This is a genomic window from Beutenbergia cavernae DSM 12333, assembly GCF_000023105.1.
Taxonomy (GTDB): domain Bacteria; phylum Actinomycetota; class Actinomycetes; order Actinomycetales; family Beutenbergiaceae; genus Beutenbergia; species Beutenbergia cavernae.
In genome coordinates, this window is sequence record NC_012669.1 from 3024028 (window position 1) to 3081171 (window position 57144).

A 57144-nucleotide genomic window follows, 5' to 3' on the forward strand; every position below is an offset into this window, starting at 1 on the left:
TCGTCGCGCGGAGCCTGCGCAGCCACCGCACGAACGTCCTCGGGATCCTCGTCGCGGAGTTCGAGCCGTTCAGTGCCGAGCTGCTCAAGGGTGCGTCGAGCGCCGTCGCGGGCACCGGCTACGAGCTGCTCGCGTACTCGGCGGGTGGGCGCGCGGACGGGAACGCCGGGTGGGAGAGGCGGTCGCTCTCCCGCCTGTCCGGGACGCTCATCGACGGGGCGATCCTCGTGACCCCGACGGTCGTCGACGTGCAGCAGGGCGTCACCGTCGTCGCCGTCGACCCCCACACCGGACCTTCGCACCTGCCGACGATCGACTCCGACAACCTCGCCGGCGCCGTCCGCGCCACCGAGTACCTTCTCGCGCTCGGCCACCGTCGGATCGGGTTCCTCGGCGGCCGCACCGACCTCGAGTCCGCCCGGCTGCGCGACGAGGGATTCCGGCAGGCGATGGCAGCCGCCGGCGTCGCCGTCGACCCCGGGCTCGTCCGCGTCGGCGGGTACCGGCGCGAGACGGCCGAACCCGTCGCGCGAGAGCTCCTCGCCGGGCCGGGCCGGCCGAGCGCCGTGTTCGCGGCCAACGACATCTCCGCGATCGCCACGATCGACGCCGCGCGGGAGCTCAACCTGAGCGTCCCCGCCGATCTCTCCGTGATCGGGTTCGACAACGTGCCCGAGTCGGCGCTGACGACGCCGCCGCTCACCACCATCGCTCAGCCCATCCAGGAGATGGGCGCCCAGGCACTGCGCGTGCTCGTCGAGGCCCTGACCGGTGGCGAGGTGCCGGCGCACGTCCGCCTCCCGACGGCGCTGGTCGAGCGGGCGTCGTGCGCGCCGCCCGCACGGCCCGCCTGACCGGCCTTCTTAGCCGGCCTGGCCCTGGCGGATCACTCGAGCGCCGATCCCGCGTCCGCGGTCGCGAGTGCTCGCCGGGCGTCCTCGAGTCCCGTCGCGTTCGCGCCTGGGTCCGGGGCACCGGTCCGAACGTCCATGGTGCACCGCCAGGCGAAGTAGGCGGCCTGGACGCACCACCGCAGGCGGCGGAACGTGTGGAGCCCCTCGGCGACCTCGGCCGCGCGGCCCGGACCCGCCCCGGCGAGATAGGCGGCCACGACGTGCTCCGGGGCGCCGGCGTACATCACGGCGGACGCGACGTCGTACAGGACGGGCCCGACCATCGCGGCGCCCCAGTCGATGAGCGCGACGGTCCCGTCCGCCTGCCTCAGGAACGCCTCGGGAGCCGGGTCGCCGTGCAGCGAGGCCCAGGTCAACGGCCGTCGCGACGTCAGGTGCACGACGTCGTCGAGACCGGCCTGGACGGCCGGCCGGATCCAGGGCTCGAGGTCGAGGTGGTCGTCGAACTGCGTCACGACCTCGAGCCACCGCACGAGGTCTCCGGCCGGCGCGGGGGCGAGCTCGTGCACCCGGGCGAGCGTCGCACCGATCTCCGACTGGTCCTCCGGCCCGCCGGCCAGCGGAGTCCCGTCCACGTACCGCAGCACGGCGAGCTGCTGCTCGCCAACGCGCTCGACCAGCCGGCCGCCGAGGCTCGGGACGGGTGCTCCCGTGATCAGCCCGCCCGCGTCCAGCCGTCGCGCCAGCTCCAGCCCGGCGCCGAACGCGCCGTCCGAGAGCCCGACCGCCTTCGCCACGAAGGCACGCCCTCCGCTGCGGATCCGCCAGGTCAGCGAGTTCATCCCCAGGTCGAGCGGCTCGACGGCGTCGACCTCCACGCCCCACCGGGTGCGCAGCAGGCCGGGGACGTCCACGTCGCGATCGTGCCAACGTCCGCCCACCCGGCGCGACCGAATACTCGGCCTGTGCCCCCTCCGTCGGGCTCCGCTCAAGCACCGACCGTGCGGTTAGTCCCCCGAACCCCCGGCCTCCCGGGACCAACCACACCCTCGAAGCGAGGGCGGACTCCGCCCAGGCACCGACCGTGTGGTTGGTCCCCCGAACCCCAGCCTCACGGGACCAACCACACGGTCGGAATGAGGGCAGGCCCGGCCCAAGCACCGACCGTGCGGTTGGTCCCCCGAACCCCCGACTTCGCGGGACCAACCACACGGTCGGAGAAGGGCGGACGCGCGCCACGTCAGTACGCGGGACGGTGGGTCCGCACCTGCTCCGGCCACGCGAGCGTGATGCCGAGCGTGTCGGTGAGCAGGGCCTGGTAGTCGGCGAGCTCGACGGCGTCCGCGCGCACCTTCCGCGGGGCGATCCCGCGGTCGAGGCTGAACGCGGCGAGCGCACCGACCGCCTCTCCGATCGACCACTCCACCGGGTGCAGCCGGTACGCGCCGTTCGTGATGTGCGTCGTGCCGATGTTCTTGCACGCGGGCAGCAGATTCTCGACCCGCACCGGCAGGAGCGACCCGAGCGGGATCTGGAACGGGAAGCTCGCCACGTCCACGTACGTGCGCCCCGCCGTCGACGGATGCAGGTCGATCCGGTAGTGCCCGATCCCGACGGCGTCGGCGAAGAGCGCCGAACCGGCGTCGATCCCGCGGGCCTCGGTGCCGACGTGCTGCTCGAGCACCGTGAACTCGGCTCGGATGCGCCGCGCCTCGCGGATGTAGGCCGCCTTCGCCAGGCCGTCCGCCGTGCCGGCGACGTCCGGGCGCAGCCGCAGGCCGGGGTAGCCGGTGCCGCCGTCCTCGCGCGGTGCGTCCGTCTGCATCCAGTACAGGAACGCGAGCGAGAGGTCGCGGCTCGCCTCCAGGGCGCGCGCGGCCTCGGAGTCGCTGACGCCGAGCAGGGGCGCCTCCCAGTAGTCGATCTGCGGCCAGTTCACGACCGACACCTCACGGATGCCCGACCGGGCGTCGAACACCTCGGAGCTGAGGATCCGCCGGTAGGCCCACAGGTCGAACGGCACGCCCTCGGTCGGCGCCGACATGAAGATCGGGCGGTCGCGGAGTCTCAGGGACACCGGCTCGACGTCGGTCCAGGACAGCTGCGGGCCCGGCCAGAACGGCGCGACGTGGCTCGCCCAGTGCGAGTACGACGCCGGCCGGTCGATCGTGTGGTCCTCGCCCGGGCGGTGCTCCAGGGCGAAGCACCAGGAGACGGCCTGCTGGTCGAGGGGGTCCGCCTGGGCGGGGGCGTGCAGCTCGCCTGTCTCGTCACGCGACTCAGCCCCGACGACGTGCTCGACGCCGCCGAGCTCGAGCAGGTCGCCGAGCTCCGTCGCGTCGACGACGTACGGCGCGGTCACCGTCAGCTCGTCGCCCGCGGCGTCCCGCAGCGTCACCGCCTCGACGACGTCGCCGTCGGTGTGCACGGCGACGGGCACGTATCCCATGAGCACGTCGATCGCCCCTGACGCGCGCCACGGAGCGAGCAGCTCGTCGAGGACGGCGACGGCGACCCGCGGCTCGTGGCAGAGCCGCGAGACCTTGCCGCGTCCTGGGTTGAGCATGGGGTCCACCGCCGCCTCGGGGGTCAGCGGGTAGGCGCGCCGGTAGTAGTCGCGGATCCGGGTGCGCAGGTCGGCGTAGCTCGGCGAGACCACGTCGGTCTCGATCCAGGCGTGCTCGTCGGGCGGCACGAGCTGGGCGGTGAGCTGCCCGCCCAGCCAGTCCGTCTCCTCCGTGAGGACGACACGGCGCCCGAGCCGGGCCGCCGTCAACGCCGCCGCCACTCCCCCGAGCCCTCCGCCGACGACGAGGACCTCGGTGCTGCGTTCTGTCACGTTCTCTCCTTCTGAAGGGCTGCTGCGATGGTGTCGCCGGGTGCCATCGAGCACGGCACCCAGGTCATGGACGCGTCCTGGCCGGGGTCCTCGAAGATGTCGATCAGGCGGTCGACGGCGATCCGGCCGATCTCCTCGCGCGGGATCACCAGGCAGTCCCACGCGATCGCGGAGTCGGGCTCCCGGGTCTCGAGCACCGCCACCGACACGTCGCGGGGGACGCTGAGCCCTCGCGCGGCCAGCCCGGCCACGAGACGGTCGGCGAGCCACACGCTCTCCGCGACCACCGCCGTCGTCGGCCCGTCGGCGATCCGGTCGATCCACTCGTCGGTGATCCCCGCCCGCCCCTGCGCGCCGGGCGAGACGTCGCGCAGCCGGTGCGCCGAGAGCGCCGCCGCGTACCCGGAGCGCCGGTCGTCGTACGGCGGCATGCCGTGGTGGTCGCGCAGGTACGCGAAGTGCCGGTGCCCGAGCTCCACGAGGTGGCCCACGACCTCCGCGGCGGCCGCCCGGTAGTCCGGCACGACGCACGGGATCTGGGCACCCGGCACCTCCCGGCGTCCGATGTGCACGAACGGGTACCCCTCGGCCGCCAGCCGTGCGAGCTCGTGCGCGTCGGTGGCGACGCCGAGCAGGATGCTGCCGTCCGCGATGCCGAGCCGGTTCACGCCGGAGCGGTACACCGAGCGCGACCCGTCCCCGCCGGCCGCGGACGTGAAGATGACGAGGTCGTTCCCGGACTCCTCGGCGCGCTCCTCGATGCCCAGCAGGAAGTCGACGTAGAAGCCGTCCCGCGCCCGGGAGAAGACCGGCTCGAACGTGTGGACACCGAGCAGCGAGTTGCGGCGGCGGCGCAGGCTCCGGGCGGCCGGGTTCGGCACGTACCCGAGCTCGCGCACGGCGAGGCGGATCCGGTCCTGCGTGGCGGCCGGGATCCGGGCGAGGTCGCCGCTGACCACGCGCGAGACGGCCGACTGCGACACCCCGGCCAGGCGGGCGACGTCCGCCTGCCGCGGGGGCCGTTCGCGCCGGGCGGTCACGAGACGGCCCCCCGGGCGGCCAGCGCCTGCGAGAACGTGGAGGCGCCGATCTCGTCGGCCCGACCCGCCTCGTGCAGCCAGCACCGCGCCCACCGGCCCCCGCCGAGCTCGGCGCGCGGCGGAGCCTCGACGCGGCAGCGTTCCATCGCGAACGGGCACCGTGGGTGGAACCGGCACCCGGCCGGCGGCTCGATGAGGCTCGGCGGCTCGCCGAGCGCCTCGGCGTCGTCGAACAGCTCCTCCCGTGACACGGTGCCCACGCGGTCCGGGTCCGGGGAGGACTCGACCAGAAGCTTGGTGTACGGGTGCGCCGGCCGCGCGATGACGTCGTCCTTCGGACCGCCCTCGATCATCTGGCCGGCGTACATGACGACGACGTCGTCGCACACGTAGCGGGCACTCGCGATGTCGTGCGTGATGTACAGCAGCGCTAGACCTTCCTCGCGGCGCAGCCGGTCCAGGAGGTTGAGCATCTCCAGCCGGATCGACACGTCGAGCATCGAGATCGGCTCGTCGCCGAGCAGCACCTTCGGGCCGACGGCCAGCGCCCGGGCGATGACGACGCGCTGCCGCTGCCCGCCGGACAGCTCGTGGGGGAACTTCTCGAGGAAGTCCTCCCCCGGCGTGAGGCTCACGCGTTCGAGGAGCTCGACGGCGCGGCGGCGTCGCTCGGCGGCGGAGAGTCGCCTGTCGTGGATGCGCAGGGCGCGGTCGAGGTTGTGCCGCACGCGGTGCACCGGGTTCAGGGATCCGAACGGGTCCTGGAAGATCAGCTGGACGTCCTGGTGGTAGGCGCGCTGCGAGCGCGCCGACGCGGGCGCTCCCTCGATCCGGACCTCCCCCGACGTCGGCTCGTAGAACCGGGCCAGCAGGCGGGCGAGCGTGGTCTTCCCGCTGCCGCTCTCGCCGACGACGGCGACGATCCGGCCCGCGTGCAGGTCCACCGAGGCGTCCTCGACCGCCCGCACGACCGCGGAGTCGCCGACGGCCCCGCGCACCACGAAGTGCTTCGTCACGTCGACGGCGGACAGCACGGGCGGGTCGGTCACTGTGCTCATGGTGTGGCCTCCTGGTTCACGAGCAGGCACGCCGCCGACTGCTCGGGCAGCGAGACCAGAGCGGGCAGGACGTCCGAGCACTCCGCGACGGCGACAGGGCACCGGGGGTGGAACGGGCAGCCGGTCGGCAGCCGTCTCAGGTCGGGCGGCGTGCCGGGGATGCCGCGCAGCGTGGTCAGCGGGGCGTGCAGCGGCGGGAACGAGTCGCGCAACCCGCGGGTGTACGGGTGCGCCGGGTCTCGATACAGCGCCTCCGCGGTGCCGATCTCGACGATCCGCCCCGCGTACATGATCGCGATCCGGTCCGCGACCTCGAGCAGCAGGGACAGGTCGTGCGTGACGACGATGACGGCGAAGCCCAGCTCGCGCCGGAGCCGCAGCACCTGCGCGAGGATCTGGCGCTGCATGACGACGTCGACGGCCGTCGTCGGCTCGTCCATGACGACGAGCTGCGGCGAGCACGCCAGAGCGAGAGCGATCGTGGCGCGCTGCCGCATCCCGCCGGACATCTCGTGGGGGAAGCTGCGTGCGCGGTCCGCCGAGATCCCGACCATCCCGAGGAGCTCCGCCGTGCGCGTGCGCGCGCCCTCCTTGCCCAGCCCGGGGACGTGCGTGCGCAGGACGTCGGCGAACTGGTCGCCGAGCCGCATGACCGGGTTGAGCGCGTCCATCGCGCTCTGCAGGACGATCGACATCGACGTCCAGCGCAGGCGCCGGAGCCGGCGGGGAGAGAGCGGCACGAGGTCGACGCCGGGTGTCCCGTCGGCGGGATGGAAGACGACGCTGCCCGCCGTCGTCGTCGCGGGCGGGCGCTGCAGGCGCGTGAGCGCCGTGATCAGCGTCGACTTCCCCGAACCGGACTCACCGGCGATCCCGAGCACCTCGCCGCGCCCGAGCTGGAACGTGACGTCCCGGCACGCGGCGGTGCCGCCGTCCGGCCCGATGTACTCGACGGTCAGGTCGCGCACGTCGAGGACGACGTCGTTGGCCACCTGCCCGGCGCTCACCCTCTGCCGGCCGGACCTCGGCCTCGTGACGGCGGTCATGCGGCGCCTCCTTCGGCGGCGACGGCGCGTTCTACGCGGCGCGTCCGGCGGACGACGCGGCGGGTGGCGGCCCGGAGCTTGGGGTTGGCGAGCTCGTCGACCCCGAAGTTGATCATGGCGGCCGCCGTGCCGATGAGCGCGATGCACAGGCCGGGCGGCACGAACCACCACCACAGGCCGCGCATGACGGCGCTCTGGCTCTGCGCGGCCTGGATCATCGAGCCCCAGCTGATCGAGCCGGAGTCGGAGATGCCGAGGAACGCGAGACCTGCCTCCGCGAGGATCGCCCCGATCATCGCGCCGAGGAACATCGACGCGATCCAGCCTGTCAGGTGGGGCAGCACCTCGACGGCGATGAGGCGCGGCTGCGACTCCCCCAGCATCCGCATCCCGAGCACGAAGTCCCGGTTCCGCACGCTGAGCGTCTGCGCCCGCAACGTCCGCGCGCCGCCCGCCCAGCCGAAGACGCCGATGATGACGGCGATCATCGCCAGACCGGTGCCGCGCAGGTAGCCGGACACGATGAAGATCAGCGGCAGCACCGGCATGACCATGAACAGGTTCGTCACGAAGTTCAGGACGTGGTCGACGGTGCCGCCGAAGTAGCCGGCCGTCACGCCGAAGGCGATGGCGAGCGCCGTCCCGATGAGCGCAGCGAGGACGCCGACGAACATCGAGCCCCGGGCGCCGGCGATGAGCTGGGCGAGCACGTCCTGACCGAACTGGGTGGTGCCGAGCCAGTGCTCGGCGCTCGGCGGCGACGCGATGGCGGACGTGTCGTTCGCGCGGGGGTCCATCCCCAGCACGGTGTCCGTGAGCCACGGCCCCAGGACCGCCAGGAACACGAAGAAGCCGACGACGACGACGCCGAACCGCACCTTCGGGTTCGACCACATCGAGGTGTGCATGCCGCGCCTCATCCCTGCTCGCGGACGCGCGGGTCCACGAGCACGTAGACCGAGTCCGCGACCAGGTTCGCCACGAGCACGGTGAGCGCGATGAGCAGGAACACACCCTGCATCACGGGATAGTCGCGCTTGGTGAGCGCGTCGTACAGCAGGTACCCGATGCCCGGGTAGCTGAAGACGATCTCCGTCAGCAGAGCGCCACCGATGACGCCGCCGAGCGCCAGCGCGAACCCCGTGAAGCTCGGCAGCATCGCGTTCCGAGCGGCGTACCGCAGCACGACGCGCCCCGACGACAGCCCTTTGGCCTGCGCGAGCAGCACGTAGTCCTCGCGGACCGTCGTCACCGTCATGTTCCGCATCCCGAGCAGCCACCCCCCGAACGCGGAGAACACGATCGTCGCGGCCGGCAGGAACCCGTAGCGCAGCGCGCTCAGCCAGAACTCCACGCCCTGCGCGTCGGGGTCGTAGCCGCCCGACGACGGGAACCACCGGAGCTGGAACGCGAACACCCACAGGGCCAGCAGCGCCACCCAGAAGTACGGCACCGAGGAGACGAACGTCGAGACCGGCGTGAGGACGGCGTCGAACCGCCCACCGGCCTTCCACCCCGTCAGCACGCCCAGCCCGGTGCCGAGCACGAACGCGATCACCGTCGTCGACCCGACCAGCATGAGCGTCCACGGCAGACCCGACGCCACGAGCTCCGCGACCGGCGTCGGGAACCTCGAGATCGAGATGCCCAGGTCGAACCGGGCGAGCTGGCCGAGGTACGTGACGTACTGCTCGGCCAGGTTCGCGTCGGGGTTGCCGAACAGCGCCTGGATCGAGACGAGCGTCTCCGGCGGGAGCTGCTGGCCGCTCACCCGCTGCAGCTGCTGGATGATCGCGACCGACGGGTCGCCCGGCATGAGCCGCGGGATGAGGAAGTTCAGCGTGATCGCCGCCCACGCCGCCGCGAGGTAGAACCCGAGCCTGCGGGCCAGGAACTTCCACCTGCTCGGCACGCTCAGGCGCGTGGACGACGGCGGCCCGTCGGCTGCCCCCGCCGTGTCGCCGGGTGGCGGCACCACGAGGTCGGGCGTCGTCGCGCTCATGTCCTCCTCCTCACCGGTGCGCGCCGACTCACGAGCCGGTCGGCTCGAGGCCGAGCAGCGTCAAGGTCGTGGCCGGGCCGAGCTGCGGGAACGGCACGTACTCGAAGTCCTCGGGCGTGGGCCACCCCGTCCAGCTCGTCGCGTTGATGTTGATGAACCAGTAGGACGCGTAGATCGGGCTGAACGGGACGTCGTCGACGACGATCCGCTGCATCTCATACCCCAACTCGCGCAGCTCGGCCTCGTCGGCCGTCGCCGCCATCTGTTCCAGGACCTCGTCCGTGGCGGCGTCGTCCCACCGCCCGAAGTTGGCGGCCGCCTGCTCGCCCTCCGGCAGCACGTACTCGGAGCTGAGCCCGCTGAACGCGCCGAACACGCTCGACCCGCCAGCGGTGTTGATCGTGATGTCGAAGTCGCCGAGCTGCTGCTGCTCGAGCAGCGCGGCACCGGGCGAGCCGGCGGGGGCGACCTCGAGACCGAGGTTCTCGCGCCAGCTGTTGATCATCATGTCCGCGTACGCGTCCCAGCCGAAGTCGGTGTTGAACGAGATCGTCGGTGCGTAGCTCTCGCCGTCCTTCACGAGGGCGCCGTTCTCGATCGTGTAGCCCGACTGCGCGAGCTCCGCGAGTGCGCCGTCGACGTCGACGTCCTGCACCGCGCCCTGGAACTCCGGCAGCAGCCAGTCGTCGTACATGCCGTCCTGGAGACCGCTCGGGTTGGCCTCGGTGCCGGGCCGGTTGAGCGTGGCCACGATGTCCGTGCGCGGGATCGTCATGGCCAGGGCACGGCGCACGTGGACGTCGTCGAAGGGCGCCTGCGCGGTGTTGAACCACGCCGCGTACGAGCCGCCGGTGGCGTAGCGCTGGTAGAGGTTGGTGTCCGGGTTGACGCCGACGAACTCCTCCTCGCCGTTGGCCCAGGAGACGGTGCCCCACTCGACGTCGCCCGCGAGCAGCTGCGACTTGACGGTGTCCTGCGTGACCGGCACGACCTTGACGGTCGTCACCTGGAACTCTCCGCCCCAGTAGTCGTCCCGGGCTGCGAAGGTGATCTGCTGCGGCGAGAAGTCCTCGACGGTGAATCCCCCGGTCCCGACCGGCTCGGGGTTCGTCCAGGTCGTGAGGTCCTGCTCGGCCCAGAGGTGCTCCGGCACGATCAGCAGGTTCGCGAACTGGTTGAGCACGCTGAACGACGCCGCCTCGAACGTCACCTGCACGACGCCGTCGCCCGTCGCCTCGACCGCGGAGTAGGTCGCTCCGCTGGCGTTCAGCTCGGGGTGCTCGAGCGGGATCGAGAGGGAGTAGGCGACGTCGTCGGCGGTCATCGGCTCGCCGTCGGAGAACGTGACGTCGTCGCGGAGGGTGAACGTGAGGCTGGTCCCGTCCTCGGTGAACTCCCACGACTCCGCGAGCCACGGGGCGATCGTGCCGCCGTCGCTGTGGTCGATGCGGACCAGGGGCTCGTACACGAGGTTCGAGTTCGGCGACTTGTCCGTCGCCGGCGAGAACACGTTGAAGTTGAGCACGTACGTCGTGCCGCCGTCGGTGTTGCCGTAGATGAGCTCGGCCGAGGCGTCACCGTCGGAGGCGTCGGAGCCGCCGGGGTCCGTGACGTCGTTCGGCGAGCACGCCGCGGCGAGCACGGCGAAGAGGCCGAGGGGGATGGCAGCCCGGAGGAGCCTGGACGTCCTGCGCATGGGGAGCTCGCTCTCGTCGTCGAGGTGTGCGGTGGTCATGCTTGGGCCACGTGCTCATTCGTATGAGCACAGGTGTCACAGCAGCAGCGCCAACTTTGGTGCTACGTATGACCGGAGACTGTAGGAGCCGCCGTCGCCGACCGTCAAGGGGTCCTGCTCCGCAGCGACCACCGAGGGGCCGCGCGGCCGGGCACCGCACCGGCTCGATCGGGTAGGAATGGTCGGGTGAGTGAGATCCGCGCCGACGACCTCGGCCCCTGGCTGTCCCCCGACGACCTGGACTTCGTCCGCCGCAAGGTGCCGATGGTGTACGTCGACGTCGTGCCGGTGCGACTGGACGACGACGGGCTCGTCGCCTCCGTCGGCGTCCTCCTGCGGGTCTCGCGGGACGGCGGCATCTCCCGGGCGCTCGTCTCGGGACGCGTGCTCTACCACGAGAGCGTCCGCGACGCGCTGGCCCGGCACCTCGAGAAGGACCTCGGCCCCATGGCACTGCCGCGCCTGCCGCTCTCACCGCAGCCGTTCACCGTCGCCGAGTACTTCCCCACGCCGGGGACGGGCTTCCACGACCCGCGCCAGCACGCCGTCTCGCTGGCGTACCTCGTCCCGCTCGACGGCGACGCCGCGCCCCAGCAGGACGCGCTCGAGCTCGCGTGGCTCAGCCCGGCCGAGGCGGTGGACCCCCGCATCCAGGCGGAGATGGTCTCGGGCCACGCCGCTCTCGTGACGACGGCGCTCGCGCACACCGGGCGCCTCCCGTGAGCACTCCCCCGCACGCCGCGAGCGGCGTCGCCGTCGCCCGCGGCGCCGTCGCGCTGGCGGCGGCGCTCGACGTCGTCTGCGTGCTGGTCTTCGTGGTCGCGGGCCGCCGCACCCACGCGGAGGCGGGCACGCTGGTCGGCACGCTCGAGGTCGCCTGGCCGTTCCTCGCCGGGCTCGGGCTCGGGTGGCTGCTCTCCCGCGCCTGGCGCGCACCGCTGCGCCCGATCCCCACCGGCGTCGTGATCTGGGCGGCGACGCTCCTCGCCGGCCTCGCCCTGCGCGGCCTGAGCGGCGGCGGGCTCGCCCTCCCGTTCGTCCTGGTCGCCACAGCCGTGCTCGCCGTGCTGGTGATCGGGTGGCGCCTCGTCGCGGCGGCGGTGGTGCGCCGTCGCCCCGGCGCAGCTGCGCCATGAGCCCGCAGGAGTGCCGGGTCCGGTTCGCCGGCGCCCCGCACGCCTACCTGGCGACCGCCGACGCCGACGGCGTCCCGCACCTCGTGCCCGTCGTCGTCGCCGTCGGAGCGGGCGCCGGCCCGGGCGGGCGCGACGTCGTCGTCCACGCCGTCGACCACAAGCCCAAGCGCTCGCCCGACCTGCGGCGCCTGGCCAACATCCGCGCGAACCCCACGGTCGCCCTCCTCGCCGACTCCTACGACGACGACTGGTCGCGCCTGTGGTGGGTGCGCGCGGACGCCCACGCCCGGGTGGTCGACGGCGGCCCCGAGCTGGAGCAGGCGATCGAGCTGCTCGTCGCACGGCACCCGCAGTACGCCGATCGCCGGCCGGACGGCCCGGCCGTCGTCGCCGAGGTCACCCGCTGGAGCGGGTGGAAGGCCACGCCGGGCTGACCGCTAGGTCGAGCGCCCGAGCTCGAGCCGCGGCCAGTCGGCCAGGTCGGCGCGCATGCGCCTGTCGTGCGTCGCGACGACGACGGCGGCGCCCGTCGCCCGCAGCGCGTCCGTGAGGGCGTCGACCAGGTCCACGGAGAGGTGGTTCGTCGGCTCGTCCAGGAGCAGCACGTGCGGCGCGGCCACGAGCGAGAGCGCCAGGTCGAGCCGACGGCGCTGCCCGACCGAGAGCTCGTTCACCGGCCGGTCGAGGTCCTCCTCGGCGAGCAGCCCCAGCGACGCGACCGCCACCACGCGCGCCGGGTCCAGCGCCCCGTCGTCGAGCAGCGCGAGCCCGCGCCGCGCCGCCGCGTCGAACCCCGTGAACCCCGCGACCCGCGCCCCCTCGCCGGCCGCGTCGTCGTGCGCCCCGGCCTGTTCGAGGGCGCCCTCCTGCTCCAGCGCGCCGAACCGCACGCCGGGCGCGGCACGTCGGCTCCCGCCGTCGGCCGCCAGCGTCCCGGCGAGCAGCCGCAGCAGCGTGGACTTGCCGGCGCCGTTCGGGCCGACCACGAGCAGACGCCCGCCGGGTGCGATCACGCACTGCTCGTCGAGAGCGAGCCGGCCCGTCACCACCGGTGAGTCGAGCACGGCGAGCGGTCCGCCGTCGTGGCCCACCGGCGCCGCCGGCAGGTCCGGGAACGCGAGCTCGAGCGGCGGCACGGGGACGTCGACGGCGTCCGCCTCCAGCCGCTGCAGGAGGCGGTCGGCCGCCTTGACGTGCGTGCGGGCGCGCGTGCCGCGGCGGTGCTTCTGCGAGCCCTTCGGCGGACGCCACTCGTCCGAGAGCCCCTCGTAGCTCGCGTCGAGCACCTCGGCCAGCCGCGCCGAGCGGGTGCGCTCCGCGTGGTAGCGCGACCGCCAGCGGCGCACCATGGCCGCCTTGGCGGCGCGGTAGTCGTCGTACCGCGTCGCGCCGTACAGCGCCGGCCGGCCGTCCATCGCCGGATCGAGGTCGAGGATCGCGGTCGCCACGTCGTCGAGCAGCTGCCGGTCGTGGGAGACGACGACGAGCGCGCCCGGCCACGCCACCAGCCGCTCCGTGAGGTACGTGACGCCGTCGACGTCGAGATGGTTGGTCGGCTCGTCGAGCAGCAGCACGTCCACCGGATCCGCCAGCCGCGCCGCGAGCCGCACCCGGTACCGCTCGCCCACGCTGAGCCGGGTCAGGCTCCGGGACGTCTCTCGGGGCGCGCCGAACCTCGTGAGCGCCTCGTCGAGCAGCCGGTCGGCGTCCCACGCGGCGAGGCGCTCGTACTCCTCGAGCGCGCGGGCGAGCCCGGCCCGGTCGCCGGCGTCCCCGGCGGCCGTCTCGAGCCGCTGCGTGACGGCGCGGGCGGCGGTGGTCGCCTCGGCGAGCACGTCGCCGATCGTCGTCCCGGGCTGGGCGTCGAGCTCCTGCTCGACGACGGCGAGGCTGCCGTGCCGGCGGACCTCACCCGCCGTCGGGCGCAGGTCGCCGGCCAGGACGCGCAGGAGGGTCGTCTTGCCCGCGCCGTTCTCCCCGACGAGCCCGATCCGGTCCCGCCCCGACACGGCGAGGTCGACGCCGTCGAGGACCGGCCGACCCGGGTAGCCGAACCTGACGCCGTCCGCCACGAGCTGCGGCTGCGCGCGGCGCATCAGCGCAGGAGCGTCTCGACCACGAGCGGCGCGAGGGCCCGGAACGCGCGCCCGCGGTGCGAGATGGCGTTCTTCTCCTCGGGATCGAGCTCAGCGCACGTCCGCTCGTGGCCGTCGGGGCGCAGGATCGGGTCGTACCCGAATCCCCCGTCCCCCCGAGGGGCGCGCAGCAGGGTGCCCGCGAGGCGACCCTCGCGGACGTGCTCGGCACCGTCCGGGAGCACGAGGGCCGCAGCGCACACGAACGCCGCCGCGCGGTGCTCGTCGCGCACGTCGGACAGCTGGGCCAGCAGGAGCCGGAGGTTCGCCTCGTCGTCGCCGTGCCGCCCGGACCATCGGCCGGAGAAGATGCCGGGCGCCCCGCCGAGGACGTCGACGGCGATCCCCGAGTCGTCCGCCACGGCCGGCAGCCCGGTGTGCGCGGCTAGCGCGCGAGCCTTGATGAGCGCGTTCTCGGCGAACGTGACGCCGTCCTCGACCGGCTCGGCGGCGCCGACGTCGGCCGCTCCGACGACGGCGCCCTCGGCGAGCCCGGGCAGCAGGGGCGTGAGGATGGCGCGCAGCTCGACGATCTTGTGCGCGTTGTGCGTGGCGAGGACGAGCCGCGCGTCCCCGTGGGTCGTCGTCACGCGAGCCCGGCGACGGACCGCGCCTCGTCACCGGCGACGGCGTCCGACTGCGGGTGCGGCGGGTGCCCCGGGGCGGGTGCCTCCAACGCGGCGGCCTGCACGGCCGCGAGCTGGCGCGTGCCCACGAGCGCGAGGTCGAGCAGCGCGTCGAGCTCGGCGCGGTCGAACGGCGCACCCTCCGCCGTGCCCTGCACCTCGACGAACGACCCGGACCCGGTGACGACGACGTTCATGTCCGTCTCGGCCCGCACGTCCTCCGCGTACGGCAGATCGAGGAGCGGAGCGCCGTCGACGATGCCCACGCTCACGGCGCTGACCGAGTCGCGCAGCACGTGCGCCCCGCGCCGGACCTCCCCGTGCTCGAGCCCCCAGGCCACGGCGTCGGCGAGCGCCACGTACGCGCCGGTGATCGCCGCCGTGCGGGTGCCGCCGTCGGCCTGCAGCACGTCGCAGTCGACGACGATCGTGTTCTCGCCGAGGGCGGCGACGTCGATGACGGCCCGCAGCGAGCGGCCGATCAGCCGGGAGATCTCGTGCGTCCGGCCACCGATCCGGCCGCGCACGGACTCGCGGTCGTTGCGCGTGTTCGTCGCCCGCGGCAGCATCGCGTACTCGGCGGTGACCCAGCCCTCGCCCGACCCCTTGCGCCAGCGCGGGACGCCCGCGGTGAAGGACGCCGCGCAGAGAACGCGCGTGTTCCCGAACTCCACGAGCACGCTGCCCTCGGCGGCGTCGAGCCAGCCCCGCGTGATCCGGATCGGCCGGAGGTCGTCCGGGGCGCGGCCGTCCGCTCGCACGGTCGTCGGGGCGGGGGCGTCGGTGGGGTGGGCACTCATGCGCCCAGGCTACGCGGGGATCACCCGGTGTTCTGCAGTCCTGCGGCGACGCCGTTCACCGACAGCAGCAGGAGTCGCTGCAGCTCGGGGACCTTCGCCTCGTCGGCCCCCTCGCGCAGCGCGCGGAGGGCGCGCAGCTGGATGAGCGAGAGAGCGTCGACGTACGGCGAGCGCAGCTGGACGGCGCGTCCGAGCACCCGGGACGTGGCGAGCAGCCGCTCGTGGCCCGTGATGTCGAGCACCCAGCGCCGGGTGAGGGCCAGCTCGTCGAGCACGAGCGCGGCCAGGTCCTCCCGGTCGCCCAGCTCGAGATACCGGCGTGCGATGCGCTCGTCCGTCTTCGCCAGCGACATCTCGACGTTGTCGATCATCGTCGTGAAGAGCGGCCACTCGGCGTACGCCCGGCGCAGCAGCTCGAGGTCCCCGACGGCGTCGAGCGCGGCGCCGAGGCCGAACCAGCCGGTGAGGTTGATCCGTGCCTGGGTCCACGCGAACACCCACGGGATCGCTCGCAGGTCCTCGAGCGAGTTGACCGACAGTCCGCGCTTCGCCGGGCGGGACCCGAGCGCGAGCAGACCCACCTCCTCCTGCGGCGTGACCTCGGCGAACCACTGCGGGAACCCCTCGGCCTGCACGAGGTCGTAGAACCGGCTCCGCGACACCGTGTCCATGCGTGCGGCGACGTCCGCGTACGTGGCGGCGGCCGAGGAGTTGCGTTCCTCGATCGACGGCGCGGAGGCGAGCAGCGTGGCCGCGGCCACCTGCTCGATGTGCCGCGTGGCGATGTGCGGGTTGCCGTACCGCGCGAAGATGACCTCCCCCTGCTCGGTCAGCTTGAAGCGACCGTCCACGGAGTTCGGCGGCTGGGCGAGGACGGCGCGGTTGGCCGGGCCGCCGCCCCGGCCGAGAGCGCCGCCCCGACCGTGGAAGAGCGTGAGCACGATGTCGTTGTCCTGCGCCCAGCGCGCGATGCGGCTCTGCGCGTCGTAGAGCGCGAGCGTGGCGGAGACCGGACCGACGTCCTTCGCGGAGTCGGAGTACCCGAGCATGACCTCGAGCCGTCGACCGGTCGCCGCCAGCCTCGCCTGGACCTGCGGCTGCGTGACCATGGCGTCGAGCACGTCGGTGCTCGCCTCCAGGTCCGCGAACGTCTCGAACAGCGGCACGACGTCGAGCACCGGTGCCGCCTCGGCCGAGCCCAGGGCGAGCTCGGCGAGCCGGTACACGGCGGCGATGTCGTCCGCCGACATCGTGAACGAGACGATGTAGCGGCGCGCCGCGAGCTGGCCGTAGCGCTGCTGGATCGTCGCGATGACGCGGAACACCTCGAGGACCTCGACGGCGACGGGGTCGAGGTCGCCGTCGACCCCCTTCGCCTCGATCTCGGCGAGGGTGAGGGCGTGGACCTTGGAGTGCTGCCGCACCTCGAGCTCGGCGAGGTGGAACCCGAACGTCCGCACCTGCCAGATGAGGTGCTGGAGCTCGCCGTACGCCCCGCGCGCGTCGCCCGCCGCCACGAGCGAGGCCTGGACGACGTCGAGGTCGGCGAGCAGCTCCTCGGGGTCGGCGTACGCGAGGTCCGCGTCGCGTCGCCGGGTCGCGGCGATGCGCTCGGCGATCACGAGCACGACCCGCCGGTAGGGCTCGTCGGGTGCGCGCGCCGCGATCTCCGCCGTCAGCTCCTCGTCCACGGACTGCTGCCTGCGCCACAGCGCGAGCAGCTCGCCCGACGGGGGCGTGCTCGTGGCATCGAGCGTGAGCGCTCGGCCGATCCGCGTGGCGGCGCGCTCGAGCCCGAGCAGCACGTGCTCGGCGGCGATGCTCGCCGCGGCCCGGGTGACCTTCGCGGTGACGTTCGGGTTGCCGTCGCGGTCCGCGCCGATCCAGCTCCCGAGGCGCACGAACGCGGGCGCGCGGGGCGCCACGCGGCCGGCGTCGGCGCCGAGCAGGTGGTCGTCGAGGATCCGGTAGACCTGGGGCAGCACCTGGAAGAGCGTCTCGTCGAACACGCCCATCGCCGTGCGGACCTCGTCGAGCGGCGACGGCTTCGACGTCCGCAACGGTGAGGTGCGCCACAGCGTGTCGATCTCGCCCAGCATGCGGCGACGGATCTCGGCCAGCGTGGTGGCGCCGAGGCGCGGGTCGTCGCGCTCCGCGACGAGCTCCGAGATGCGCCGGATGGCGGCGGCGACAGCGCGTCGGCGCGCCTCCGTGGGGTGAGCCGTGAGGACCGGGCGGAACTCGAGCCCGGCGAGCCGGCGCGAGGTCTCCTCCTCGCCGACCTCGGCGCGCAGCTGCGCGAGCGCACCGGGCAGGGAGTCGGCCGACGCCGGACCCTCGCTCTCGCCGCGCTCGCGGTCCCGCTGCCGCAGGGTCCGCACCCGGTGGTACTCCTCGGCGAGGTTGACCAGGTGGAAGTAGCACGTGAACGCTCGCGCGACGTCGGCCGCGCGCTCCGGCGTGAAGGAGTCGACGAGCGCCTCGGCCTGGGTGATCGCGCTCGCCTCACCCGCGCCGTACGCGGCGATCGTGAGCCCGCGCAGGCGCTCGACGTCGTCGAGCAGCTCCGGTCCCCCGGTCTCGGACAGCACCTCCCCGAGCAGCTCACCCAGCAGCCGCACGTCGGCGCGCAGCTCGTCCGGCATCTCGTGCACGGCGCCTCCGCGCCCGTTCGACGATCCGGTCATCTCGCCTCCTTCAGTGCGTTCTGGTCCTGTCCGGCGGCGGCGTCGGTGCACCGGCCACGGCGAGGCTAGCGGCTGATCGACGGCGGCTCGGCGGACGTTCGCAGAGTGACCACCGACCGGTCATCTCACAGCTCCCACGTCGCGCCGGGCTCCGCCATGTCGATCGGTCCGTCGAAGACGGCCTCGGCCTCGGCCCGGACGACCTCGGGGCGGGTCCACGGCGGCAGGTGCGTGAGCACGAGCCGGCCGGCCCGCCCCTGCGCCAGCTCGCCGGCCCGGCGTCCGGTGAGGTGGATCCCCCGCACGCTCTCGCGGTTCTCCTCGAACGCCGCCTCGGCAAGGAGCACGTCCGCGCCGTCGGCGAGCGCCTCGACGCCGGGGCAGGAGTCCGTGTCCCCGGTGTAGAGCAGCACGGCGTCGCCGGCGTCGCCGACGCCCTCGCGGGGACCGGTCACCCGGATGCCCACCGCGGGGACGGGGTGTCGCACGGCCGCGGCCTCGAGCCGCAGCGGCCCGACCTGGACGGCTCCACCCGGGGGCCACTCCTCGATCGCGAGCTGCTCCGTGACGGGCTCGTCGTCCCCGGCCATGACGAGGTCGCGGATCCGTTCGTCGGTGCCCTCCGGGCCGAGGACCCGCACGGGTCCGCGCGGCCCTTGAGGGTGGTAGCGCAGGTACACGTGCAGGCCCGCGACGTCGACCACGTGGTCGGCGTGCAGGTGGGTGAGGGCGACGGCGTCGATCTCCGCCGGCTCGACGTGCTCCAGCAGTCCGCCGAAGGCTCCGGAGCCGAGGTCGAGCACCACGCTCCAGGTCCGCGTCCCGCCGAACCCGTCCGGTCCTTCGGCCTGCACGAGGTAGCAGGAGGACGGCGACGCCGGCCCCGACGTCGATCCGGAGCACCCGATCACGGTGAGCCTCATCGCGTGCCCCGCAGGGGTGCCGTGATCCGCGGGATCTCGCCGGTGACCTCCACGGCGTCGTGCACGTCGTCCACCTCGGGCCCGAGGAAGCGGCGCGCCAGGCGGGTGAAGGCCGCGGGGTCGCCGGTCGCGAGGAACCGGTGCCGCGGCGCGGACCGGGCGCCGTCGTCTCCTCGGGCACCGTCGGCCGAGCGCAGCAGGTCGTGCGCGACGAGCGTGCGGTACACGTCCAGCGCCGTCTCCTCGGCCGAGGAGACGAGCGTGACGCCCTCGCCCATGACGTACGAGATCGCCCCGGCGAGCAGCGGGTAGTGAGTGCAGCCGAGCACGAGCGTGTCGACGCCCGCGTCGCGCAGCGGGTCGAGGTACGCGTGGGCGCTGGCGAGGACCGCCGGCCCGGACGTCTCGCCGTCCTCCACGAGCTCGACGAAGTCGGGGCACGCCCGGGTGTGCAGCTGCAGCTGGGGGGCGGCCGCGAACGCGTCCTCGTAGGCGCGGGAGGAGATCGTCGCCCGCGTGCCGATGACGCCGATCCTCCCGTTCCGGGTGGCGGCCGCGGCCCGGCGGACGGCGGGCCGGATGACCTCGACGACCGGGACGCCGTCGCCCTCGTACCGTTCCCGTGCGTCGGCCAGCATCGCGGCCGACGCGGAGTTGCACGCGATCACGAGCGCCTTGACGCCGGAGGCGACGAGCGAGTCGAGGATCTCGAGCGAGTACTCGCGCACCTGCGCGATCGGCCGCGGCCCGTACGGCGTGCGGGCCGTGTCGCCCACGTAGAGCACCGACTCGTGCGGCAGCTGGTCCAGCACCGCACGGGCGACGGTCAGCCCGCCGACGCCGGAGTCGAAGATGCCGATGGGTGCGTCGCTCACGGGCCCCCAGCGTAGTTGCGGCCTCCCACCACGCCTGCCGGGTGGACGTGACGTCCGCCACGGCCATACCGCCGCCGATCCCGTGATTGACGGACCTGGTAGGAATTCCTACCATGACGGTATGAAGACGACCGTGTCAGAGAAGGGGCAGATCACGATCCCGAAGGCTCTGCGGGAGCGCCTCGGCCTTCGGGCCGGCTCCGTCCTCGAGGTCGAGGAGAAGGACGGCCAGCTCGTCGCCCGTCGCCGGGTCGAGCGTGACCCGGTCGACGCCGTCTACGGCGTCATCGAGGTCCCCCAGGGCACCGACGCGGCGATCGACGAGCTCCGCGGACCCCGATGATCACTGCCGTCGACACGAATGTGCTCCTCGATGTCCTGGGCGCCGATCCCACGTTCGGGCGCGCCTCACAGCACGCGCTGCGCGAGTCCATGCGCGCCGGTCGACTCATCGTGTGCGAGGTCGTCTGGGCGGAGACCGCAGCGTGGTTTCCCGAGCCCGAAGCCGCGCAGGAGGCACTCGCCGCACTCGAGATCGCTCTCGTGCCGGGTGACGAGTCGACGGCGATGACAGCGGCTCGGACGTGGCGCAGCTATCGCAATGACGGCGGACGACGCGAGCGTGTGATCGCCGATTTTCTCGTCGCCGCCCACGCGGCACGTCACGCGGACCGACTCCTCACGCGGGACCGAGGCTTCTACCGCGACCGCTTCTCGGCCCTCGAGATCCTCGACCCGACCTCGGCCTGAGCCGCGTCAGTCGGTCCCGTCGTCCCCGAGCTCGCCGAGCATCGCCTGGAGCAGCGTCTCCTGGAGCCAGCTCAGCGCCGCGTACAGGGTCGCCATGGCACGGGCCACCTCGTCGCCGTCGAACGCCCCGTCCTGCGCGCCGACGTACACGTCCTCGGCGTCCTCGTCGTCCTCGATCCCGAGGCGCTCGGCGAGCACGAGCCGCACGTCCGTGAGGGCCGCCGCCCAGGCCGGCGCGTCACCGGGCGCCACGACGACGCGGGAGGCGTCGGTCTGCAGCGACCGCCAGACGAGTGCGAGCCGCTCGGCCTTCTGCGCCCGCACCTCGTTCTCGGTGAGGCGCCGGAACTCGAGCGCCACGGCGTCGTCGTCCAGGCTCGCGCTCGGCAGCAGGCGCGCGAGAGCGGGATCGGTGGGCGGGACGACGTCGTCCGTCTCGAGCACCGGCCACGGCGGCACGTCACCTTCCACGACCGACGTCTCGCCGGCGTCGTCGGTCACCGGGTGACCGAGCAGCTGCGCCGTGTCCGCCACCACGCGCGCCACGATCTGCCGCTCCGAGGTGCCGATCCGCGCGACGAACCCGCCACGCCCGCGCCGGAATCCGTGCACGTCAGTCCTCGTCCTGGCCGAGGGTGGCCCACAGCCCGTAGGAGTGCATCGCCTGCACGTCCACCTCCATGCGTTCGCGCGAGCCGTGGGACACGATGCTCTTGCCCTCGGTGTGCACCTGGCGCATGAGCTTCTCCGCCTTCGCGCGGCTGTACCCGAAGTAGGTCTGGAACACGTACGTCACGTAGCTCATGAGGTTGACCGGGTCGTTCCACACGATGGTGTGCCACGGGCGGTCGTGACGGACGGCGGTCTCGCCCGCGCGCTCCTGCGTCGGTGTCGGGGACACGGGTGAGGTCGAGGCGACGACGGCGCGCGCGCCGGTCATCTCCTCGGAACGCATGCGCCCCAGGGTAGACGCTACGGTTGCGCGCATGAGCCGGCCCAGCGCCGAGCGAGAGCTCCGGAGCGAGGAACGAGCGCAGGAGGATCTCAGACCGATGAGCACCGCGCTGCTCACCGACCGCTACGAGCTGACGATGCTGCAGGCCGCGCTGGCCGACGGCACCGCGCAGCGCAGGTGCGTGTTCGAGGTGTTCACGCGTCGCCTGCCCGCCGGACGGCGGTACGGCGTCGTCGCCGGCACGGGCCGGCTCCTGGAGGCGATCGCCGACTTCCGGTTCGCCGACGCCGAGCTGGACTGGCTCCGCTCCGCGGGGGTCGTGGACGACGCGACGCTCACGTTCCTCGCGGACTACCGCTTCACGGGGTCGATCTCCGGGTACGCCGAGGGCGAGCTGTTCTTCCCGGGCTCGCCGGTGCTCGTGGTGGACGGGACGTTCGCCGAGGCCGTCGTGCTGGAGACGCTCGCCCTGTCGATCCTCAACTACGACTCCGCGGTCGCGTCGGCGGCGTCGCGCATGACGTGGGCCGCGAACGGGCGACCCTGCCTGGAGATGGGGTCGCGGCGCGCGCACGAGGACGCGGCCGTCGCTGCCGCGCGGGCGGCCGTGGTCGCCGGGTTCGCCGGGACGTCGAACCTGGAGGCGGGCCGGCGCTACGGGCTCGACACGATCGGCACCGCCGCGCACGCGTTCACGCTCCTGCACGACGACGAGGAGTCGGCGTTCGCGTCGCAGGTGGCCTCCGCCGGCCCCGGCACGACGCTGCTCGTCGACACGTACGACGTGACCCGCGGGGTCGAGCTCGCCGTCGCGGCCGCCGGGACCGGGCTCGGCGCCGTCCGCCTGGACTCCGGAGACCTGCCGACGCTCGCGCGGGAGGTCCGCGAGCAGCTCGACGCGCTCGGCGCGACCGGGACGCGGATCGTGGTCAGCTCCGACCTCGACGAGCACGCCATCGCCGCGCTCGCCGTCGCCCCCGTCGACTCGTACGGCGTCGGGACGTCGGTCGTGACCGGTTCCGGCGCGCCCACGTGCGGCATGGTCTACAAGCTGGTGCTCCGTGAGGGGGCCGACGGCGAGCTGGCCGCCGTCGCGAAGGTGTCGGCCGGAGCGAAGTCGAGCGTGGGCGGGCGCAAGGTCGCCGGCCGGCGCCTCGAGGGCGGGATCGCGACGGAGGAGGTCGTCCTCACGAGCCCGGACGCCGATGTGCCGGTGGTGGATCCGGTCGCGGCGTCGGGCGACGTGCTGCGGCCGCTCCACGTGCCGCTCGTGCGCGACGGCGAGGTCGGCGAGGCATGGACCGGATCCGAGGGCGTCCAGCGGGCCCGCGAGCGCCACAGCGCCTCCCTGGCCGAGCTGCCACGGGCGGCGAAGCGGCTGTCGGCCGGCGAGCCCGCGCTGCCCACCGAGGTCGTCGTGGTCTAGATGGGCCGGCGAAGGCGTTGTTCGTCACCCCAACGGCGCGACTCGAGTGACCAGCCACACGTTCGCGGCGCCTACGTGCGCCCGACGAACCACCCGCGCACGGCGTCGATCCTGGCCTGAAGCTGATCCGCGCTTGCCAGCGGCACCTCCGGCCCGCCGGACCTCTCGCGCAGCCGCGTGTGGACGACGCCGTGCGGCACGCCGCTGCGGCGCGACCACGCGCTGACCAGCGAGGAGAGCTCCTTGCGGAGCGCTGCGAGCCGGCGGTGATCGCTCGCCGGCTCGGCTCCCCGGGCACGCCGCGAGGCCACGTGCTCCGCCTGCCGGGAGCGCAGGAGATCGCGCACCTGATCGGCATCGAGCAGCCCCGGCAGGCCGAGGAAGTCGGCCTCCTCGTCGGAGCCGATCTCGCCACCCGTGCCGAACTCGCCGCCGTCGAACAGCACGCGATCGAACGACGCCTGGGCCTCGAGCGCCTCGAACCCCGGCTGCGTGAGGTCGGAGCTCGCCTTCTCCGCGCGGTTCGCGGCGGCGAGCTCGGCATCGTCCAGCCCGTCCTCGGTGGCCGACGCCGGGCGGTCCAGCGCGTGGTCACGCTCGATCTCCAGCTCGCCGGCGAGCCCGAGGAGCGTCGGCACGCTCGGGAGGAAGATGGACGCCGTCTCGCCGCGTCGCCGCGCTCGCACGAACCGGCCGACGGCCTGGGCGAAGAACAGCGGCGTCGCCGTCGCCGTCGCGTACACCCCCACGGCCAGCCGCGGCACGTCGACGCCCTCCGAGACCATCCGCACCGCCACCATCCAGCGCTGCGTCCCCGCGGTGAACTCCTCGATGCGCGCCGAGGCGTCGTCGTCGTCGGACAGCACGACGACCGCCGACTCCCCCGTGATCTCCCGCAGCCTGCCCGCGTACGCCCGGGCGGTCTCCTGGTCGGTCGCGATCACGAGCCCGCCGGCGTCCGGCATCCCGCGCCGCACCTCGGTGAGGCGGGTGTCCGCGGCGGCGAGGACGGCGGGGATCCACTCGCCCTTCGGGTTGAGCGCCGTCCGCCACGCCTGCGCGATCATGTCCTTCGTGAGCGGCTCGCCGAGCCGGGCGCTGACCTCGTCGCCGGCCCGCGACCGCCACCGCATCTGGCCCGAGTACGCCATGAACAGCACGGGCCGCACGACGCCGTCCGCCAACGCGTCACCGTAGGAGTAGGCGTGGTCGGCGCGGGACCGCCGGATCCCCTCGCCGTCGGCGCTGTACGTGATGAACGGGATGGCGGCCGTGTCCGAGCGGAACGGCGTCCCGGTGAGCGACAGGCGTCGGCGGGCGGGCTCGAACGCCTCGACGACGGCGTCGCCCCAGCTCAGCGCGTCGCCGGCGTGGTGCACCTCGTCGAGGATGACGAGCGTCGGCCCTGCCTGCGTGCGCGCCCGGTGCAGCGCCGGGTTCGCAGCCACCTGCGCGTACGTGAGCGCGACGCCGTCGAACTGCGCACCGTGCCGGCCCTGGGCGTTGCGGAAGCTCGGATCGATCCGGACGCCGACCCGCGCCGCCGCCTCCGCCCACTGCACCTTGAGGTGCTCCGTGGGCGCGACGACAGTCACCCGGCGCACCAGGCCCGCCTCGAGGAGCTCCGTGGCGACGCGCAGCGCGAACGTCGTCTTGCCGGCTCCCGGCGTCGCCACCGCGAGGTAGTCGCGGGGCGACCTGGCGAGGTAGTCGTCGACGGCGGCCTGCTGCCACGCTCGCAACGCGGGCGCCGTGCCCCACGCCGCCCGCGCCGGGAACGCCGGCGACAGGTGCTCGGCTGCCGTCGTCGAGGCGGAGGTGCTCGTGCCGCGCCCGACCGCACGCGACTGCCCGCCCTCGACGTCGTCGTCGAGAGCGCTCAGATCGCTGAAGAGGTCGGGCTGCGGCTCAGGAGCCGCCGAGCTCACGCGTCGGAGCCGCCGGAGCCACCCGGGTTGTCGCCGCCCCCGGGCTTGCCGCCACCACCGCCGCGCAGGCTCTCGTAGATCTCCTTGCACGCGGGGCAGACCGGGAACTTGTTCGGGTCGCGTCCCGGCGTCCAGACCTTCCCGCACAACGCGATCACCGGGTCGCCGGACATCGCCGAGGCGAGGATCTTGTCCTTGCGCACGTAGTGGGCGAACCGCTCGTGGTCGCCCGGCTCGGCCTCCTGCCGCTCCTCCGCCCGTTCGAGCACTGACGTCGAGGTTCCGCCCGAGAGACGCTCGAGCTCCTCGTCCGGGCCGGTCGGCGGGAGGGGTTGGCTCATGGCAGGTGAGTCTACGACGGGGTGACAGACTCGGGCTGACCGACCGGGAGAGGGGCACCCGATGACGACCGACGACCTCGTCGTCACCACGGCCGCGGGCGACGTCGCCGGCGTGCGTCGTGCGCCGTCGCACGCGGCGTTCCTCGGGATCCCGTTCGCCGAGCCACCCGTCGGTGAGCGCCGCCTCGCCGCCCCGGTCCCCCGCGGGGCGTGGGACGGGGTCCGCCCGTGCCGGGAGTACGGGCCGACGCCGCAGCGCAGGCGGACGGGCGGCGGGGTCACCTCCATCCCGGAGCCGTCGATCCCGGGCGAGGACACGCTCGCCGTCAACGTCTTCACGCCTGCGCCCGGCGACCGTCAGGCGCGCCTGCCGGTGCTCGTGTGGATCCACGGCGGCGGCTACACGTCAGGGTCGCCGGCCTCACCCTGGTACGACGGCCGCACGTTCGCCGCGCGCGGCATCGTCACCGTCACGATCTCCTACCGGCTCGGGTTCGACGGGTTCGGCCTCCTGCCGGACGCGCCGCCGAACCGCGCCGTGCTCGACTGGCTCCTGGCCCTGGCCTGGGTGCAGGAGAACATCGCCGCGTTCGGCGGCGACCCCGACGCCGTCACGATCGCCGGGCAGAGCGCCGGCGGCGGCGCCGTGCTCACGCTCCTCGCGATGCCACGCGCCCAGGGCCTGTTCCGACGGGCCATCGCGCAGTCCGGGGCGCTCGCGGACCTGCCGTCGGACGCGGCCGAGGCGACGACGGCGCAGCTCGCGACCGAGCTCGGCGTCACCGCCACGCGGGACGGCTTCCGGTCCGTGCCCGAGGCCACGGTGCTCGAGGCGCAGCACGCCCTCACCGCGAACGACCTGGCCGACCCGGCGGCCGTGTTCGGTGGCCTCGTGAACCGCACCGCGTCACCGCTGACGTTCGGGCCCGTCATCGACGGCGACCTCGTGACGGCGCCCGCGTCCGCGTCGATGGCTCGCGGCACCGGCACGGACGTGCCCCTGCTGGCGGGGACCACCGCGCACGAGTTCAACGGCGTGGTCACCTCCCACGCCCCCGCCGCGCTGCGCTTCGTGCCGGCGACCCTCGTGCTGCGGCGCGCCGGGATGCCGCACGACGTCACCCGCGACTACCTGAGGGCCCGCAACGGGACCGACACACCCGGCGTCGTCGGCCAGCTGCTCACCGACCTCCTGTTCCGCGCCCCGCTCGCCGAGGTGCTCATGGCCCGCCAGGCGGCCGGTGCGACGTCGTGGGCGTACGACTTCCGCTGGCCGTCCCCGCTCGCGCACGGCACGAGCCCGCACTGTCTCGACGCGCCGTTCGTGTGGAACTGCCTCGACGCCGAGCGGGTCACGGAGGTGAACACCGGGCCGCACCCGCCGCAGGAGCTCGCCGACGCGATGCACGGCACCTGGGCGGCCTTCGTCGCGGGCGACGACCCGGACTGGCCGGCGTTCGCCGCGCCCGACCACGCCGCTCGGGTGTTCACCGTGCCACCGGTGACGGCGCGCAACGCGTACGCGATCGAGCGGCGGCTCGCCGGCCGCTGAGTCGCGTGGCGTTCCGCGAGCGTTCACCACCTCGTCGTCGTCCGGTCCTTCCGGCACCTCCGGGCCGTTCCCTAGCGTCGGTCGGAGAGCCGTGGGACCGAACCGGAGGAGCCACGATGACCACGACCACCAGCACGCCACGCATCGTCGGCCACCGTGGTGCCGCGACCCGTGCGCCGGAGAACACGCTCGCCTCGTTCGCGCGGGCCGTCCTCGACGGCGCCGACGCCGTCGAGCTCGACGTCCACGCCACCCGGGACGGGCGGCTCGCCGTCCACCACGACGCGACGCTCGGGCGGACGTCGGTGGCCGGTCGGCACGCCGGACGCATCGGCGAGCTCACCTGGCGCGAGGTCGCCGAGGTCGAGCTCGCCGGCGACCAGCGCGTGCCGGAGCTGGCCGAGGCCCTCGACCTCATCCCCACCGACGTCTTCGTCGAGGTCAAGGACGTCGCCGCCGCGGCGCCCGCCGCCCGCCTCGTCCGCGAGCGTGGCCTGGCGGACCGGGTCGTGATCACGAGCTTCCTCCCGGACGCGCTGCGCCTGGCTGCCTCCGCCGCGCCCGAGGTGCGCCGGGGCCTCATCGAGGTCCACCCGACCCGCGAGTCGCCGAGCCTGCTGACCGAGCTCGGAGCGTCCGTCTACCACCTGTGCCTGGCGGGGGCGCGCGCCGAAGACGTGGCGCAGGCCCAGGCCCGCGGCCTCGAGGTGGGCGTCTGGACGCTGCACACGTTCGACGAGGTGCGGCGCGCCGTCGACCTCGGCTGCGACACCCTCACCGCCGACGATCCCGCCTGGTGCCGCGCCGCCGTCGAGAGCCTCCGCGCTCCCGCGGCCGGTGCGCGGCCGACGGCGATCGCGAGCCTGCCCGCCGCGTAGGCCCGCGCCGGGCGCCGCTGCCGCCCCGCGCGTACGCTCGCCCACATGGACGGCGTGCGGGTCCTGCTGCTTGAGGGGTTCGACGACGACGCCGTCGACCTCACCCTCGACGCGTTGCCGGCGCACGGACTCACCGGGGTGACGACGGCGCTGCTGACCGGGTTGGCGGCCGAGGTCGACCTGCCGTGCGAGGAGCCGACGACGTTGCTGGTCGAGGTCCCGGAACGGTCCCTGTCGGTGACGCTGGACGTGGCGCCTGGGGCGACCGTCACCGTGTCGCTCAGCCCGGAGGGCCTCGTCGTCGACCTCCCCGGTGACGTCGGCCTCATGTGACGCCGCCGGGTCTCCCGGCCGGGGAGCCCGGGCCGGAGGGACCGCTCCGCACATTCCCAGGGAAAACCCCGATGACGCCGCGGCGGCGTCCTCCTAGCGTCGTCCTCGTCGCTCTCCGTCGCGACGTCACCACCCGCGAGGACGCGGGCAGGCGCCGCCATCCGGGCCACGGGCCCGCCGCTGGTCCCTTCGCTCTGCTCTCCGCTCTGGAGCCCCACGATGTGCTGCAACGACGCCACGAACCCCGCGTACACGCCTGGTCCGGACGGACCGCTCCCCGGTCCTCTTCCCGGCCCGTTCCCCGAGCCCGGCCCCTTCCCCGGTCCCTTCCCGGAGCCGTTCCCCGGCCGGCCGCCGGAGCGCGTGTGGCCGCCGCGGGACTTCCCGCCGTACTGGCTGTGCTGGCGGTGGGGCGGCATCAGCGGCCGCTACTCGGGGTCGTCAGGGCACGTGCTCCTGGGCGAGCGCATCGACCTGCGGATCGACGTGGACGTGCGGCACAACGCGAACTCGCCGGTCATGCACCGCGTCAGCGCCGACCACTTCCGGCGCCGTTTCTCGGGACGGCCTCCGTTCGGCTCGTTCGCGAGCGTGTACCTCGAGTCCTGGATCATCGACGCCCCGCGCGTGACGTGGAACAGGTGCAGCGCCGTCATCACCGGCGCCGTCCGCTACTGGAGCGGCGGGCACGCAGCGACCACCGCCGAGATCGTGGTGCGCTGGTCACACGGGCCCATCGAGTCCGCCACGGTCACCCTCACCGAGGGCGCGAGCGTGCGCGTCTACCAGTGCGAGTACGTCTCGGACTCCTTCCGCGAGCTGGAGCTCGAGCTCGACTACGCCGCGTCCGTCGAGATCGCCCCGCTGGTCCCGACGTACGACACCCACGCGCACAACAACCGTCCGGCGGACACCCCGCAACGGACCCTGACCATCGAGGAGACGTACCGCGAGGCGGGTGTGGCGGTGCAGTACTCGCCGAACTCGTCGGTCGTGGACGACAGTGCCGCCTCGTTCACGTCGTGGAGTCCGGGCGAGCTGCACGACGCGATGGAGACGGCCTTCAGCCGCTACCCGTCGACCTGGCCGGCGTGGCGGATGTGGGGGCTCCAGGCGGGCACGTTCGACGCCTCCAGCGTCGGCGGCATCATGTTCGACGCCGCCGCGGCGTACGGCGGCGCGGGTGACGCCCCCGATCGGCAGGGCTTCGCCGTCTTCCGCAACCACAGCTGGTTCACCGACCTCGTCGACGGCCCGCCGGGCAACCAGGACGAGGCGTGGGCGATGCGGCACTTCCTGTACACGTGGGTGCACGAGGCCGGGCACGCCTTCAACCTGCTGCACTCGTGGAACAAGTCGCGCCCGAGCTCGCTGTCGTGGATGAACTACGACTGGAAGTACGACGAGATCAACGGGGCCGACACGTTCTGGTCCCGGTTCCGCTTCCGGTTCGACGACGAGGAGCTCATCCACATCCGGCACGGCAACCGCGCCTCCGTCATCATGGGCGCCGACCCGTGGGCGTCCGGCGGGCACCTGGAGGATCCGTCCGGTGCGTCGGCGGACCAGGACGCTCCCGGCGCCGTCGAGCTGGTGCTGCGGACGAAGGACTTCGTGGACTTCCTCGAACCGGTGGCCGTCGAGCTGCGACTGCGCAACCTCACGAACGAGCCCGTCCTGGTGGACGGCCGCCTCGACCCGGTGCACGGCACGACCACCGTCTACGTGCGCACCCCGGCGGGACGGACGGTGCAGTACGCGCCGATCATGTGCCAGATCGGGCTGTCCGACGACGTCGTGCTCGCCCCCGCGGACCGCGCGGACGGCGACGGCACGGACCGCCTGAGCAGGTCGGTCCCCCTGGTGTACGGCACCGGCGGCTTCATGTTCGCCGAGCCCGGCGAGTACCAGGTGCGCGCGGTGTACGCGGCCGCGGGTCACCTGGTCGTGTCGAACACCGTCCGCATCCGCGTCGGACAGCCCGCCTCCGTGCAGGACGACCGGTTCGCCGCGTCGTTCCTGCGCCCCGAGGTCGGCCTCACGATCGCTCTCGGCGGCTCGATGTCGCAGCACCTGGGCGACGCCGTCGGGATCCTCACGGAGGCCGCCGAGCGGTTCGCCGGATCCGGCGCCGGGGTGGCCGCGGCCGAGACCGTCGCGCGCAGCATCGGGCGGGACTTCTTCCGCCGCGAGATCGACGCGGACTCGGACCGCATGGTCAAGGGGCACAGCGCCGACCCCGGGGCGGCTCTCGCGATCACCGCGCCGGCGCTCGAGACGCTGTCCGGCTCGAAGGACCCGGCCGCGAACCTCGCGGAGCACCGGCTCGTCAACCTGCGTCGCGAGATGCACGACGCCCGCGGAGACGGCGCCGCGGCGGCGAAGGAGCTCACCGCGCTGGCCGACGACCTCGCCGGCCGCGGCGTCAACGCCGTCGTGCTCGAGGAGGTTCGGGACCAGGCAGGGCAGGCCGCGCCGACGCGTCGCCGCTCGACACGGTCCACGAGCGCGAAGCGCAAGAAGTCCTGAGCGGGCGAGCCGCTCCGCCCCGGGCGGAGCGGCTCGCTACAGGCCCTGCCAGTCGGGCTTCGCGGCGTAGGTCTGGCGGTAGTAGTCGGCCAGCTGCAGGCGCGACGCCGCGGCCGGGTCGACGAGCACGCTGACGTGCGGGTGGTGCTGGAGGATCGTCGCCGGCCACATGGCGCTGACGGCGCCCTCGACGAGGTGGTGGATCGCCTCGGCCTTCCCCCGGCCGGACGCGAGCAGCACGATGTGCTTGGCCGCCATGATCGTCGCGAGGCCCTGCGTGAGGCAGTGCGTCGGGACGGCGTCGACGTCGCCGCCGAAGAACCGGGCGTTGTCCCGCCGCGTCTGCTCGGTGAGCGTCTTGATGCGGGTCCGCGAGGCGAGCGAGCTGCCCGGCTCGTTGAACGCGATGTGGCCGTCGGTGCCGATCCCGAGGATCTGCAGGTCGACACCGCCGGAGGCCGTGATCGCCTGTTCGTACGCCGCACAGGCGGCGGCGACGTCCTCCGCCGTCCCGTCGGGCCCCTGCACGGCGCCCGGGGCGAAGTCGACCCGGCCGGCGAACTCGCGCTCGATGACCGTCCGGTAGCGCTCGGGATGGTCGGCCGGCAGTCCGACGTACTCGTCGAGCATGAACGCCCGGGCGTTCGCGAAGGACACCTCGCCCCGCTCGTAGCGCGCGGCGAGCTCGTCGTAGACGGCGAGCGGGCTCGACCCGGTGGCGAGGCCGAGCACCGGCTCGGGCTCGCGCTCGAGCAGCGCGCCGATCGTGTCGGCGACGAGCGCTGCGGCGTCCGCGGCGTCCGGGACGATGACGACCTCCACGAGGCGACTCCTTCCGGCCCTCCTGGGCCGCTCGATCCGTGAGCACCAGTCCGGCTCCGCTCCCCCGAGCCTGCCATGGTCGCGCCCCGGTCGACGCCGCGGTTCGCTGACCGGAACGCGTGCGCTCAGCGCTTCCGCCAGGACGACATCGACGTGAGGATCGTGACCTCCCGCCGGTCGAGCAGGCTCCCGCCCCACCGGACGCCGACCACGATCGCTCCGCACGCGCTCGCCAGGCCGACGACGAGCGTCAGCCAACCCCACGTCGGGGAGACGAGCAGAGCCGGGAGGAGCGCGAGGAGCGTCGGCACGGCGGCGACGATCGTGCCGACGGACGAGAGGAGCTGACCGGCGATCGTCGCGCCGACGTCTCCGCTCTGCGAGGACATGGGGTTCGCCCCGGGCGGCGGCACGGGGTACACCAGCACCGCGCTGCACACGGCCGCCACCCCGAGCCCGCAGCCGAGCAGACCGAGCGACGCCCCGAGCACGGCCGGCACCATCTCGCCACGTCCCGTCGAGGCGGGGCCGGCGATCGCGACGAGGACCACCAGAGGCACCATCCACACCGACGCACCCAGGGTCCGGCCGAGCCGGTCGGAGCGCCCGTCGAGGCCGCTGCTCACGTGCAGCCAGAACGCCGTCGAGTCGTAGGCGACGTCGTTGTGCATCGTCCACCCGCCGAACCACGCGATGATCGGGGCCGCGGCGAGCGCCACCCACCCGAGGGCGTCCGCGGCGTCGATCCCGGACTCGTCGGAGCTCGAGATCGCGAACGCGACGACGACGGCGACGACTGGCATGACGAGGAGGCTCGCGGCGGACGTGAGGTAGCGGGGGTCCGACCGCCAGTACCGCACGCTCCGGCCGGCGACGGCGGCGGCGCGCGACGGCACGCCGCGCCGGGTCAGTGCCTCGGCGAGTGGGAGCCGCCCGGTCCGGGAGCGTGTCGCGCGCTGGTCGGAACCGACGGTCGTCATGACGTGGCCGAGCAGCCGGCGCCAGAGCGCGAGGCCCGCACCGAGCCACGCGAGCAGGACGAGCGTGCGGAGGCCCGCGAGGCCCCAGGCACCCGCCGCCACGTCCGCGGGCACGGCCCAGGGCGCGCCGAGCGGTGTCCACGCGAGCACGTTCGCCAGCGCGGGCAGCCAGTCCCCCGCCGCCGGGAGGCCCCAGGACTGCAGCGTGGCCGGCAGCAGGCTCACCGCGAGGATGAGCAGGACCGAGACGATCCCGACCATGTCCCGACCGCGCCGGCCGCGCAACGCACCGGCGAGGGACGACGTCGTCAGCCGCGCACCCAGCAGACAAGCGAGGGCGCCGAGCGGAGCGCAGACGAGCGCCGCGAGCGCGGCGAGCGGTGCGTCCCGCCACGCGAGCGCCGGTCCGAACGCGACGAGCACGGTGATCGCGCCCGGCACGGAGACGGCGCCAGCGACGAGGAGGCCGACGGCGAACGCCCGGCTCGGCGTGGTGAAGAGGGAGAAGCGTTGCGGGTCGAGCGTGTCGTCCACGCCGAACGCCAGCAGGGGCACGATCGCCCAGCCCAGCACGATCGCCGACCCGCCGAGCACGACGATCGTCTCGCGCCACGGGGGCTCCACCGAGCCGAGCGCGAACAGCCCCACGGCGAGCAGCAGGAGCAGTCCGAGGCCGTACAGGGCCCCGAACGCCATCGCGACGATCCGCCAGACGTCCCGTTTGAGCGAGTTGCGCAGGAGCGCGAGCTTCAGCCGCGCGAGGGTCGCAACCATGACACCGTCTCGTGGACGTCGGTGGCGCCGACGAGCTGGGCGAAGCGTCGTTCGAGATCCTCGCCGGCGCTGACCTCGGCGAGCGTGCCGGCCGCGACGACGCGTCCGGTGTTCATCACGGCGACGTGCGAGCACAGCCGCTGGACGAGATCCATGACGTGGCTCGAGAGGATCACCGTGCCGCCGCCGGCCACGAAGTCCTGGAGCAGCGACCGGATGTGTGCCGCCGACACCGGGTCCACGGACTCGAACGGCTCGTCGAGCACGAGCACGCTCGGGGCGTGCACGAGCGCCGTCGCCAGGCCGATCTTCTTGGTCATGCCGGCGGAGTAGTCGGCCACGAGCTTGCCGGCGTCCTCCGTCAGGCCGAGCACGGCGAGGAGCTCGGCCGTGCGGGTGTCCACGACGTCCCGTGCCATGCCGCGCAGGAGCCCGGAGTACGTCACGAGCTCCGCTCCGCTGAGCCGGTCGAAGAGCCGCATCCCGTCCGGCAGCACGCCGAGCTCGCGCTTGGCACGCGCCGGCTCGGCCCAGACGTCCACTCCGTGGACGTAGGCCGAGCCGGTGTCCGGCCGCAGCAGGCCGGTGGCCATCGACAGCGTGGTCGTCTTCCCGGCGCCGTTCGGGCCGACGACGCCGTAGAACGAGCCCGCCGGGATGTCGAGCGCGAACTGCTCGACGGCGACCTTCGTTCCGAAGCGCTTGTACAGGCCCCAGAGCCGCATCGCCGGGACCGGCCCCGGCTGTTCGGTCCCGGGCGCGGGCGGTGGCGGCGCTGCGGGCGGCGCCGGCGGCTCGTGAGGAGTTGTCACGTGGGTCCTCGGTCAGACGGCGTCGGTCAGGCGGGTCAGTCAGACGGGGTCAAGCAGCGGCGGAGGGGCCCCGTGCCGGGACACCCTCCGCCGCGTGAGGTTCACTTGCCGACGGCGGACTTGAGCACGCTCCCGGCGCTGATCTTGACCCCGTACCCGGCCGGGATCTGGATCTCCTCGCCCGTGCGGGGGTTGCGGCCGGTGCGCGCGGCGCGCTCGACCCGCTCGACGCTGAGGAGACCCGTCACCTTGACGGTCTCACCCTTGCTGAGCGACGTGACGAGGACGTCCTGCAGCGCGGACAGCGCGGCGTCGGCCTGGACCTTGGTGAGCGACGCCTTGTCGGCGATCGCGGCAACGAGCTCGGTGCGGTTGACGGACACGGATATCCCTCTCGTCGTTCCAGATGCACGCCGAGCGGCGCGCCTCGGGCCCGAGACTACGACCCACGCGGCGGAATCCGCCTGTTGACGCGGCCTCTCGGCGAGTTTCCGCCGATAGCGAATCGGGGCAAGCGCTTGCCCGGCGTCTCGCCTCTCGCTCCGTCCCCAGTTGTCACATGCGTCACACCTGCCCCACGCCGAGTCCCGGACTGCGTGGTCCGGCGCGAGGTGCGCGCCGCCCAGCCCCGGACGCCGAGCGTCTGCCGCACGCGTAGCCTCAGCCCATGCTGCTCCCGGACGACCTGCTCACCCGGATCCACGACCGCGCCGCCGGCTACGACGCCGCCAACGCGTTCTGCACCGAGGACCTCGAGGAGCTGGCCGCCGTCGGCTACCTGCGGGCGGCTGTCCCGGCGGACCTCGGCGGCCTCGGCCTCTCGCTCCTGGAGCTCACCCGCGAGCAGACGCGTCTGGCCGCCGCGGCACCGGCGACGGCGCTCGCCGTCAACATGCACCACGTCTGGACGGTGACGGCGCGCATCATGCGCACCCGCGGCGACCACGCCCTCGACTGGCTGCTCGCCGAGGCGGCCGCCGGCGAGGTGTTCGCTTTCGGCAACTCCGAGGCGGGCAACGACCTCGTGCTGTTCGGTTCCCGCACGCAGGCGGTGCCCGACGGCGCAGGCGGGTACCGCTTCACGGGCACGAAGATCTTCACGTCGCTCTCCCCCGCGTGGACGAGGCTCGGGGTGCTCGGCCGGGACGACGACTCCGCCGACGCCCCCAAGCTCGTGCACGCGTTCCTGCGTCGGGAGGACGGCGGCACCACGGCGGCGGACGACTGGGACACGCTCGGCATGCGTGCGACGCAGTCGAGCACGACGCGGCTCGAGGGCGCCCACGCGAGCGCCGACCGGGTGGTGCGCCGCCTCGACCCCGGCCCGCAGGCGGACCCGCTGATCTTCGGCATCTTCGCGGCGTTCGAGATCCTGCTCGCCTCGGTGTACGCCGGCATCGGCGCGCGAGCGCTCGAGCTCGCGGCCGAGGCCGCGCACCGGCGCACGTCCATGAAGAACGACGGGCGGCCGTACTCCGCCGACCCGGACATCCGGCGTCGGGTCGCGGCGGCCGCCATCGTCCAGGACGCGCTGGCGCCCCAGATCGAGGCGCTGGCCCGCGACGTCGACGACCTGGTGGACCACGGCGACCAGTGGTTCCGCCTCCTCGCCGGGCTGAAGGTGCGCGTGACGGAGGCGGCGCGGGTCGTCGTCGACGAGGCGATCCGCGTGGCGGGCGGCGGCTCGTACTTCAACGGCAGCGAGCTGAGCCGGCTCTACCGCGACGTGCTGGCCGGGATGTTCCACCCGAGCGACGACGAGTCGGCACACGGGACCGTGGCGAACGCCGTCCTCGGCCCCGTCCCGGAGTCGTGACGGTCAGCCGAGCCGGTCGGCGCTGAGTCCGGAGGTCGTCGGGCCCTCAGCTCGCCGGCGCGCGCAGCAGCGGCTCCAGGAGAGACGACGGCGCCAGGGTCGTCGGCCGATCGCTCACCTGGCCGTCACCGACCTCGACGACCCGCCAGACGCCGTCGTCCCGCAGGGCCAGGTCGGTGGTGACGAAGCGGCAGCCGAGGGCGGCGACGGCCGGGGCGACGGCGGCCAGGTCGGGAGCGGGCACGTCGTCCGGAGTGTCGGGATGCGGCCCGACGACCACCGGGGCGCCGTCGACCCACCACACCCGCGCCTCCGCGGCCCGACCGCCGTCCGGCGCGGCGAAGCGCTCGAAGGCGCGCACGACGATGCCCCCGGCGAGGAACGAGTCCTGCAGCTGGACGAACCGGGCGACGACCCGGTGGAGGTGGGTGGCGTCGGCGAGGTCCGGCACGAAGCACGCCTCGGCCCACTCGTGCTTGCGGGACTTGACGTAGTCCTTGACGATGCCGGCCCCGCCGCCGAGGGGAGCGACGAGCGCGGCGAGCGTGTCGGCGTCGGGCACCTCCCCGGCGGACGACGCGCGCCACACGCTCCGCGGGGTCAGGCCGGCGAAGGTCGGGTACCAGCCCGGGAGCTCGTGGGCGCGGGCGTAGTCCGGCGCCGTCGTGCCCAGGCCGACGCCGCGTGCGCGCAGCGCGTCCTCGAGCTCTGCGTAGCGGTCCGCCGGGATCATCCACCCGCGGTACCAGAGCGGGCCGGCGCCCGACGGGACGCGGGCGACTGCGGCGTCGGCCTCACCGGCCAGCAGCGCGTCGTGGTCGAGGAGGACGACGGCGGCTCCCGCCTCGCGGGCGGCGCTCGCCTCGGGCGCGAAGTGCCCGTCGGGCGCGCGCGGCGCCAACGGGTCTGCGGGGACGAGAAGGCCGGTCATGGGCGCGACCCTAGACGGTCCTCGATTCCGTGACCGCCTCCAACGCCTGCGCAGCCGAAGCAGAGACTCAGGGCGAATTCTGGCGCGCTCCCTAAGCGGCCCCTACGCTGCCCAAAGGCCGAGTCATGGGAGACAAGATGCCTGAACAGAGCTGGCACGAGGCGCGACTGATCCCCACCTCCGGGATCAACGGTGCTGACGAACAAGAGCGGCGCGCGACCTCGGCCCTCCTCGCTGTGATGTCGATCGTGCGTGAGTTCGGGCGCGCCCTGACGAAGCCGTACGGAGCTCCGGCCGGCGCCATCCAGACGTTCATCGAAGTCCCGTTCGAGGTCGGTGAACGGAGGATCTTTCCCGACGGTCTGATTCGCATCACGCGCGGACAATCCGTGTGGACGACGCTCGTGGAGGTCAAGACGGGGAACAATCTCTTGCACGCGGACCAGCTCGAGAACTATCTCGACATCGCTCGTGAACAGGGCTATAACGCGGTGCTGACGATCTCCAACGAGATCCCTCCGATTGCGGGACAACACCCGACGAGGGTGGACAAGCGGAAGCTTCGAAGGGTTGACCTTCACCACCTCTCATGGACGCAGGTGCTCGCGGAAGCCGTGATGCAGAAGGAATTCCGCGGTGTCGCAGACCCAGATCAGGCGTGGATCCTCGGTGAACTCATCCGCTATCTCGAGCATCCACGTTCCGGAGCAATGGAGTTCGAGGACATGGGCGAGGCTTGGGTGCCGGTGCGCAACGGCGTCAAGACCGGGACCCTCCGACCGACCGACAAGGGTGCCAGCGAAGTCGCTGCAAGGTTCGATGCCCTCCTGCGCTTCGTGAGCCTGAACCTCGGCCGACAGCTCGGCACGGAGGTGAGCCCCGTGGTCAGTCGGCGTGAGCTCGCCGATCCGTCCTTGCGCGCACAGGCATTGGTCGAGGACCTGACGTCCGCCGGGGTGCTGACCGGATCGATCCGCATTCCGTCGACTGTTGGAGACATCGTCGTGGCGGCCGACGTTCGAGCTGGCACGATCGTCTGCCACATCGATGTCGACGCGCCGCGGCAAGGACGACCGACCACTCGCGTCAACTGGCTCGTGAGGCAGCTGAAGAACGCACCAGAGAGCGTTCGCATCGAGGCAAGAGCCGCGCATTCGAGAGGTGCCGGAGCCGTGGGGCTCCTGAAGGCGATCAGAGATGACCCTTCGCAGCTCGTCGCCGATCCAGCCAAGGAGATCCGAGCTTTTCAAGTGGCGACGGTCACACCGATGGGAACGAAGCGCGGCCGCGGCCGCGGAGCGTTCATCGACTCCGTCATCGAGGCGGTGGATGTCTTCTATGCCGATGTTGTCCAACACCTCAAGGCCTGGTCGGCCGCCCCGCCCCGGCTACGGCCAGAGATCGAGCCAGCCACGGCAGGACCCGACGGCGTCAGTCCTGGCTTGCCCTCGACCGGGCTTTCCTCCCAGGACGATGAGACGCTGACGTCGTCGACCCAGGCTTCATCGCCGTCGTGACCACAGGAGGTCCCGTGCCTGCCCTGCCCGAGCAGACCGATGCTCATCTCGCCGCTGCCCTCGCGGCGGCGAACGGTCGCAGCGCCGAGGTCCTCGTGCACGACGGTCCGCTCCGTCAGTCGATCGTCGCGCTCAAGGCCGGCACCGAGCTTGGCGAGCACAACGCGCCACCGGCGGCGAGCCTGCAGGTGCTCGTCGGAGAGGTCAGGGTCACGGCGCCCGACGGCGACGTCGACCTCGCCGGCGGCGACCTGTGGCTCCTCACCCACGAACGGCACGCCGTCCTCGCGCTCACCGACGCGGTGTTCCTGCTAACCACCGTCACGAGCATCCCCAAGCCCGCATGAGCACCGGCGGCCGACGATTCCGGGCGTCGATCGTCCGCAACCCGGCCTAGCGTGGCGTCATGAGCGCAGCGAGCGAGGCGGCCGGAGGCGAGTACCGCATCGATGCCCTCAGCCCGGACACGTGGGACGCGTTCGCCGACCTCGCCGAGCGCCACAACGGCGTGTGGGGCGGATGCTGGTGCACCTACTTCCACTGCTATCCCGACCCGCCGGAACGCCGGGAGCTCGGAAACCGCGCGTTCAAGCAGCGGCTCGTCGAGGAGGGCCGGGCGCACGCGGCGCTCGTGTTCGACGGCGACGTCGCGATCGCCTGGTGCGAGTACGGTCCGGTCGCCGAGCTGCCGAACATCCAGCACCGCAAGCAGTGGGAGGCGACCACGGTCCGCATGCCCGACTTCCGGCTCACGTGCCTCTTCGTGGACCGCCGGTACCGGCGCGCCGGCGTCGCCGCCGTCGCTGTCCAGGGCGCACTGGCGCTCATCGCGAGCGAGGGCGGCGGGCTCGTCGAGTCCTACCCGCACGACCTCCCCCCGGGGAAGAAGACCTCGGCGTCGTTCCTCTACAACGCGACCCGCACCATGTACGAGCGGCTCGGCTTCACGTACGACCGCCCCAAGGGCCAGGGCAACTGCGTGATGACGCTGTCGGTGCCGCCGGCCGGCTGACGGCGGGCCGAGGCGACGCCGCACGGCCGCGAGCGATACGATCGGGGGGCGCCCACGTCGTGCGCGCCTCGGCGATCCGGTGACGTCTTCTCGTCCCGCGCGAGGCGGACGGCGAGGGCATGCGCCGGCGAGGTCCCGCGCTGAACGCCGCTCAGCGGCGTCCGCAGGACCCGGCGACGGGTCGGGGCAGAGAGCCGCGGCCGAGCTCACACGTCGAGGAGAACACGTGGCACAAGGAGGGCGGCGCCGGACCACCGCGAGTGGTTCCGCACCGCGGCGACGGCGCGGGGCGCCGTCGTCGACCGCACGCGGGCGCGGCCATCGCGACTCCGAGGGGCTGATCCCCGTCCTCGCCAAGGCCTCGCGTGAGGTGGAGGCCGCCGTGAAGCGCGGGCCGGCGACGTCGTCGGTGCGCACCAAGTTCCACGTCGTCGCGCTCCTCACCCGGGAGGAGCGCGCCCGCCTCGCCGGCCAGGACGGCCTGTCCGAGTCCCGGCGCGCCGAGGAGCAGAAGCGGCTCGAGGGGATCGCCACGATCCTCGCGACGACCGCGGCCCGCGACCCGGCCCTGTTCGACCTGCTCGCGGACGAGACCCCGCTCGGGGAGTCGGAGCGCGAGCTGCGCCGTGAGCTCCTCGGCTCGGCCGGGATCGACGTGCCCGAGGAGGAGCCCCCGGCCGACGACGTCGTGGACGACGCCGAGCCGGCGGGTCCCGCCATCCCCGTGTCGGTGCTCTCCCGGCAGCGCTCCAACCCGTTCCTGGCCCCCGACTTCGACGCCGTGCGGGTGCGTCCGCGGACCCGGCGGCTGGACGGCTGGGAGCTGCTCGAACCGCTGCTGCGGTCCTTCGAGCTGGCGGAGGCCGGGGCGGTCTCGTGCATGGATCTGCCCGAGGTCCACGAGTCCGACCTCCCCCGGTCGCCCGGGCGCTCGCTCATGCGACACCAGGCTCAGGTCGTGGCCGCCGCGCGCGACGGGCACCGCACGTTCCTGCTCGCCGACGAGCCCGGGCTTGGGAAGACGGCGCAGGCGCTGCTCGCGGCCGAGGCGGCCGACGCGTACCCGCTGCTCGCCGTCGTGCCGAACGTGGTGAAGACCAACTGGGCACGCGAGGTCGGGATGTGGACGCCGAACCGCACCGCGAGCGTGATCCACGGCGACGGTGACGACGTCGACGGGTTCGCCGACATCATCGTCGTCAACTACGAGGTGCTCGACCGCCACGTGGGGTGGATCGCCACCCACGGCTTCCGGGGCATGGTCGTCGACGAGGCCCACTTCATCAAGAACCGGTCGTCGCGGCGCTCGCGGAACGTGCTCGAGATCTCGGACCGGATCCGCACCCGCACCCTGCGGCCCCTGCTCATGGCGCTCACGGGGACGCCGCTCATCAACGACATCGACGACTTCCTCCCGATCTGGCAGTTCCTCGGCTGGATCGACGAGAAGCGGCCGCTCGGGGACCTCATCGCGTCCCTCGAGGAGACGGGGCTCACCCCGACCGATCGCGCCTTCTACCCGGCCGCGCGCCGCGCCGTCGTCGACATGGGGATCGTGCGCCGCCGGAAGGCCGACGTGGCCGCGGACATCCCGGCTCGCCGCGTGGCGGACCTGCCCGTGGAGCTCGACGACGCCGAGGGTCGCTCGATCCGGGACGCCGAGCGCGATCTCGCCCGCCGGATGGTGGAGCGCTACGACCGGGTGCGGGCGACCCGCGACATCGCGAGCGACGCCATCGACCTGGGCCTCGTGCGGCAGGTCGCGACGTGGGAGCGCGAGGGGGCCGACGCCGCCTCGGGCGAGAACGTCTTCTCGATGATGCGCCGCATCGGCCGGGCCAAGGCCACCCTCGCGGCGGACTACGCGGCCCAGCTCGCGCACAACGTCGGCAAGGTCGTGTTCTTCGCGAAGCACATCGAGGTGATGGACGCCGCGGAGGAGCTGTTCGCGCGCCGGGGACTGCGCTACGCCTCGATCCGCGGCGAGCAGACGACCGCCGTCCGGGAGCGGAACGTGACCGCGTTCCTGGAGGACCCGGAGGTCGCCGTCGTGGTCTGCTCGCTGACCGCGGCCGGTGTCGGCATCAACCTCCAGGTGGCCTCCGACCTCGTGCTCGCCGAGCTCTCCTGGACGGACGCCGAGCAGACGCAGGCCATCGACCGCGTGCACCGCATCGGGCAGTCGCAGCCGGTGACCGCGTGGCGGATCATCGCGGCGCAGACGATCGACGCGCGGATCGCCGAGCTCATCGACGCCAAGGCCGGGCTCGCCGCGCGGGCGCTCGACGGCGCCGGCGAGGTCGAGGCGGCGTCCGTCGACGTGCAGCTCGAAGCCCTCGCGACGCTGCTCGAGAGCGCGCTCCTTGAGCGCGGGGACGGCACGATCACAACCGACGTCTAAGCACCTTTCTAGACTGGCGCGATGGACGTGACGCGAGCACCGGCCCAGGTGATCGAGCGGCTGTGGGCGCGCATGTCCGCCCGGGACTGGACCGGGCTCGGCGAACTCATCGCGGAGGACGTCGTCGTCGACTGGCCGTCGAGCGCCGAACGGATCGTCGGCCGCGCGAACTACGTGGCGGTCAACGCCGAGTACCCGGAGGGCTGGTCGATACGGGTGCTCGGGATCGTGGCCGACGGCGATCGCGTGGTCTCCGAGGTCGAGGTGCCGATGGAGGGAGCCGAGACGTTCCGGGTCGCCTCCTTCTGGACCGTGCGCGACGGCGTCGTCACTCACGCCACGGAGTACTGGACGACCGTCGACGGCGACCCCTCCCCGGAGTGGCGCCGCCGCCTCGTCGAGCCCATGCCGCTGGGCTGAGCGACGGGCACGCCGAGGGCCGGGCCCGCGCGGGTCCGCGCTCGCCGACGCGGTGTCCCGGCCCGATGGCGGCGGTCCGGGTTCCTACGGGACCGCGAGTCGCCGCACCGCCTCCGTGACGACGGCGACCACGCGCTCCTCGAGAGACGTCGCCTCGACGTCGAGCAGGAGGTCGCGCTCGAGCTCGGGCAGCCCGGCCGCGAAGCGCTCGTACATCTCCGTCAGGAAGTCCCGGTCCTTGCTCAGCCCTCGGGTCGGGTCCCCCTGCGCCCGCTCCCACGATCGTTCGACGTCGGCGACCAGCACCACCTTGAGCACCGGGGCACCCTCCGGAACCGCGCGCAGCACCTGGGCCACCTCGGCTGGGGTCTCGGTGCCCTCGTCGAGCACCACCTCGATCGGCGTCGCCGACCAGGCGCCGACGAGGCCCGCGTGGATGCTGTGCGCCCAGTCCCAGTCCGGCAGGGTGGGCAGGGCCATCTCGGCCACGGTGTCCAGCTCGACGAGCGCCACGGTCCGCCCGAGCTCGCGCAGCTGCCGCGCCACCTCCCGGGCGAGCGTGGACTTCCCGGCCGCGATGGGGCCGCTGATGAGCACGAGCAGATTCACGAGGACCATCCTGCCGCGACGGCCGGCCACCGGACCGGGCGGCGGGCTGACGACCGCTCCCCCGGATCGGCCCGGAGCCCGAATCCGAGAGGCTGCCATACTCGATCCGGCCCCGACGCGCGCGCAAAGACGAACGAGCAGCCCCCAGGGAGGGGACGCGGCGGGAGAAGGGGAGACAGATGCAGTCCGACGCCATCGCGCCCACCAGCGATCCCGCACGGTTGACACCCGCCATCGAGGCCAACCTGGCCGAGCTCCTCCTCGCTCTCGGCCGCGCGGGCGGCGCCGAGGAACGAGACGAGCCGTCGATCCAGTGGGTCATCGGCGGGTCGCCGATCGACTATCACAACTGCGTCGTCCGGGCCGACCTGGCCGACGGTGAGGTCGACACGCTGATCCAGGAGATGATCGCCGCCTGCGATCGCCTCGGTGTGCCGGGCACGTGGCACGTGGGCCCGTCCATGCGGCCTGCCGATCTCGGCCGGCGCCTGGAGCAGGCTGGGCTGCGGGACGACGGCGTCGAGCCGGGGATGGCGCTCGACCTGCGCCGCCTCGCCGACGCCCCGATGCCGCCCGGCACGACAGTCGAGCGCGTCACCGACGAGGCCGGTCTGGCCGCCTGGGTCGCCACCCTCGGCGCCGGCTTCGGGGAGGGACCGCGCGAGGCCGAGTGGGTCGGGGCGATGTACGCACGGATCGGCCTCGACGCCGACACGACGTGGCGGCACTACCTGGCTCGGCTCGACGGCGAGCCTGTCGCCACCACGTCACTGTTCTGCGGCGCGGGAGTGGCCGGCATCTACTTCGTCTCGACGCACCCGGATGCCCGGCAGCGCGGAATCGGGTCCGCGATCACGCGGGCGGCCCTCCAGGACGCGATCGAGCTCGGCTACCACGTCGCGGTGCTGAACTCCTCGACCCAGGGATACCGCGCCTATCAGCGGCTCGGCTTCGAGGAGATCTGCCCCATCGGCATCTACACCTGGCCCGCCGCGACGGGATGATCGCTCTCGGGAACGCGGCGAAGGCCTGAGCACGACGGCGCCGGGACGACGAAGGCCGGACCCCTCGTGGGGTCCGGCCTTCGCGACATGGTGGAGGTGGCGGGAATCGAACCCGCGTCCGACGGTATTGAGCCAGGGCTTCTCCGGGTGCAGTCTGCTGCTGTTCTGCTCGGCCCCAGCGATGGCGCAGACACCTCGCTGACGGGCCCAGTCACCTAGTTGTTCCGGCAGCCCCGATGACGAGGACTACAGGCAGTGGCTTCCTTGATGACGCCAGGACCCCGGTCGGAAGCACTCCGGGACTGACGGACTTCTACTCTTGCTCAGGCGGCGAGAGCGAAGTCGGTGCGCTTGGAATCGGCACCTATGGGTTTGCATGGAGCGTTAACGAGATAACCATGCATCCTCGACCCGCTTCCCCTGGAACGACGACCGTCGTCGAAACCGATCACCCCCATGTTGAGTTGTCAAGCACGACCGGCGAACCGGCCGATGACCAGTCTACGTCCTCAGCACCCCGGCACGCCTCGTTATTCCGCCTCGGCCGTCGCCCGCGGCAGCTCGGCGTCCACGAGCGGCTTGACCGCCGTGCCGAGCAGCTCGATCGCCCGGAGGGACTCGCGCTGCGGCACGCCCGACAGGTCCATCTGCAGGATCTGGCGGTCGTGTCCGAGGACGGCGGCGAGGCGCACGATCTTCTCGGCCACCTCCTCAGGGCTCCCGACGGCGTACGCGCCGTCCGGCGTCGTCGTCGCGTCGTACGTGATCCGGTTGGGCAACGGGAACCCGCGCTCCCGCGCGATGCGGTCCATCGAGGCGTGCCAGTACGGGTAGAAGTAGTCGCGGGCCGCCTTCGGATCGTCGGCGACGAAGCCCATCCCGGACACCGCGACCGACGGCCCGGTGTCGACACCCTCGCCGAGCCCGCGTGGGCGGAACTCCGAGCGGTACAGCTCCGCCAGCGGCGCGAACTGCGCCGGACGCCCGCCGATGATCGCGTAGTTCACGCCGAGCCCGAGCACGCCTGCGCGGACCGAGGACTCCGGGGTCCCGCCCGTGGCCACGGCCAGGTTGAGCCGGCGGCCGCGCCCCGGCAGGTCGGCCGGTCGAGGTAGCACCAGCGCGTCGTCGAGCGTCGGCCGGAACCGCCCCGACCAGCTCACCGTGCCGTCCCGCGCCCCGGCGTCGTCGAGTGCCAGGAGCAGCTGGATCTTCTCGTCGTACAGCGCGTCGTAGTCGTCGAGCCGCGCTCCGAACAGCGGGTACGACTCGATGAACGAGCCCCTGCCCGCGAGTAGCTCGACGCGCCCGCCGGAGAACGCGTCCATCGTCGCGAACTGCTGGTAGACCCGCACCGGGTCCTCGGTCGAGAGCACCGTCACGGCGCTGCCGACGTGGATCCGCTCGGTGCGGGCGAGCGCAGCGGCGATGACCGTCGACGGCGAGCTGATCGCGTAGTCCGGGCGGTGATGCTCCCCGACGCCCACGTAGTCGAGCCCGACCTGCTCCGCGAGCTCGACCCGTTCGAGGATGTCGCGGATCCGCTGGCCGGGGTCGGTCTGCTCCCCGGTCACCGGGTCCGGATGGACGTCCCCGAACGTGTACACACCGAGCTCCATGTGCATGCGAACGCATCGACCGGGCCGCCCATTCCGGGCGGTAGCGTCGACTCCATGGCGCGCCGCCCGAACATCTGCCTCATCCTCACCGACGACCACGCCGCCCACGCCGTCGGGACGTACGGATCGGTCGTGAACTCGACGCCGCGCATCGACGAGATCGCGCAGCGGGGCTGGCGCCTCGACAACCTTTTCTGCACGAACTCGATCTGCACGCCGAGCCGGGCCTCGATCCTCACCGGCCAGCACAGTCACACCAACGGCGTGCGCACGCTCTCGACGCCGATGGACCGCGAGCTGCCGACGTTCGTCTCACAGCTCAAGGACGCCGGCTACCGCACGGCGATCGTCGGCAAGTGGCACCTCGGCGAGGGCGAGGAGCATCGGCCGCGCGCGTTCGACCACTGGATGATCCTGCGGGACCAGGGCGAGTACCACGACCCGACGTTCCGCACGCCGGACGGGCTGCGCACGGTGACCGGCTACGCCACCGACGTCATCACCGACCTGGCGCTGCAGTGGCTCGACGATCTCGACTACGGGCCCGACGGGACCGACTCACCCTGGTGCCTGCTCATCCATCACAAGGCACCGCACCGCTCGTGGGAGCCGGACGAGGCCCACCGGGCGCAGTTCGCTGGCCGGCCGATCCCGGTGCCGGCCACCTTCACCGACGACTACGCCACCCGCTCCGGAGCCGCGCACCGCGCCGCGATGCGCGTGGCCGACCAGCTCACGCGCCGCGACCTCAAGGCCGATCCGCCCGCCGGCCTGTCGTACGAGGACGAGGCGCTGTGGAAGTACCAGCGCTACATGGAGGACTATCTCGCGTGCGTCGCCAGCGTCGACGACAACGTGGGCCGCGTGATCGACCGGCTCGCCGAGCGCGGTGAGCTCGACGACACCCTGCTCATGTACACGTCCGACCAGGGCTTCTTCCTCGGCGACCACGGCTGGTTCGACAAGCGCTTCATGTATGACGAGTCGATCCGGATGCCGTTCGTGGTGAGCTGTCCGACGGCGCTCGACGGCGGCCGCAGCACCGACCAGATCGTCACGAACGTCGACCTCGCGCGCACGATCCTCGAGGCGGCCGACGTCGAGCCGCACCCGGGCATGCAGGGTGAGAGCTTCTGGGGAACGCTCGCCCGCGGAGAGACGCCTCCCGCGGACCAGTCGTTCTACTACCGCTACTGGGAGCACGACGACGGCGCCCACCACGCCGCGGGCCACTACGGGATCCGCACGGAGCGCTACAAGCTCATCTACTTCTACAACGACGGGCTCGGGCTGCCCGGCACCGGCTGGGCGACGTACGCGCCCGAGTGGGAGCTGTACGACCTCGAGGCCGACCCCGACGAGCTCGTCAACGTCGCCGACGACCCCACGTACGCCGTCGTGCGCCGCGACCTCACCGAGCGGCTGGCCCGCGAGCAGGCAGCCGCCGGTGATGTGCCGTACGCGGACCCCGGTCCGGTGCCCGCCCGCTGAGACCCCGGTCCGGCGTCAGCGGCGCTTGCGCGTGGTCGCGACGTCGACCAGGAGCCCGAGCCCGATCCCGAGCATGAACACGTCCTTCGCCAGCCCGATCCCCGACGGCGTCGGCCGGACGCCGTCGACCGTCGCGCCGGGCGTCTTGTGGTACATCCAGAGCAGCGCCCCGGAGAACCCGGCGAGCCCGAGCCCGGCCAGCCCGGACGGCACGAACGGCAGGAGCAGCGCGCCGCCGAGGCCGATCTCGGCCGCGGACAGCAGCTTGCCGAACTCCTTCGGGTCGATGTCCTTCAGCTGCGGGAACGCGCGTACGGCCTGGGCGTGCAGGTGCGCGGCGGTCTCCGCGTCGAGCGAGCTCTTGCCGAGCCCCGAGTTGAGGATGAACGCACCCGCGGCCACGCGGGGCGGGATGCGACGCAGAGCGAACGCCATGAAGTCTCCTTGACGTCGACGACGGATGGGTCACCAGCGAATCTACGGCGCCTGCCCGTCAGTCACCAGCCGCCGCCGCCTCCGCCGCTGGCCCCGCCACCGGAGAACCCGCCTCCGGTCCCGGACGACCCGCCTGAACCCGGCGTTGGGGCCGTGATGGCCGACGTCGTGGTGGTGGAGAAGGCCTTGAGCGAGTCCGTGAAGCCCCCGCTCGCCCACGCTCCCGCGTACGCCGCGCCGTAGGGATGGGCACCGACGTACCAGGTCGGGTCCGGAACGGCCCGTCCGGCAGCAGCGAGGTCCGCGAACACCTTCGCCCAGCGCTCGGCCACCCCGAACGCGATGGCGTACGGCAGGTAGCGCGAGAACAGGTCCTCGCCCTCGGAGAACCGGATCTGGTTCGCCTCCGCCGTCCGCAGGTACAGCTCGAATCCGCGGGTCTGGGCGAGGACGGCGCTGCCCGACGCCGTCCTGGCCGGCATCGCGTGCGCGCACGCGAGCGTGACGATCCCGACGACGAGGATGCCGAGCCCGACCAGCCCCCAGCCCACCGACGCCGCCAGGACGGCGGTACCGACCAGGCCGAGGACCGTGAGCACCCCGCCGAGGACGTACCAGGCCACACGCTCGGCCTGCGGGCTGCGGCGGAACCAGCCGCGCTCGACGACCTCGGCGTAGAGCCCGCTCTGCGCCGCCGCCATCGACGAGGCGAACGTCGTACGCAGCTCGGCGAGCGACACCTCGGCCCGACCCGAGAAGATCGCGGCGTCCAGGTCCCGCTCGTACCCCACCAGGTCGTCCCGGGAGCGGTCGAGGCGCTCGAGGCGCCAGTCGGTCGGCTTCCCGCCCTCGTCACGGTCGGCCTCGGAGATCCGGAGGTAGCCGTGCACGGCGAGGTCGACGATCGTCGCCGTGACGTCTCGCGGGTTCGCCACCTCGTCGGCGAGCGTTCCCATCTCACCGGGCCGGACGCCGTCGGGCGGGCTGAACTGCACCGCCACCGGAGCCGTGCCCCGGCGCTTCGCGACGCCGTCGTCGACCCCCGGTACCGGCTCGAGCCCGGGAGTGAGGCCGCTGTACACCTCGTCGCGGCCCTTCCGCCGCGCCGCCGTCCCGACGAGCACGGACCCGACGGCGGCGATCCCGACGGCGAGTCCGCCGGTCGCCGGGGTCACGCCGAACGCGTTGCTCCACGTGCGGCGGGGCACGAGGTCCGGGTCCGGCGCGTCGAACGTCCCGGCGGGCCAGTCCAGGGCGATGGTCATGCCCGCGCCCGGGGCGAGGCTGTCCTCCGAGAACACCGTGGTGGCGCCCTGGGCCTCCACGCCCGCGCACGGCGTCGTCGACCCGACCCCGCCGCGGTAGCACGCGACGTCGTCGGGCTCACCCGGACCGGTGAACGTGACGCTGACGTCCGACAGCGGGATCTCCCACTGCTGCCCGACGACGTTCCAGTAGACGGCGTCCGGTCCGCCGGTGACGGAGGCCGGGTTCACGATGCCGTGGATCGTGTAGGAGATGACGTACGACTGGACGCCCTCGACCGTCTCGTTCTCGTCGCCGACGAAGATGCCGAGCACGCCGTCGTCCGTCTCGGTCCGGACGTCGGCCGGCGCTCCGGACGGGCTCGACGCCGTCAGGTCCGTGACCTCGAACCTGCGGTAGTGGTCGGGGTCGTCCGGGATCTCCTGGAGCACGCCGATCGTGACGTACGGCCCGTGGCCCGCCTCGTCGCCGAAGTCGAAGTCCAGGTCCAGCGTGACGTCGATGGCGCCGTCGGCGGCCGCGTCCGCGGTGACGTCGTACCGCGTGATCTCCCAGTCCTCGCCGTTCTCCTCCGCCTGGGCACCGGGTGCGAGCAGGGCGATGCCGCCGACGACGAGAGCCGCGGTCGCCGCCAGCCGTCCGATCCCGCGCCGCCCGGGAGCGCGCCGGCCAGAAGCGAGGCCCGCGGAGGACCCCGTCACCGGTTCTGCCGCAGGCTCATCGCGCGCTGGGCCTCACGAAGGTCCTGCTTCGCGCGGAGCGTCTGCCGCTTGTCCCACTCCTGCTTGCCGCGGGCCAGACCGATCTCGACCTTCGCGCGGCCGCCGAGGAAGTACAGCTCGAGGGGGATGACCGTGTACCCCTTCTCCCGCGCCTTGCCGGCCAGCTTGTCGATCTCCTCGCGGTGCAGCAGCAGCTTCCGCTTGCGCCGCGGCGCGTGGTTCGTCCACGTGCCCTGGGTGTACTCCGGGATGTGCACGCTCTCGAGCCACGCCTCGCCGCCGTCGATGCTCACCCACCCGTCCGCGAGCGAGGCCCGCCCGGCGCGCAGCGCCTTGACCTCCGTGCCCGTCAGGGACAGGCCCGCCTCGTAGGTGTCGTCCACGTGGTAGTCGTGGCGGGCGCGCTTGTTGCGCGCGACGACGACCTTCTCGGTCTTTTTGTCCCTCTTCGCCTCGGCCGCCCTCGCGGCCCGGGCATTCTCCCGTTCGACGTTCCGCATGCGCGACATGCCACGTTCACCCCATACTCGTCCGATTCCGCGTCCAGACTACGGCGCGCGACGGCGTCGTCCGAAGCGGAAATCGTCCACGCGGCCTGCAGGGGCTAGTTGCTGCGCGACCAGCCCGGCAGCGACTCCGGGTTGATCGTGGCGCCGTTGATCCAGACCTCGATGTGGACGTGACAGCCGGTCGTCCCGCCCGTCTGCCCCGTGTAGCCGATCGCCTGCCCCTGGCCGATCCCCTGGCCGACGCCGACGGCGAAGCCCGACAGATGGTTGTAGACGGTCAGGACGGACTGCCCCCCGATGACGCCGTGGTCGACCATCACCTGGTTGCCGTGCGTGCCGTTCCCCCAGGCACCGCGCACCGCGACGACCGTGCCGGCCGCGGCCGAGACCTGCGTGGCACCGCAGCCGGACCGGATGTCGGTGCCTGGGTGGAAGAACCAGCCGCCGGTGATCGGGTACTCCCGGTACCCGTACGGCGAGGTGACGTGGAACGGCGCGGCCACGGGCGGGACGAGCGACAGCCCGCCTCCGCCACCGCCGCCTCCCCCTCCGCCGCCACCGCCGCCGGGGTTCTGCGCGGCCTGGCGGCGGCGCTCCTCCTCCTGCTGACGCTGGATCTCCCGGATCTGCGCGGCGAGGTCGTCGTTGTCGGCCTGCAGCCTGGCCTGCTGCGCCTCGTAGTCGTCCTTGCGGTCCTCGAGCTCGGCGGCCTTGGCCTCGCGCTGCCGCTGGAGGCGCTCGATCTCCGCCTTCCGGTCGGCGGCCCGCTGTCGGGCGTCGGCAGCGGCGGCGACGGCCTCGTCGGCCTCGACCTTCAGCTCACCGATGCGTTCGCGCACGGCCTCCAGCCGCACCTCGTTGTTGCGCTGGACGGCGGCGAGGGTCTCGAGGTCGTCGAGCACCTGGGTCTGGGACCGCATCGCCGACCCGACGGCGCTGTACCGGCTCGCGAAGTCCTCCGGGCTGGCGGCGTCCAGCACCACGGACAGCGCGGACAGGTCGTCCCCGCCGCGGTAGCTGGACCGCGCGAGCTCCCCGATCGCAGCCTCCGTGTCCTCGATGTCGGTCTCGCTCTGCGCGATCTCGCCCTCGAGCTGCGTCTGCTGGGCCTCGGCGACGGCGAGCCGGTCGGCGACGGAGCGCTGGTGCCGTTCCGCGGCGGCGAGGTCCTCCTCGGCCTGGCGGAGCTCCGCCTGGGCGATCGGCAGGTCGATCTCGATCTGCTGGAGCTCGAGGTAGACGCCGGTCAGCTCGGCGTTCGTGCCCTCGAGCGCCGACTCGACCTCCTCCTGCTGCGCCTCGTTCTCCTCCTGCTGCTGCTGGAGGTCGTCGAGGTCGTCGGCGAGGGCGGCGGGCGCGGCGAGGCACAGGACGGCGGTGAGCGCAGCACAGGCCCCCGCTCGCCAGCGGCGAGAGGCGGGCCGGGACCAGGCACGTCGTCGGTCGGTCATCCCTCACACCCTCGTGTAGCGGCTCAGGCTCACCAGCGACGACACACCGGCGATAGCGATCCCGATGACCGCCAGGAACGGGGCGAGACGCCAGACGTCGTCCGTCCCCACGAAGTTGACGAACTCGAGGGAGGACGCCAGCCAGTCCTCGACCCCGTACCGCACGCCGGCCCACAGCGCCCCGACCGCGAGAGCAGCACCGATGAGCGCGGCGAGGGCGCCCTCGAGCATGAAGGGCAGCTGGATGAACAGGTTCGAGGCGCCGACCAGGCGCATGATCTCCGTCTCCCGCCGCCTGCTCATCGCGGACAGGCGGATCGTGGTCGTGATGAGGAGCACGGCCGTGACGGTCATGACGACGGCGAGCCCCACCGAGAGCAGCGTCGCGCGGTTGAGGACGAGGAACAGCGGCTCGAGGATCTCGCGCTGGTCCTGCACGACCTCGACGCCGGCCCGCCCCGTGACCTCGTCCCGCACGATCTCGAACTGGGTCGGGTCGGTGAGCTTGACCCGGAAGGAGGCCTGCATGAGCTCGGGCGTGAGCCGCTGCACCCACTCCTCCTCGCCGGACTGCTCGACGAGGGCGGAGTAGGCCTCCTCCTTGGTCTCGAAGAAGATCTCCTGGACGTACGGCGCCAGGCCGTCGGAGGCGAGGACGCCGCGGATCTCCTCGATCTGCTCCTCGGTCGCCTCGCCCGTCGCGCACGTCGCCGCGCTCGAGTTCTGCGGGCACAGGAAGATCGAGACCTCGACGCGGTCGTACCAGTCGTCCTTCATGTTCGAGATCTGCGTCTGGAGCAGGGCCGCCGCTCCGACGAACGTCAACGACACGAACGTGACGAGCACGACGGCGATCGCCATGGACATGTTGCGGCGCAGCCCCTGGCCGATCTCGCCGAGGACGAACCGGGCCCTCATCGCAGCGCCCCGTACACGCCACGCGCCTGGTCGCGCACCATCTCGCCGTCGACGAGCTCGACCACGCGCTTGCGCATCTGGTCGACGATCTCGTCGTCGTGCGTCGCCATGACGATCGTGGTCCCGGTCCGGTTGATCCGGTCGAGCAGCCGCATGATCCCGACGCTCGTGCCCGGGTCGAGGTTGCCGGTCGGCTCGTCGGCGAGCAGGATCGACGGCCGGTTGACGAACGCGCGCGCGATCGCCACGCGCTGCTGCTCGCCACCGGACAGCTCGTGCGGGTAGCGCTTCTCCTTGCCGTCGAGCTTGACGAGCTCGAGGGTCTCCGGCACCGCGCGCAGGATCGTGTGCCGAGGCTTCCCGATCACCTGCAGCGCGAACGCGACGTTCTCGAAGACCGTCTTGTTCGGCAGCAGGCGGAAGTCCTGGAACACCATGCCGATCTGGCGGCGCAGGTGCGGAACCTTCCACTGGGAGAGCGTGGAGATCTCCCGGCCGGCCACGAACACCTTGCCCGACGTCGCGCGTTCCTCGCGCAGGACGAGGCGGAGGAACGTCGACTTCCCCGACCCGGAGGCGCCCACGAGGAAGACGAACTCCCCGCGTTCGGCCTCCAGCGAGACGCGGTCCAACGCCGGCCGGGCACCCCGGGCGTAGACCTTGGAGACGTTGTCGAATCGGATCACGGCACTCTTCGTCGGCCAGGTGTGGGGAAGCTCGGACGCGTGCTGGCCTCTTGCACCATAGGGACGCATCCCGCGGCGCGGGTGCTGACACGCCGGGCGCCGGCGGCCCGGAGAGCCGGCCAGGACCGCGCAGCCCGCGGTCAGGCAGTCATCGATCCTCCCGGCGGTCAGCCGTCAGGACGGCGGCACGTCCGGCCTCGAGCCGGGCGACGGGCACCCGCAGCGGCGAGCAGGAGACGTAGTCCAGGCCGGCGTCGTGGAAGAACCGGATCGACTCCGGGTCTCCCCCGTGCTCACCGCAGACACCGATCACGAGGTCGGGCCGCCGCTCGCGCCCCTCGCGGGTCGCGAGCGTGACGAGACGGCCGACGCCGACCGCGTCGAGGGTCTCGAACGGGGAGACGACGAGCACCCCGTTGTCCAGGTAGGCCGGGAAGAAGGCGCCCTCGACGTCGTCACGCGAGAACCCCCACACCGTCTGGGTGAGGTCGTTGGTTCCGAAGGAGAAGAAGTCGGCGACCTCGGCGATCCGGGCCGCCGTGAGCGCGGCGCGGGGCAGCTCGATCATCGTGCCCACGCGCAGACCACGAACCCCGACCTCGGCCGAGATCTCCTCGACCTGCGCGCGGACGAGCCGCATCTCCTGGGCCGACCCGACGAGCGGGACCATGATCTCCGCGTGCGGGTCGCGCCCCTGAGCCCGCAGGTCCGCCACGGCGTCGCAGATCGCGCGGATCTGCAGCGCGAACAGGCCGGGCAGCACCAGGCCGAGGCGCACGCCGCGCAGGCCGAGCATCGGGTTCGCCTCGTGCATCCGCCGCACGGCACCGAGGAGGGCGACGTCGTCCGGGTCGCTCTCGCCGCGCTCGTCCGCGACGGCGACGCGCACCGCGAGATCGGTGAGATCCGGCAGGAACTCGTGCAGCGGCGGGTCGAGGAGCCGGATCGTCGTCGGGAGCCCGTCCATCGCCTCGAGCACGCCGCGCACGTCGGCGCGCTGGAGCGGGAGGAGCGCGTCGAACGCGGACTGCCGGGCGGCGTCGTCGTCAGCGACGATCGCGCGCTCGATCAGCACGCGCCGCTCGCCGAGGAACATGTGCTCCGTGCGGGCGAGGCCGATGCCCTCGGCGCCGAGCTCGCGGGCCCGAACCGCGTCGTCGGCGGTGTCCGCGTTCGCCCGGACGCCGAGCCGGCGGGCGGCGTCGGCGTGCCGGAGCAGCCGGTCGACGGCGCCGACGAGGGCGCGTGCGTCGTCCTCGCCGGCCTGCGCGAGCGCGGCGTCGACGCCGTCGGTCAGGTACAGCGTCACCGGGGAATCGATCACCGGGACGTCGCCGAGGAACACCTCCCCGGTTCCGCCGTCGAGAGCGATGACGTCCCCCTCCGCGATCACCCGGCCGTCCGTGCGGAAGGCCCGGGCGGACGGGTCCACGTCGACGGCGTCCGCGCCCACCACGCACGTGCGCCCGATCCCGCGTGCGACGACGGCCGCGTGGGACGTCTTCCCGCCGCGCGCCGTGAGGATGCCGACGGCGGCGAGCATCCCGCCGAGGTCGTCGGGGTTGGTCTCGCGGCGCACGAGCACGACCGCCTCGCCCCGGCCCGCCCACTCCTGGGCCGTCGCCGGGTCGAACACGGCGCGCCCGACGGCGGCGCCGGGCGAGGCGCCCAGCCCACGGGCGAGGACGGTGCGCTCCGCGGCGGCGTCGAACCTGGGGAACAGCAGCTGGGTGAGCTGCTCGCCCGTGACCCGCGTCAGCGCCTCGTCGAGCGTGATGATGCCCTCGTCGACGAGCTGCGTGGCGATGCGGAACGCGGCCGCCGCCGTGCGCTTGCCGACGCGCGTCTGCAGCATCCACAGGTGCCCGCGCTCGATGGTGAACTCGACGTCGCACAGGTCGCGGTAGTGCGTCTCGAGGCGCCGCATCGCCCGGCGCAGGTCGGCGTACGAGGCCGGGTCCAGGCGGGCGAGGTCGGCGAGCGTCGAGGTGTTCCGGATCCCGGCGACGACGTCCTCCCCCTGCGCGTTCGGCAGGTAGTCGCCGTAGTCGCCCGCCCGGCCGGTCGCGGGGTCGCGGGTGAACGCGACGCCCGTGCCGGAGTCCGGTCCGAGGTTCCCGAAGACCATCGCGCACACGTTCACCGCCGTGCCGAGGTCGTCGGGGATGCGCTCCTTGCGGCGGTACAGGCGGGCGCGGTCCGTGTTCCAGGAGTCGAGGACGGCGACGATCGCGGCGTCGAGCTGGTCGCGCGGGTCCTGCGGGAAGTCGCGGCCGGAGCGCGCCCGCACGATCTCGAGGTACGTCGCCGTCAAGGTGCGCAGCTCGTCGGCGCCGAGCTCGACGTCGGACGCTACCCCGGTGCGTTCCTTCGCCGCGTCCAGCGGGTCGGCGAAGGCCGCGCCGTCGATGCCGAGCACCGTCCGCCCGAACATCTGGACGAGCCGGCGGTAGGAGTCCCAGGCGAAGCGCTCGTCCCCGCTCTGGGCCGCGAGCCCGTGCACCGACGCGTCGTTGAGGCCGACGTCGAGGATCGTCTCCATCATCCCCGGCATGGAGAACCTCGCCCCGGAGCGCACGGACACGAGCAGGGGGTCGTCCGGGTCGCCGAGGCGCCGGCCGCCGGCGTCCTCCAGGCGGCGCAGCGCCGTGGTCACCTCCACGCGCAGGCCGGGCGGGACGACGCCGGTGCGCATGTACTCGACGCATGCCGCCGTGGTGATGGTGAAGCCGGGCGGCACCGGGAGACCGAGCCGCGTCATCTCCGCGAGGTTCGCACCCTTGCCGCCGAGCAGGTCCGCGGCGTCCATGCCGCCGTCGGCGAAGTCCTGGACGTACACCCCCGACACCTCCCGCAGGCGCGACACAGCGCGCCGCCACGACCAGTGTGCGCCTCGCCGGGCGGGTCGGCACCGGGTCGCGGGGCCGGGTCGGGCCGGGGTCGGGCGTCGCGTCCGTGCGGGAGGACGGCCGGACCGTCCCTACGCGGTGGCGGACTCCCGAACGGTCTGCTGCTGGCGGCGCCAGCGGATGCCGGCCTCGATGAAGTCGTCGATGTCGCCGTCGAACACCGCCGACGGGTTGCCGACCTCGTGCTCCGTCCGGAGGTCCTTGACCATCTGGTACGGCTGCAGCACGTAGGAGCGCATCTGGTCGCCCCAGCTGGCCTTGACGTCGCCGGCGAGCTCCTTCTTCTTCGCGTTCTCCTCCTCCTGCATGGCCAGGAGCAGGCGTGACTGGAGCACGCGCATCGCCGCGGCGCGGTTCTGGATCTGCGACTTCTCGTTCTGCATCGAGACGACGATCCCGGTCGGGAGGTGCGTGATGCGGACGGCGGAGTCGGTCGTGTTCACGGACTGCCCGCCGGGGCCCGAGGACCGGAACACGTCGATGCGGATGTCCGTCTCGGGGATGTCGATGTGGTCCGTCTGCTCGATGAGCGGAATGACCTCGACGGCGGCGAACGACGTCTGGCGGCGGCCCTGGTTGTCGAACGGCGAGATCCGGACGAGGCGGTGCGTCCCGGCCTCGACCGACAGGGTGCCGAACGCGTAGGGCACCTTGACCTCGAACGTGGCCGACTTCAGGCCGGCCTCCTCGGCGTAGGACGTGTCGAGCACCTGCGTGGGGTAGCCCTTGCGCTCCGCCCAGCGCAGGTACATGCGCAGCAGCATCTCGGCGAAGTCCGCGGCGTCGACGCCGCCCGCTCCGGACCGGATCGTCACGACCGCCTCGCGGGAGTCGTACTCTCCCGCCAGCAGGGTGCGGACCTCGAGCTCACCCATGCTCGTGCGGATCTTCGTCAGCTCGGCCTCGGCCTCGGCGAGCGTATCGGCGTCGTCCTCCTCGGCGGCGAGCTGGACGAGGGTCTCGAGGTCGTCGATGCGCGAGCGCAGCGTGTCCAGCCGCTCGAGCTCGCTCTGCGTGTGGGAGAGCCGGCTGGTGACCTTCTGCGCGGCGTCGGGGTCGTCCCAGAGATCGGGCGCCGCCGCGGCCTCGGAGAGCTCCGCGATCCGGGCGCGCAACGCGTCCGGGTCCGTCACGGCGGTGATCTGCTCGAGCGTGCCGCGTAACGCGCTGATCTCGGCAGGGAAGTCGGTGGCCACGATCCTCCAGGGTACGCGGTCGCGCGCCGCCTCAGCCCACGGCGTCGAACGCCGACTCGGGGCCTCCCGGACCGCGTCCCGTGACCGGGTCAGCGCAGCAGGCGCGCCAGCGCGTCGCGCTGCTCGGTGAACCAGGCGTCGTTCCGTCGAATGACGTCGCCCACGCCGTCGTCCCACATCCGCTGCCAGCCCCCGCCGCGCGTCTGGGCCGCGTGCCGCATCGAGTACCACGAGCGTGCGAAGCGGCGCGCCGTCACGTCGAGCAGCTCCAGACGCTCGGAGCGGTCCAGCCCATACGCGTCGGTGAATACCCGGATCCGGCGTGCGACGTCGAGATCGACCATCCCCGCGTCGCGCTCGCTGGGTGCCCGGACCGGGCCCCAGTAGCTGAGCGTC

Annotated in this window: 53 protein-coding genes and 1 other RNA gene (2 of these 54 cut by a window edge); 19 read left to right on the plus strand and 35 right to left on the minus strand. The window is 73.1% G+C overall.

What is annotated here, in order from left to right; all coding sequences use genetic code 11:
- Positions 1-854 carry the 3' portion of a LacI family DNA-binding transcriptional regulator gene (locus BCAV_RS13715; protein WP_015883205.1) on the plus strand. 160 nt of this gene lie to the left of the window's left edge, so the window shows 854 of its 1014 coding nt (coding positions 161-1014); the start codon falls outside the window, past its left edge; it ends in the stop codon at positions 852-854.
- A 32-nt stretch (positions 855-886) separates the two neighbouring features.
- Here the strand turns inward: BCAV_RS13715 and BCAV_RS21685 are convergent, their stop codons facing one another.
- The 8 genes from BCAV_RS21685 to BCAV_RS13755 all read right to left on the minus strand — a co-directional run bounded on the left by BCAV_RS21685 (position 887) and on the right by BCAV_RS13755 (position 10574).
- Positions 887-1768 carry a phosphotransferase enzyme family protein gene (locus BCAV_RS21685; protein WP_015883206.1) on the minus strand — a complete coding sequence of 294 codons (882 nt, stop codon included), beginning with the start codon at positions 1766-1768 and terminating at the stop codon, positions 887-889.
- A 326-nt stretch (positions 1769-2094) separates the two neighbouring features.
- Positions 2095-3693: an FAD-dependent oxidoreductase gene (locus tag BCAV_RS13725; RefSeq protein WP_015883207.1), complete on the minus strand. Its 1599-nt coding sequence runs from the start codon at positions 3691-3693 to the stop codon at positions 2095-2097.
- Positions 3690-4733: a LacI family DNA-binding transcriptional regulator gene (locus tag BCAV_RS13730; protein WP_015883208.1), complete on the minus strand. Its 1044-nt coding sequence runs from the start codon at positions 4731-4733 to the stop codon at positions 3690-3692. Before BCAV_RS13730 ends, BCAV_RS13725 begins: the two co-directional genes overlap by 4 nt.
- The gene (locus BCAV_RS13735; protein ID WP_015883209.1) at positions 4730-5791 is read right to left on the minus strand and encodes an ABC transporter ATP-binding protein; all 1062 of its coding nucleotides are present in this window, start codon (positions 5789-5791) and stop codon (positions 4730-4732) included. Before BCAV_RS13735 ends, BCAV_RS13730 begins: the two co-directional genes overlap by 4 nt.
- Entirely contained in the window at positions 5788-6837 is a 1050-nt protein-coding gene (locus tag BCAV_RS13740) for an ABC transporter ATP-binding protein (RefSeq protein ID WP_015883210.1), read from the minus strand. The genes BCAV_RS13735 and BCAV_RS13740 overlap by 4 nt, the downstream gene beginning before the upstream one ends.
- On the minus strand, positions 6834-7745 hold the full coding sequence (locus tag BCAV_RS13745) for an ABC transporter permease (RefSeq protein ID WP_015883211.1): 912 nt from the start codon (positions 7743-7745) through the stop codon (positions 6834-6836). The genes BCAV_RS13740 and BCAV_RS13745 overlap by 4 nt, the downstream gene beginning before the upstream one ends.
- An 8-nt stretch (positions 7746-7753) precedes the next feature.
- The gene (locus tag BCAV_RS13750; protein WP_015883212.1) at positions 7754-8749 is read right to left on the minus strand and encodes an ABC transporter permease; all 996 of its coding nucleotides are present in this window, start codon (positions 8747-8749) and stop codon (positions 7754-7756) included.
- A gap of 118 nt (positions 8750-8867) precedes the next feature.
- Positions 8868-10574 carry an ABC transporter substrate-binding protein gene (locus tag BCAV_RS13755; protein WP_015883213.1) on the minus strand — a complete coding sequence of 569 codons (1707 nt, stop codon included), beginning with the start codon at positions 10572-10574 and terminating at the stop codon, positions 8868-8870.
- A 186-nt stretch (positions 10575-10760) separates the two neighbouring features.
- Between BCAV_RS13755 and BCAV_RS13760 the strand changes: the two genes are divergently transcribed.
- Genes BCAV_RS13760 through BCAV_RS13770 form a run of 3 tightly spaced genes read left to right on the plus strand, consistent with a single transcriptional unit; the run spans position 10761 to position 12144 of the window.
- Complete coding sequence (locus BCAV_RS13760) at positions 10761-11297, plus strand: NUDIX hydrolase family protein (protein WP_015883214.1); 537 nt, start codon at positions 10761-10763, stop codon at positions 11295-11297.
- Positions 11294-11710: a DUF3054 domain-containing protein gene (locus BCAV_RS13765; RefSeq protein WP_015883215.1), complete on the plus strand. Its 417-nt coding sequence runs from the start codon at positions 11294-11296 to the stop codon at positions 11708-11710. Before BCAV_RS13760 ends, BCAV_RS13765 begins: the two co-directional genes overlap by 4 nt.
- Positions 11707-12144 (plus strand): TIGR03668 family PPOX class F420-dependent oxidoreductase, encoded by a 438-nt coding sequence (locus BCAV_RS13770; protein WP_015883216.1) that lies wholly within the window; start codon positions 11707-11709, stop codon positions 12142-12144. The genes BCAV_RS13765 and BCAV_RS13770 overlap by 4 nt, the downstream gene beginning before the upstream one ends.
- Before the next feature lie 3 nt (positions 12145-12147).
- On the opposite strand, the gene BCAV_RS13775 is transcribed toward BCAV_RS13770, so the two are convergent.
- From BCAV_RS13775 to murI, 6 genes are all read right to left on the minus strand, one after another.
- Positions 12148-13806 carry an ABC-F family ATP-binding cassette domain-containing protein gene (locus tag BCAV_RS13775; protein ID WP_015883217.1) on the minus strand — a complete coding sequence of 553 codons (1659 nt, stop codon included), beginning with the start codon at positions 13804-13806 and terminating at the stop codon, positions 12148-12150.
- Positions 13806-14435: an RdgB/HAM1 family non-canonical purine NTP pyrophosphatase gene (gene rdgB, locus BCAV_RS13780; RefSeq protein WP_015883218.1), complete on the minus strand. Its 630-nt coding sequence runs from the start codon at positions 14433-14435 to the stop codon at positions 13806-13808. The genes BCAV_RS13775 and rdgB overlap by 1 nt, the downstream gene beginning before the upstream one ends.
- On the minus strand, positions 14432-15271 hold the full coding sequence (rph, locus tag BCAV_RS13785) for a ribonuclease PH (RefSeq protein WP_015883219.1): 840 nt from the start codon (positions 15269-15271) through the stop codon (positions 14432-14434). The genes rdgB and rph overlap by 4 nt, the downstream gene beginning before the upstream one ends.
- 20 nt (positions 15272-15291) lie before the next feature.
- On the minus strand, positions 15292-17958 hold the full coding sequence (locus BCAV_RS13790) for a phosphoenolpyruvate carboxylase (protein WP_015883220.1): 2667 nt from the start codon (positions 17956-17958) through the stop codon (positions 15292-15294).
- A 125-nt stretch (positions 17959-18083) separates the two neighbouring features.
- A complete protein-coding gene (locus tag BCAV_RS13795; protein WP_015883221.1) occupies positions 18084-18881 on the minus strand; it encodes an MBL fold metallo-hydrolase in 798 nt (265 codons plus the stop codon).
- The gene (gene murI / locus BCAV_RS13800; RefSeq protein ID WP_015883222.1) at positions 18878-19756 is read right to left on the minus strand and encodes a glutamate racemase; all 879 of its coding nucleotides are present in this window, start codon (positions 19754-19756) and stop codon (positions 18878-18880) included. The genes BCAV_RS13795 and murI overlap by 4 nt, the downstream gene beginning before the upstream one ends.
- A 121-nt stretch (positions 19757-19877) precedes the next feature.
- Between murI and BCAV_RS22990 the strand changes: the two genes are divergently transcribed.
- Both BCAV_RS22990 and BCAV_RS13810 read left to right on the plus strand, forming a co-directional pair.
- A complete protein-coding gene (locus BCAV_RS22990; RefSeq protein WP_015883223.1) occupies positions 19878-20099 on the plus strand; it encodes an AbrB/MazE/SpoVT family DNA-binding domain-containing protein in 222 nt (73 codons plus the stop codon).
- Positions 20096-20506 carry a type II toxin-antitoxin system VapC family toxin gene (locus BCAV_RS13810; protein ID WP_015883224.1) on the plus strand — a complete coding sequence of 137 codons (411 nt, stop codon included), beginning with the start codon at positions 20096-20098 and terminating at the stop codon, positions 20504-20506. The genes BCAV_RS22990 and BCAV_RS13810 overlap by 4 nt, the downstream gene beginning before the upstream one ends.
- Positions 20507-20512: 6 nt before the next feature.
- Here the strand turns inward: BCAV_RS13810 and BCAV_RS13815 are convergent, their stop codons facing one another.
- Both BCAV_RS13815 and clpS read right to left on the minus strand, forming a co-directional pair.
- Complete coding sequence (locus tag BCAV_RS13815; RefSeq protein WP_015883225.1) at positions 20513-21118, minus strand: DUF2017 domain-containing protein; 606 nt, start codon at positions 21116-21118, stop codon at positions 20513-20515.
- A 1-nt stretch (position 21119) separates the two neighbouring features.
- Positions 21120-21461, minus strand: a complete 342-nt coding sequence (gene clpS / locus BCAV_RS13820) for an ATP-dependent Clp protease adapter ClpS (RefSeq protein WP_015883226.1) — start codon at positions 21459-21461, stop codon at positions 21120-21122.
- Positions 21462-21492: 31 nt separating this feature from the next.
- Here clpS and BCAV_RS13825 point away from each other — a divergent pair, with 31 nt between their 5' ends.
- Positions 21493-22887 (plus strand): nicotinate phosphoribosyltransferase, encoded by a 1395-nt coding sequence (locus tag BCAV_RS13825; RefSeq protein ID WP_083770045.1) that lies wholly within the window; start codon positions 21493-21495, stop codon positions 22885-22887.
- A 71-nt stretch (positions 22888-22958) separates the two neighbouring features.
- Here the strand turns inward: BCAV_RS13825 and BCAV_RS13830 are convergent, their stop codons facing one another.
- On the minus strand, positions 22959-24815 hold the full coding sequence (locus BCAV_RS13830) for a DEAD/DEAH box helicase (protein ID WP_015883228.1): 1857 nt from the start codon (positions 24813-24815) through the stop codon (positions 22959-22961).
- Positions 24812-25156 (minus strand): DUF3039 domain-containing protein, encoded by a 345-nt coding sequence (locus BCAV_RS13835; RefSeq protein ID WP_015883229.1) that lies wholly within the window; start codon positions 25154-25156, stop codon positions 24812-24814. The genes BCAV_RS13830 and BCAV_RS13835 overlap by 4 nt, the downstream gene beginning before the upstream one ends.
- Positions 25157-25217: 61 nt before the next feature.
- Between BCAV_RS13835 and BCAV_RS13840 the strand changes: the two genes are divergently transcribed.
- From BCAV_RS13840 to BCAV_RS13855, 4 genes are all read left to right on the plus strand, one after another.
- Positions 25218-26708, plus strand: coding sequence for a carboxylesterase/lipase family protein (locus BCAV_RS13840; RefSeq protein ID WP_015883230.1), 1491 nt, complete (start codon positions 25218-25220; stop codon positions 26706-26708).
- A gap of 116 nt (positions 26709-26824) precedes the next feature.
- The gene (locus tag BCAV_RS13845; RefSeq protein ID WP_015883231.1) at positions 26825-27586 is read left to right on the plus strand and encodes a glycerophosphodiester phosphodiesterase; all 762 of its coding nucleotides are present in this window, start codon (positions 26825-26827) and stop codon (positions 27584-27586) included.
- A gap of 45 nt (positions 27587-27631) precedes the next feature.
- Positions 27632-27919: a hypothetical protein gene (locus tag BCAV_RS13850; RefSeq protein ID WP_015883232.1), complete on the plus strand. Its 288-nt coding sequence runs from the start codon at positions 27632-27634 to the stop codon at positions 27917-27919.
- Between the two features lie 219 nt (positions 27920-28138).
- On the plus strand, positions 28139-30448 hold the full coding sequence (locus BCAV_RS13855; protein WP_015883233.1) for a hypothetical protein: 2310 nt from the start codon (positions 28139-28141) through the stop codon (positions 30446-30448).
- Positions 30449-30484: 36 nt separating this feature from the next.
- On the opposite strand, the gene nagB is transcribed toward BCAV_RS13855, so the two are convergent.
- From nagB to BCAV_RS13875, 4 genes are all read right to left on the minus strand, one after another.
- The gene (nagB, locus tag BCAV_RS13860; RefSeq protein WP_015883234.1) at positions 30485-31270 is read right to left on the minus strand and encodes a glucosamine-6-phosphate deaminase; all 786 of its coding nucleotides are present in this window, start codon (positions 31268-31270) and stop codon (positions 30485-30487) included.
- A 125-nt stretch (positions 31271-31395) separates the two neighbouring features.
- Positions 31396-33024 carry a hypothetical protein gene (locus tag BCAV_RS13865; protein WP_015883235.1) on the minus strand — a complete coding sequence of 543 codons (1629 nt, stop codon included), beginning with the start codon at positions 33022-33024 and terminating at the stop codon, positions 31396-31398.
- Positions 33000-33836 (minus strand): ABC transporter ATP-binding protein, encoded by an 837-nt coding sequence (locus BCAV_RS13870; RefSeq protein ID WP_050761739.1) that lies wholly within the window; start codon positions 33834-33836, stop codon positions 33000-33002. The genes BCAV_RS13865 and BCAV_RS13870 overlap by 25 nt, the downstream gene beginning before the upstream one ends.
- A 101-nt stretch (positions 33837-33937) precedes the next feature.
- Positions 33938-34219: an HU family DNA-binding protein gene (locus BCAV_RS13875; RefSeq protein WP_015883237.1), complete on the minus strand. Its 282-nt coding sequence runs from the start codon at positions 34217-34219 to the stop codon at positions 33938-33940.
- Positions 34220-34503: 284 nt separating this feature from the next.
- Between BCAV_RS13875 and BCAV_RS13880 the strand changes: the two genes are divergently transcribed.
- Complete coding sequence (locus BCAV_RS13880; RefSeq protein WP_015883238.1) at positions 34504-35652, plus strand: acyl-CoA dehydrogenase family protein; 1149 nt, start codon at positions 34504-34506, stop codon at positions 35650-35652.
- 46 nt (positions 35653-35698) lie between these two features.
- Here BCAV_RS13880 and BCAV_RS13885 read toward each other — a convergent pair whose 3' ends face one another.
- On the minus strand, positions 35699-36583 hold the full coding sequence (locus BCAV_RS13885) for an ATP-grasp domain-containing protein (protein WP_015883239.1): 885 nt from the start codon (positions 36581-36583) through the stop codon (positions 35699-35701).
- Between the two features lie 137 nt (positions 36584-36720).
- On the opposite strand from BCAV_RS13885, the gene BCAV_RS13890 reads away from it, so the two are divergent.
- From BCAV_RS13890 to BCAV_RS13910, 5 genes are all read left to right on the plus strand, one after another.
- Positions 36721-38100 (plus strand): hypothetical protein, encoded by a 1380-nt coding sequence (locus BCAV_RS13890; protein WP_015883240.1) that lies wholly within the window; start codon positions 36721-36723, stop codon positions 38098-38100.
- Between the two features lie 14 nt (positions 38101-38114).
- A complete protein-coding gene (locus BCAV_RS13895) occupies positions 38115-38447 on the plus strand; it encodes a cupin domain-containing protein (RefSeq protein ID WP_015883241.1) in 333 nt (110 codons plus the stop codon).
- Positions 38448-38506: 59 nt separating this feature from the next.
- Positions 38507-39112 carry a hypothetical protein gene (locus BCAV_RS13900; protein ID WP_015883242.1) on the plus strand — a complete coding sequence of 202 codons (606 nt, stop codon included), beginning with the start codon at positions 38507-38509 and terminating at the stop codon, positions 39110-39112.
- A gap of 382 nt (positions 39113-39494) precedes the next feature.
- Positions 39495-41513: a DEAD/DEAH box helicase gene (locus BCAV_RS13905; RefSeq protein WP_015883243.1), complete on the plus strand. Its 2019-nt coding sequence runs from the start codon at positions 39495-39497 to the stop codon at positions 41511-41513.
- Between the two features lie 21 nt (positions 41514-41534).
- On the plus strand, positions 41535-41933 hold the full coding sequence (locus BCAV_RS13910) for a nuclear transport factor 2 family protein (RefSeq protein WP_015883244.1): 399 nt from the start codon (positions 41535-41537) through the stop codon (positions 41931-41933).
- A gap of 84 nt (positions 41934-42017) precedes the next feature.
- Here BCAV_RS13910 and BCAV_RS13915 read toward each other — a convergent pair whose 3' ends face one another.
- Entirely contained in the window at positions 42018-42551 is a 534-nt protein-coding gene (locus tag BCAV_RS13915; protein ID WP_043347260.1) for an AAA family ATPase, read from the minus strand.
- 170 nt (positions 42552-42721) lie between these two features.
- On the opposite strand from BCAV_RS13915, the gene BCAV_RS13920 reads away from it, so the two are divergent.
- The gene (locus BCAV_RS13920) at positions 42722-43546 is read left to right on the plus strand and encodes a GNAT family N-acetyltransferase (protein WP_015883246.1); all 825 of its coding nucleotides are present in this window, start codon (positions 42722-42724) and stop codon (positions 43544-43546) included.
- Between the two features lie 88 nt (positions 43547-43634).
- Here BCAV_RS13920 and ssrA read toward each other — a convergent pair.
- Positions 43635-44002: a transfer-messenger RNA gene (gene ssrA / locus BCAV_RS22190) on the minus strand.
- Between the two features lie 74 nt (positions 44003-44076).
- Positions 44077-45171 carry an LLM class flavin-dependent oxidoreductase gene (locus tag BCAV_RS13925; RefSeq protein ID WP_015883247.1) on the minus strand — a complete coding sequence of 365 codons (1095 nt, stop codon included), beginning with the start codon at positions 45169-45171 and terminating at the stop codon, positions 44077-44079.
- Positions 45172-45219: 48 nt separating this feature from the next.
- Here BCAV_RS13925 and BCAV_RS13930 point away from each other — a divergent pair, with 48 nt between their 5' ends.
- A complete protein-coding gene (locus tag BCAV_RS13930) occupies positions 45220-46656 on the plus strand; it encodes a sulfatase family protein (protein ID WP_015883248.1) in 1437 nt (478 codons plus the stop codon).
- A gap of 15 nt (positions 46657-46671) precedes the next feature.
- Here BCAV_RS13930 and BCAV_RS13935 read toward each other — a convergent pair whose 3' ends face one another.
- The 9 genes from BCAV_RS13935 to BCAV_RS13975 form a co-directional block, all read right to left on the minus strand.
- Positions 46672-47091, minus strand: coding sequence for a hypothetical protein (locus tag BCAV_RS13935; protein ID WP_015883249.1), 420 nt, complete (start codon positions 47089-47091; stop codon positions 46672-46674).
- 62 nt (positions 47092-47153) lie between these two features.
- Positions 47154-49058, minus strand: coding sequence for a DUF2207 domain-containing protein (locus tag BCAV_RS13940; RefSeq protein WP_015883250.1), 1905 nt, complete (start codon positions 49056-49058; stop codon positions 47154-47156).
- Complete coding sequence (smpB, locus tag BCAV_RS13945) at positions 49055-49588, minus strand: SsrA-binding protein SmpB (protein WP_015883251.1); 534 nt, start codon at positions 49586-49588, stop codon at positions 49055-49057. The genes BCAV_RS13940 and smpB overlap by 4 nt, the downstream gene beginning before the upstream one ends.
- 95 nt (positions 49589-49683) lie before the next feature.
- Positions 49684-51039, minus strand: coding sequence for a murein hydrolase activator EnvC family protein (locus BCAV_RS13950; protein ID WP_015883252.1), 1356 nt, complete (start codon positions 51037-51039; stop codon positions 49684-49686).
- Between the two features lie 3 nt (positions 51040-51042).
- Positions 51043-51957, minus strand: coding sequence for a permease-like cell division protein FtsX (ftsX, locus tag BCAV_RS13955; RefSeq protein ID WP_015883253.1), 915 nt, complete (start codon positions 51955-51957; stop codon positions 51043-51045).
- Entirely contained in the window at positions 51954-52643 is a 690-nt protein-coding gene (gene ftsE, locus BCAV_RS13960) for a cell division ATP-binding protein FtsE (protein ID WP_015883254.1), read from the minus strand. Before ftsE ends, ftsX begins: the two co-directional genes overlap by 4 nt.
- Positions 52644-52791: 148 nt before the next feature.
- A complete protein-coding gene (gene ppdK, locus BCAV_RS13965; protein ID WP_015883255.1) occupies positions 52792-55482 on the minus strand; it encodes a pyruvate, phosphate dikinase in 2691 nt (896 codons plus the stop codon).
- A gap of 141 nt (positions 55483-55623) precedes the next feature.
- Positions 55624-56751: a peptide chain release factor 2 gene (gene prfB, locus BCAV_RS13970; RefSeq protein ID WP_144016966.1), complete on the minus strand. Its 1128-nt coding sequence runs from the start codon at positions 56749-56751 to the stop codon at positions 55624-55626.
- Between the two features lie 86 nt (positions 56752-56837).
- Positions 56838-57144, minus strand: partial view of an aminoglycoside phosphotransferase family protein gene (locus BCAV_RS13975; protein ID WP_015883257.1) — the end only. The gene runs 551 nt beyond the window's last position; the window shows 307 of its 858 coding nt (coding positions 552-858); its start codon lies beyond the right edge, outside the window; it ends in the stop codon at positions 56838-56840.

Bases quoted from the DNA above. Each gene is read 5' to 3' on its own strand.
- BCAV_RS13845 (WP_015883231.1), top strand. From the start codon at position 26,825: ATGACCACGACCACCAGCACGCCACGCATCGTCGGCCACCGTGGTGCC.
- BCAV_RS13840 (WP_015883230.1), top strand. From the start codon at position 25,218: ATGACGACCGACGACCTCGTCGTCACCACGGCCGCGGGCGACGTCGCC.
- BCAV_RS13790 (WP_015883220.1), bottom strand. From the start codon at position 17,958: ATGACCGGATCGTCGAACGGGCGCGGAGGCGCCGTGCACGAGATGCCG.
- BCAV_RS13925 (WP_015883247.1), bottom strand. From the start codon at position 45,171: ATGCACATGGAGCTCGGTGTGTACACGTTCGGGGACGTCCATCCGGAC.
- BCAV_RS13920 (WP_015883246.1), top strand. From the start codon at position 42,722: ATGCAGTCCGACGCCATCGCGCCCACCAGCGATCCCGCACGGTTGACA.
- BCAV_RS13910 (WP_015883244.1), top strand. From the start codon at position 41,535: ATGGACGTGACGCGAGCACCGGCCCAGGTGATCGAGCGGCTGTGGGCG.
- BCAV_RS13735 (WP_015883209.1), bottom strand. From the start codon at position 5,791: ATGAGCACAGTGACCGACCCGCCCGTGCTGTCCGCCGTCGACGTGACG.
- smpB (WP_015883251.1), bottom strand. From the start codon at position 49,588: ATGTCGCGCATGCGGAACGTCGAACGGGAGAATGCCCGGGCCGCGAGG.
- BCAV_RS13890 (WP_015883240.1), top strand. From the start codon at position 36,721: ATGCCTGAACAGAGCTGGCACGAGGCGCGACTGATCCCCACCTCCGGG.
- BCAV_RS13770 (WP_015883216.1), top strand. From the start codon at position 11,707: ATGAGCCCGCAGGAGTGCCGGGTCCGGTTCGCCGGCGCCCCGCACGCC.
- BCAV_RS13810 (WP_015883224.1), top strand. From the start codon at position 20,096: ATGATCACTGCCGTCGACACGAATGTGCTCCTCGATGTCCTGGGCGCC.
- BCAV_RS13950 (WP_015883252.1), bottom strand. From the start codon at position 51,039: ATGACCGACCGACGACGTGCCTGGTCCCGGCCCGCCTCTCGCCGCTGG.
- BCAV_RS13915 (WP_043347260.1), bottom strand. From the start codon at position 42,551: ATGGTCCTCGTGAATCTGCTCGTGCTCATCAGCGGCCCCATCGCGGCC.
- BCAV_RS13795 (WP_015883221.1), bottom strand. From the start codon at position 18,881: ATGAGGCTCACCGTGATCGGGTGCTCCGGATCGACGTCGGGGCCGGCG.
- BCAV_RS13935 (WP_015883249.1), bottom strand. From the start codon at position 47,091: ATGGCGTTCGCTCTGCGTCGCATCCCGCCCCGCGTGGCCGCGGGTGCG.
- clpS (WP_015883226.1), bottom strand. From the start codon at position 21,461: ATGCGTTCCGAGGAGATGACCGGCGCGCGCGCCGTCGTCGCCTCGACC.
- BCAV_RS13930 (WP_015883248.1), top strand. From the start codon at position 45,220: ATGGCGCGCCGCCCGAACATCTGCCTCATCCTCACCGACGACCACGCC.
- BCAV_RS13775 (WP_015883217.1), bottom strand. From the start codon at position 13,806: ATGCGCCGCGCGCAGCCGCAGCTCGTGGCGGACGGCGTCAGGTTCGGC.
- BCAV_RS13865 (WP_015883235.1), bottom strand. From the start codon at position 33,024: ATGGTTGCGACCCTCGCGCGGCTGAAGCTCGCGCTCCTGCGCAACTCG.
- BCAV_RS22990 (WP_015883223.1), top strand. From the start codon at position 19,878: ATGAAGACGACCGTGTCAGAGAAGGGGCAGATCACGATCCCGAAGGCT.
- BCAV_RS13755 (WP_015883213.1), bottom strand. From the start codon at position 10,574: ATGACCACCGCACACCTCGACGACGAGAGCGAGCTCCCCATGCGCAGG.
- BCAV_RS13850 (WP_015883232.1), top strand. From the start codon at position 27,632: ATGGACGGCGTGCGGGTCCTGCTGCTTGAGGGGTTCGACGACGACGCC.
- BCAV_RS13825 (WP_083770045.1), top strand. From the start codon at position 21,493: ATGAGCCGGCCCAGCGCCGAGCGAGAGCTCCGGAGCGAGGAACGAGCG.
- BCAV_RS13745 (WP_015883211.1), bottom strand. From the start codon at position 7,745: ATGCACACCTCGATGTGGTCGAACCCGAAGGTGCGGTTCGGCGTCGTC.
- ftsX (WP_015883253.1), bottom strand. From the start codon at position 51,957: ATGAGGGCCCGGTTCGTCCTCGGCGAGATCGGCCAGGGGCTGCGCCGC.
- BCAV_RS13885 (WP_015883239.1), bottom strand. From the start codon at position 36,583: ATGACCGGCCTTCTCGTCCCCGCAGACCCGTTGGCGCCGCGCGCGCCC.
- BCAV_RS13880 (WP_015883238.1), top strand. From the start codon at position 34,504: ATGCTGCTCCCGGACGACCTGCTCACCCGGATCCACGACCGCGCCGCC.
- BCAV_RS13740 (WP_015883210.1), bottom strand. From the start codon at position 6,837: ATGACCGCCGTCACGAGGCCGAGGTCCGGCCGGCAGAGGGTGAGCGCC.
- rph (WP_015883219.1), bottom strand. From the start codon at position 15,271: ATGAGTGCCCACCCCACCGACGCCCCCGCCCCGACGACCGTGCGAGCG.
- BCAV_RS13855 (WP_015883233.1), top strand. From the start codon at position 28,139: ATGTGCTGCAACGACGCCACGAACCCCGCGTACACGCCTGGTCCGGAC.
- BCAV_RS13900 (WP_015883242.1), top strand. From the start codon at position 38,507: ATGAGCGCAGCGAGCGAGGCGGCCGGAGGCGAGTACCGCATCGATGCC.
- BCAV_RS13835 (WP_015883229.1), bottom strand. From the start codon at position 25,156: ATGAGCCAACCCCTCCCGCCGACCGGCCCGGACGAGGAGCTCGAGCGT.